Raw genomic sequence first — 57,671 nt, forward strand, 5'->3', positions numbered from 1 at the left:
ACGCCGGGCGGGCAGAGACGGTGCGGGGCCGTGCGGGGCCGGGCGGGCAGGGGCGGTGCGGGGCCGGACGGGGCCGTGCGGGCCGTGCGGGGCCGGGCGGGCAGGGGCGGTGCGGGGCCGTGCGCCGCGATCCGGGAAAATGGACGGCGCTGACGAGATGGAGTGGGAGATCGTGACAGAGAACGCAGGAGCCGTCGACTGGGTGAGCCGGTTCGCCGACGAGGTGATCGCCGAGGCCGAGCGGCGTTCGCCCGGCCAGCCCGTGGTGTGCGCGTCCGGGCTGAGCCCCTCGGGGCCGGTGCACCTGGGCAACCTGCGTGAGGTGATGACGCCGCACCTGGTCGCGGACGAGATCCGCCGGCGCGGGCACGAGGTCGTGCACATCATCTCGTGGGACGACTACGACCGGTTCCGCAAGGTGCCGGCGGGCATCGACCCGTCGTGGGCCGAGCACATCGGCAAGCCGCTGACCGCCGTGCCCGCCCCGCCCGGCAGCCGCTTCCCCAACTGGGCCGAGCACTTCAAGGCCGCGATGATCGACTCGCTGGCCGAGCTGGGCGTCGACTACCGGGGCATCAGCCAGACCGAGATGTACACGTCGGGCGCCTATCGGGAGCAGATCCTGCTCGCCATGCGCGAGCGTGCCCGGATCGACGCGGTGCTCGACCGCTATCGCACCAAGGGCCGGCCGGCGGGTGACGCCAAGCCGGGCGGCGGCAAGGGCAAGCAGAACCAGAAGCTCGACGAGGACGAGGCCGCCGCGGCAGCCGAGGCCGCCGAGGGCTCCGGCGCGGCCGCCGAGGACGACGGCGGCGCGGGGCAGGACTACTACCCCTACAAGCCCTACTGCGGCGAGTGCGGCAAGGACCTGACCACGGTCACGGCCTACGACGACGAGACCACGGCGCTGACCTATGTCTGCACGCTCGACGGCTTCACCGAGACGGTGCTGCTGAGCGAGTTCAACCGGGGCAAGCTGGTCTGGAAGGTCGACTGGCCGATGCGCTGGGCCTACGAGGGCGTGCACTTCGAGCCCTCCGGCGTCGACCACTCCTCCCCCGGCTCCTCCTTCGTCGTCGGCGGGCAGATCGTCACCGAGGTCTTCGGCGGCGCGCAGCCCATCGGCCCGATGTACGCCTTCGTCGGCATCAGCGGCATGGCCAAGATGTCGAGCTCCCGCGGCGCGGTGCCGACCCCGGCCGACGCCCTGGCCATCATGGAGGCGCCGCTGCTGCGCTGGATGTACGCCCGGCGCCGCCCCAACCAGTCCTTCAAGATCGCCTTCGACGCCGAGATCCAGCGCCTCTACGACGAGTGGGACGCGCTCACCGCGAAGATCGCCGCGGGCACCGCCGCCCCCGCCGACGAGGCCGCCCACGACCGCGCGGTGCGCACCGCCACCACCACGCTGCCGCTGACCCCGGTGCCGATCTCCTATCGCACGCTGGCCTCCATCGTCGACATCACGACCGGCCACGACGAGCAGACGCTGCGCATCCTGCGCGACATCGACCCGGAGCGGCCGGTCAGCGACCTGGCCGAGGTGCGCCCCCGGCTCGCCAAGGCGCAGACGTGGGTCCTCACCCAGCTCGCCCCCGAGGCGCGCACCCAGGTGCGCACCGAGCCGGACAAGGAGCTGCTGGAGACGCTCGACGACCAGCAGCGCGAGTCGCTGCGCCTGCTCGCCGCGGGCCTGGACGCGAACTGGTCGCTCGACGGCCTGACCACCCTGGTCTACGGCGTGCCGAAGACGATGGCGGGCCTGCCGGCCGACACCAAGCCGACGCAGGAGCTCAAGGTGGCCCAGCGCGCCTTCTTCGTGCTGATCTATCGCCTGCTGATCGGCAAGGAGACCGGCCCCCGCCTCCCCACCCTGCTGCTCGCCGTCGGTGCCCAGCGCATCCGCACCCTGATCGGCGCCTGACCGAGCGGAAGCCGTTGCCGCGCCGGTCACCCACCGGCGCGGCAACGACCCCGCGAAGAGCAGCGAAAGACGAAGAACGAACGACCCGAGCGACATGCCCCGAAACTAGGACCTCACGCTACGGCAGGTTCAAGCCGGCGAGCCCGGCCCGGCAACCGCCGACGAGCCCGGCCCAGCGACCGCCGACGAGCCCGGCCCAGCGACCGCCGACGAGCCGGACCCGGCGACCGCCGGCGACGCGCCCGACGGCGAGGCGACCGCCGGCAACGTGATGATGAAGAGCGCCCCGACCGGAACAGACGCGTCCAGCTCGATCGTCCCCCCGTGATACTCGACGATCTTCTTCACGATCGCGAGCCCGATGCCCGTACCCTCGTAAGCCTCACGCGGGTGCAGGCGCTGGAAGATGACGAAGACCTTGTCGGCGAACTCCGGCTCGATGCCGATCCCGTTGTCGCGTACCGTGATCTGCCAGGTGTCGCCGGAGCGCACCGCCCCGACGACGACCTCGGGCGGCACGTCCGGCCGGCGGAATTTGAGCGAGTTGCCGATCAGGTTGGCGAAGAGCGTGGTCAGCAGCGGCTCCTCGCCCTCGACGGTGGGCAGGTCCGCGGTCACGATCGAGGCGTCGCCCGAGTGCTGCGCGCGCACGACGCCGAGCACGTGGTTGAGGTCGACCTGCTTGAAGCCGGTGGTCAGGCGGCCGATGCGGGAGAAGGCCAGCAGGTCGTTGATCAGCCGCTGCATCCGGTCGGCGCCGTCGACGGCGAAGGCGATGTACTGGTCGGCGCGCGCGTCGAGCTGCCCCTGGTAGCGGCGCTGGAGCAGCTGGCAGAAGCTGGCCACCTTGCGCAGCGGCTCCTGCAGGTCGTGCGAGGCGACGTAGGCGAACTGCTCGAGGTCGCGGTTGGAGCGGGTCAGCTCGGCGGCCTTCGCGTCGAGCTCGGCCCGGGCCTGCTGCACCTCGCGCAGCTCGGCGGCGATCTTGCGGCGCATGGCGTCCACGTCGTCGGCGAGGCCGGCCAGCTCGGGCGCGCCCCGGCCGGTGATCGCCCGGTCGTAGTCGCCGGCCGCCACCGCCCGGATCTGCCGCGCGAGGGCCAGGACGGGCCGGCTGATCAGGCGGTCGAGCAGCAGCATGACCGCGATCGCGAAGACGAGCACGGCCGCCGCGGCGGTGATCTCGAGGGCGACGAGGGCACCGCCGGTGTTCTTGGCCGCCGACACGGCCGCGTCGCGCACGACGGAGATGCTGTCCTGCAGATCACCTACTGCCGCGCGTACGGCGTCGAACTGCGCGGTGCCGTCGGCGGCCGGCAGGGCCTGGCCCGCCGCGGTTCCCCCGGTGCGGACGGCGGCGATCACGGGCTCGGCGACCTCGGTGCGCCACGTCTCGGCCCGCGCGCGGACCTGGGCCAGGGCGGCGGTCACCGCGGTGTCGACCCGGCCGGTGCGGTTGAGGCGGTCGATCTGGTCCAGCAGGTCGGCTTCGGCCGCGCGCCCCCGCTCGTACGGGGAAAGGTTGTCGACCTTGCCGCTCAGCAGATAGCCGCGCATGCCGGTCTCCTGGTCGACGAACGCGGCGTCCAGGCTCTGCCCCGCGGTGCGCATCGGGCCCGTCTTGTTGGTGAGAACGTCGATGCGCTCGTTGCTGTCGGCGGCGATCACGGCGGCCACCACGCTCAGCGCCACCAGCAGCAGACTCAGGGCGGCACAGATGGCCATGACGCGGCTGCGCAGAGTCCACGAGCGGAAGCGCGGCATGCGGAGTCCTCCAGGCGACGGGCGGGCGCGCGGACCGCGCCGGTGCATGAGTATCCCTGGCCGCGCGGGCGCCGCCTCAGCGGGTGCTCAACCCAGGGTCAAGATCTGCTCAGGTACGCCCCCCGCGTGCCGATCCGTCGGACGTGCTGAGACTCGCCGACCGATGCTGGTGGATCTGGCCGGTGCTCGGCATCCTGGGCTGCGTCGGCTACACGATGCTGCCTGGCGCCGGTGCTCCGCTGCTGTCCGCCTCGACCGGCGTGCTGGCGGCCGCGCTGACCGTCGCCGGGGTGCGCCGCAACCGGCCGCCCGACCCCTTCGCGTGGCTCGTCTTCGCGGCCGGGCAGGTGACGTGGGCCTCCGGCGACCTCGTGTACGCGCTCAACCAGATGGCCGGCCGCTCCGCCTTCCCGTCCTGGGCCGACGCGTGTTACCTGGCGGCGTACCCCTTCTTCGCGGTGGCGCTCTTCCGCCTCGGCCGCGGCCGGCGCCCGAGCGCGGGACGCATCATCGACGCGGCCGTGACCTTCATCGGGCTCGGCCTGGTCTACTGGGTCTTCGTCGTGGGGCCGATTGCCGGCGACGGCACCCAGCCGGTGGCCCTGCGGCTGGTCATGATGGGCTACCTGACGACGAGCGTGATCCTCATCGCCGCCGTCGGCCCGATCCTCACCCGCACCCGGCACAGCGGCCCCAGCGGCTGGCTGCTCGCCGCGGGCTGCGTCGCCACGCTGCTGGGCAACCTGGTCACCAGCCTGGCGCCGGCGTCGATGACATGGGCGCTCCCCTGGGCGTACGCTATCTTCGTCCTCACCTATCTCTGCTGGGCCGGCGCCGCGCTGCACCCGTCGTCCGCCGCCCCGCACGACGCGCCCGAGCGCACCGGTCCCCACCGGCTGATCCTGCCCGCGACCGCGACGATGCTGGTCCCCGCGATCCTCTTCCTCGAGGCGGGCCGCGACCCGGACCACATCGACACGATCGCCGTCGGGGTCGGCTCGACGCTGCTGGTCATCCTGGTCATGGCCCGGCTGGCCGGCTTCGTGTCCCAGGTGCAGCGGCAGTCCCGGCAGCTCGAGGATCTCGCCCTGCGCGACACGCTCACCTTCCTGCCCAACCGCCGCGTCTTCGAGGAGCGCACCGCCGAGGCCGTCACAGCCGGGGTGCGGCCGCAGGTGGCGGTGCTGGACCTCAACGGCTTCAAGGACGTGAACGACCGGCTGGGCCACGCCGTGGGCGACCAGCTCCTCTCCGTGGTCGCCCGGCGGCTGGCCGGGTCCTTCGACGAGAACGGGCTGGTGGCGCGGCTGGGCGGGGACGAGTTCGCGGTGCTGCTGCCCGACGCGTCGCCGGAGGTCATGGCCGGCATCGCCGAGCGCATGACGGCCGCGCTGCGCCGCCCGATCGAGGCGGACGGGCACGAGCTGCTCGTCTCGGCCAGCATCGGCAGCGCCGACGGCACGGGCCTCACCGATCCGGTCGAGCTGCTGCGCCGGGCCGACCTCGCCATGTACGCGGCGAAGGGGGCCGGCGGGGCTCGTCACCGCGCGTACTCCGACGATCTCGACCGGTGCGCCGGCGAGGAGGCGAAGCTGGGCGCCGAGATCCGGACCGCGCTCGACACCGGCCAGTTCCAGGTCGTCTACCAGCCCATCGTGTCCCTGCCCGACGGGCGCGTGGTGTCCGTGGAGGCGCTCGTCCGCTGGCGGCACCCGGTACGCGGCTTCGTCAGCCCGGCCGAGTTCATCCCGGTGGCCGAGAACAACGGGCTCATCGTCGAGCTGGGCGAGTGGATCCTGCGGACCGCCTGTGCTCAGGCTGTCGCCTGGCGTCGCGACCTGGGGGACGCCGCGCCCGAGCGCATGTCCGTCAACGTCTCCGCCCGGCAGCTCGCCGAGCCGGGCTTCGCGGGCGTGGTCGCCGAGACCCTCGCCTGGACCGGCCTGGGCGCCGCCCAGCTGACCGTCGAGGTGACCGAGACCGCCGTCTTCGGCGGCGGCCAGACCGTCCAGGCCGTCAAGGACCTGCACGAGCTGGGCGTCAAGATCGCGCTCGACGATTTCGGTACGGGCCACTCGTCGCTCGGCCTTCTGCAGACCGTCCCGGTCGACATCCTCAAGGTGGACAAGTCGTTCGTCGACTCGATCACGATGGCGGGGCGGCACGCGGTCATCGCCACGGCGTTGATCCAGGTGAGCAACGGCCTGGGCCTGCAAGCCGTGGCCGAAGGGGTCGAGACCGCGGAGCAGGCCGCGGAGCTGCACCGCCTCGGCTATCGCCTGGCCCAGGGCTACCATTTCGGCCGTCCCGTGGCCGAACCGGACTTCGCCGCGGCCCGGGCCCGGGGAGCATTGACGCGCTGACCGGCGGTTCGTGACAGGGGCGCAGCGGCTCTCTTCTATGATGCGCGCTAATCACGCACCCTGAAGGCGCCGGAGGCTCCCCGTGTCAACCGTCATATCCCTGCTCGCCGGGCTCGTGGTCGGCGCGGCCGCCTCCTGGTTCATCTGGGGCCGCAAGAAGCCCGCCGCCGTCGAGACCGCGCCGTCGACCGGCTCGTCCTCGTCGAGCTCGTCGGACTCGCCCGTATCGCCGGCCCCGGCCTCGTCCGACCCGGCTTCGGTCTCGTCCGACCCGGCTCCGGTCTCGCCGGCCCCGGCCGCGTCGATCGGCACGCCGGCCGCCGAGCCCGCGCCGGCCGCGCCGCTCGAGGCCCCGGTCTCCCCCGCGCCGGAGTCCGCAACCCAGGACGCCGCCGCCGCTCCGCACGCCGTCACCGCGCTCGAGGACGAGCCGACCGCCGTGGTGCCCGGCCCGCGCGCGTCGTCCGAGGCGCCCGCGTTCGACGACGACGCGACCGTCGTCGTGCCCGCCTCCTCCCCCGCGGCCCCGGTCAACGGGTCCGAGCCGATCGCCGAAGCGGTCACCGAGCACATCCCGGCCGCCGAGTCCCCGGTCCCCACCGAGCCGGAGCCCGTCGCCACCGAGCACGTCGCCGAGCCTGTCGCCGCGCCGGAGCCCGTCGCGGTCGAGCCCGTCGCCGAGCCCGAGCCGATCGCCGAGGCCAAGCCGGAGCCGGTCCCGGTCGCCGTGGCCGCCGAGCCCGTGGCCGTCACCGCCGAGCCCGTCGCCCCCGAGCCGGTCTCCACGGTTGCGGCCGACGAGCCGACCGTCGTGATCCCGGCCCAGGCCGGCGCCGTCGACATCCCGGCCCAGGCCGCCGCCGTCGACGACGAGACCGTGCCGCCCGGGACGCCCGGCCCCACGCCGGCGCCGGTGCACGAGCCCGACGACCTCACGAAGATCGCCGGCATCGGCCCCAAGATGGCCATGGCGCTCGCGGCCGGCGGCATCACCACCTACGAGCAGCTGGGCGCGGCCGACGAGGCCACCATCCGCGCCGCCATCACGGCGGCCGGCATGCGGCTCGCCCCGAGCCTCGCCACCTGGCCCGAGCGCGCCCGCGCCCTCGCCGCCATCAGCTGAGAAACGCTGCACCACCTCTTCTCGAAGCCAAGCGAAGCCAAGCGAAGCCAAGCGAAGCCAAGCGAAGCCAAGCGAAGCCAAGCGAAGCAGGGCCGCCCCCGGGCAGCCCTGCTTCGTCCGTTTCCGGACTGGCACATCCCCGGGCAGTCCACCGCCCGCCACGCCCCGAACAAGCGAACATCAGGCGGCCGCCGGGCGACCGATTCCCCATTGATCGTGATGTGTGGGGTACGTCTCGCGCGACGTTGTTGCCACCGCTGTGCAACTGCTCCACTGACGCATATGCTCCGGGGAAACAGGGAGGCGCGGGATGGATACACAGGCGATGCACATCGCCAACGGGATCGTGGACGGGCCGGTCTCCGCCTTGTTCGCGGTCCTCGCGGCGCTCGGGCTGGGGGTCTGCGTGTGGCGCGCCCGGGCCGATCTGGACGACCGGCTGGCGCCCATGGCGGGGCTCGTGGCGGCGTTCATCTTCGCCGTGCAGATGCTCAACTTCCAGGTGCTGCCGGGCGTCTCCGGGCACCTGCTGGGCGGCGCGCTGGCCGTCGTGCTCGTGGGGCCCTGGGTCGGGGCGCTGTGCGTGGCGACCGTACTCATCGTGCAGTGCCTGCTCTTCGCCGACGGCGGCCTGACGGCGCTCGGTCTCAACATCACCAACATGGCCCTCATCGGTACGGCCGCCGGCTACCTGCTCGTCGCCCTGCTCATGAGGTTCCTGCCGAAGACCCCGGCCGGGGTGGGCGCCACGGCGTTCATCGCCTCCGTCCTCGGGGTCGTGCTCGCCTCCCAGGGCTTCGTCCTCGAATACTGGCTCGGCGGCACCACCGAGCTCTCCCTCGGCACGATCGCCGGCACGATGGCCGGGGTGCACACGCTGATCGGCATCGGCGAGGGCCTGATCGCCGCGACCACCGTCGCCACCGTCGCCCGCGTCCGGCCCGACCTGGTCTACGCGCTGCGCCGCTTCCGCACCGCACCCGTGGCCGCCCAGCCCGTCACCGTCTCCGGAGGTGCCGCATGAGCGCCGACGACCGCAACGCCCCGGCCGGCCGGACCGCGAAGGCGCACGGCACCGCCCGCACCCGGCTCGGCTGGTTCCTGGCCGGGGGCCTGCTCGTCGCCCTGCTGCTCGCCGGCGTGGTGAGCAGCTTCGCCTCGGGCAGCCCGGACGGCCTCGACGCGACCGCCCGCGAGGGCTGCACGTTCAACGCCGACGACGAGATCACCGGCGGCACGTGCATGGCCCAGCAGGAGCAGGACCACCAGCTGGCGGACAGCCCGCTCGCCGACTACGGCATCAAGGGCATCGACAACGAGTACGTCTCCACCGGGCTGGCCGGCGTCCTCGGCGTCCTCGTCACGTTCGCCATCGGCGGCGGCGTGTTCTGGCTGGCCCGCCGCCGCGGCACGACCGACGCCACGACCGGCGACGGCGGCGCAACGGTCGGCGCCGGCGCCGGCGCGGGCACGGGCACGGGCGGTAACGACCAGGCGATCCGCGACACCCCGGCCCCGGGGACCGGATCCACGGCGTGATGACGGGCACCCGACCGGCTCCGGCCACCGCACAAGCCCGCGACCTGGCCGGGACCCGGGGCACGGCCCCGGCCCGCGAGGCGGCCGGAGCCCGGGGCGTGGCCGGGAACAGAGGCGTGGGTTAGATGGGCGCCGGGCACGCGCATCCGCTGCATCTCGACCGGGCGAGCCCGGTCCACCGGCTCGCGCCCGAGGTGAAGATCGTCGCCACGCTGCTGTTCACGATCGTGGTGGTGGCGACGCCCCGGGAGGAGTTCGCGGCCTTCGGGGGCTATGCGCTGCTGCTCGCCGGCGTCGCCACGGCGGCCCGGGTCCCCGTGACGTGGCTGGCCAAGCGGGCGACGATCGAGCTCCCGTTCGTACTCCTCGCGGTGTTCCTGCCCTTCGCCGGGCACGGCGAGCGCACCGAGTGGCTGGGCCTGACGCTGTCGGTCGACGGGCTCCACGGCGCGTGGAACATCTTCGCCAAGGGCACGCTCGGTGTCGTGGCGTCGCTGCTGCTCGCGGCGAGCACGACCATGCGCGACCTGATCGTGGGGCTCGACCGGCTGCGCGTGCCGTCCGTGTTCACGCAGATCGCGACGTTCATGCTGCGCTATCTCGACATCCTCGCCGACGACGCGCGCCGGATGCGGATCGCCCGGCTGTCCCGGGGCTATGATCCGAGGTTCCTGTGGCAGGTCAAGGCGTTCGCGGTCAGCGTGGGCGCGCTGTTCCTGCGGGCTTACGAGCGAGGGGAACGGGTGTATCTCGCCATGGTGTCGCGGGGCTACCAGGGGCGGCTGCCGCTCGCCACGCAGAGCACGGCCACCGGCACGCAGTGGGCCCAGTCGGCCGCGCTCCCGGTCGCCGCGGCGGCCATCGGCGTGACGGCGGCGATGTTCTCGTGAGCCTGCGCGTCGAGGGGCTCACCTTCGCCTACCCGGACGGCAGCACCGCGCTGCGCGGCGTCGACCTGAGCCTGTCCGAGGGCGAGCGTGTCGCCCTCCTCGGCCCGAACGGCGCCGGCAAGACCACGCTCGTCCTGCATCTCAACGGCGTGCTGCACGGCGGCGCCGGCACGGTCGAGGTCGGCGGTCTGCGCGTCGACGCCGGCGACCGCGCCCGGCTGGCCGAGATCCGCCGCCGGGTCGGCCTCGTCTTCCAGGACCCGGACGACCAGCTCTTCATGCCCACGGTCGCCGAGGACGTCGCGTTCGGCCCGGCCAACCTGGGCCTGCGCGGCGCCGAGCTGGACGCCCGCGTCGACGAGGCCCTCGCGGCGGTCGGCATGGCGGCCCACCGCGACCAGGTGCCCCACCACCTGTCCTTCGGCCAGCGCCGCCGGGTGGCGGTCGCCACGGTCCTGGCCATGCGCCCCGAGCTGCTGGTGCTGGACGAGCCGTCGTCCAACCTGGACCCGGCGAGCCGCCGCGAGCTGGCCGAGATCCTCGAACGGCTGCCGGTGACGCTGCTCATGGTGACCCACGATCTGCCCTACGCGATGCAGCTCTGCCCCCGCTCGGTCATCCTCGACGACGGCCAGATCGTCGCCGACGGCAAGACCGCCGACATCCTGGCGGACGAGACCTTGCTGCACGAGCACCGGCTCGAGCTGCCCTTCGGGTTTCATCCGGTACGCCCGTAGCGCGCGTACACCCGTCGGGGTGATCATGGGCGCGCCGGGCCGGATCGGGGCGGACCGGCTCTGGTTGGCTCGGACCCGTGCACGACGACTACTGCCTTCCGGGGCGGCCGTTCTTCGACCGGGCCGACGGCGACGACGACTCCTTCGCCGCCGTGGCGCCCCGGCCGGGGCCGGAGTGGACGGTGCGCTCGCACGGCCCGTGGCGGATGCTGCACCGCGCCGGCACCGCGCTGCCCGAGCAGGGCTGGAAGGTCCACGTCGCCGCCACGCCCGGGAACGCGGCCCGGACCCTCGGCGTGGTGCACGACTTCTGCGCCGGGCGGCAGCTGACCTACAAGCACCTGCGCTCCCCGCGCGCCCTGCTCCACCGGAACGGCAAGTACGCGGCGCGCGGCACGAGCGGCAAGTTCGTCACGGTGTACCCGGCGGACGAGGAGGCGCTGGGCGACGTCCTGGACGCGCTCGGCCGCCGGCTGCACGGGAGCCCCGGCCCGTACATCCTGGGTGATCTCCGCATCGGGCCGGGACCGCTGCACGTGCGCTACGGCGGGTTCGTCCCGCTCGAGGTCGACGACGGCGGCCGGGCGACCCCCGCGATCCGCCGGCCCGACGGCGTGCTCGTGCCCGACCGGCGTACCGCGGCGTTCCACGTCCCGCCCTGGGTGACTCCCCCGGCCGTGCTGGCGCCGCACCTGGCCGCCCGTCGCCCCGCCGACCTGCCCTTCCGCATCACCGGCGCGCTGCACTTCTCCAACGGCGGCGGCGTCTACCACGCGTTGTCCGAGGGCGGGCGCCGGATTCTCGTCAAGGAGGCGCGGCCGCACGCCGGCCTCGACGGGCACGGTCGCGACGCCGTCGTCCGGCTGCGCCGCGAGCACGAAGCGCTGGTCGCGCTGGCCGGCATCCCGGGCCTGCCCGAGGTGCACGGCCTGCACGAGGCATGGGAGCACCTGTTCCTGGCCCGCGAGTTCCGCGACGGCATCCCGCTCGGCAAGTGGATGGCCCGCGCCTGCCCGCTCTACGACGACGCCACGCCGGACGCTTTGTCCCGGTACTACGGGCGCGCCGCCGGGCTGGCCGATCAGCTCGACCGGCTGCTGGCCCGGGTGCACGACCGGGGCTGGGTCTTCGGCGACCTGCACCCGCGCAACGTGCTGGTCGACGACCAGGATCGGATCTCGCTGATCGACGCCGAGGCGGCCTTCCCGGTGACCGAGGACACCGTGCCGGGACTCGGCGCACCGGGCTTCACGGCGCCGCCGGGCACGCGCGGATTCGACCTCGACCGCTACGCCCTCGCCGCCCTGCGCCTGTGGCTGCTCGTCCCGCTCGCGCCGATGCGGGAGATCGCCCCGGAGAGTACGGCCAAGCACCTCGACTGGGCCGCCGGCCGCTTCCCCGTCCCGCCCGCGACCGTGGCCCGCCTGCGCCGCGACCTGATGCGCTCCGGCCCCCGCCCACGCCCGCGTTCCGGTGAGACCGCCATCGGTGACCTCGTCCGGGCCATTCACGCGAGCGCCACCCCCGACCGGGCGGACCGGCTCTTCCCCGGCGACGTCGAGCAGTTCCGCAGCGGCGGGCTCGGCCTGGGCCACGGCGCCGCGGGTGTGCTCCACGCGCTGGCCGAGGCCGGCGACCCGCCCCGGCCCGAGTACGTCGACTGGCTGTGCCGCCGGGCCGCCGCCGAACCCGCCCGCCCCGGCCTGTGGACCGGCAGCCACGGCGTCGCCACGGTGCTCGACCGGCTCGGGCAGCCCGCCGCCGCCGACGCCCTGCTGGCCCGGTGCGATCGGCCGCCGAGCGGGATCAGCCTCGCCGACGGCGTGACCGGCGTCGCCCTCGCCCTGCTCACCCTGGCCCGGCGCCGCCGCACACCACTCGACGCTGTTCGCACGCTGGCCGGGACATTGACCACGCAACCCCCGGCGAGCACCGATGCCACGGGGTTGCTGCACGGCTGGAGCGGCCCGGCGCTGCTGTTCACCCGGTTGTACGAGGCGACCGGAGACGCGTCCTGGCTCGACCACGCCGAGACCGCACTCGGACGTGACCTGGCCCGCTGCGTCGCCACCCCGGACGGCGGGTTGCAGGTGCCGGACAAGGGGCGCGTTCTCCCGTACCTGGAATCGGGCAGTGCCGGGATCGCGGTCGCCGCCGCCGCACTGAGCGCGCACCGCCCGGTGGCCGCGCTGCCCGAGCTGCTCCGCGCGTGCCGGCCCTCGTTCGTCGTCTATCCGGGGCTGATGAACGGGCGCGCCGGCCTGATCGCCGCCCTCGCCGCGACCGATCCCGCCGCGGCGGCCGCCCACGTGCCCGGCCTCGACCTGCACGCCGTCCCGTACGGCGGGGGCACCGCCTGTCCGGGCGTCACCCTGCGCCGGCTCTCGATGGACCTGCACACCGGTACGGCCGGTGTCCTGCTCGCCCTGGCCCGGCTGGCCGCCCGCCCGGGCCCCACCGCAGCTCCCGGCGCCGATCCGCGCGTCCGGGCCGTCCCGATCTGAGGAGACACGACGTGGAAGACATCCTGGACCTGCAGCTGCTCGAGCCGGAGGAGACCGAGGCCGACGGCATGGAGTTCAGCCAGCTCAGCGTCGGCGCCGAATGCGGCATGAGCGGCCTGAGCCTGCTCGTCTGCGCCTGACCTGACGACGTCACCCCACCGATCGGCGGCGCATGGCGTCGTACCAGGCGTCGGCGATCTCACGGTAGCCGCGGTCGGTGGGGTGCACCTCGTCGCTCAGCTCCCGCCGGTCCATCGCCGCGTGCTGGTCGACATAGACCACGTTACGCAGCCCCGCGAGCACCCGGGGCAGCCGCGCGTTGAAGGCGTCGATCCGCTCGTCGACGGCCGTGTCCGTCGAGGCGACCAGCGACGACACGTACACGGTCACGCCCGGGTCCCGCCGCACGATCTCCGCGCACAGCGCCGCCAGCCGCTCCGGCGCCGTCGCCGACCGGTAGTCCTGGATCATGTCGTTGGTGCCGAGATGCATGACGACGACGTCCGGCCGGTACGTGGCCAGCCACTCGTCGGCGTGCGCCGCGATCTGATCGATCCGCCACCCCGGGTGCCCCTCATGATCGCGGTCCCGCAGCCGCCCCGAGCGCTGCGAGCCCACGAAGTCGACGTGCAGGCCGGCGTCCCGGGTCAGCCGCTCGTACAGCCGCCCGCGATACCCGTTGCCGTCGGTCGACCCGTACCCGTAGGTGATCGACGCCCCGAGCGGCATGATCCGCACCGGCTCGGCCGCCGCCGCGGGCCCGATCCCCGCCAGCGCCACGGCCGTGGCCACGACACTCACCCCGAGTACGGCCGTCCCGGCCCATCGCCCCATGCCCACGCCGTATGTCTATATCCCCCGGTCAAGCCCCGGATCGCCCGATCAGTCAGAGCCCGATTCACCTTTCGTCGGATTCGACGGGATATCACCGCGTCCGGGCGACCACCGACGCGACCAGTTCGCCCAGGGCCTCGCGGGCGTCCGGGGTCAGTGGGGCCAGGGCCAGAGCGGTCCGCGCGGCCGCGGCGCGCTTGGCGATCAGGTCCTCGGTTGCCTCGCGGGCGCCCGTGCTCGTGATGATGTCGCGCAGTTCGGCCGCGCCCGCTTCGTCCAGGGCCGGACTGCCGAACAGCTCGCGCAGCCGGCCCGCCTGCGGTCGCGACGCCCGGTCGCGGGCCATGGCCACCATCACCGTCGGCTTGCCCTCGCGGAGGTCGTCGATGACCGGCTTCCCGGTCACGGCGGGGTCGCCGAAGACGCCGAGGACGTCGTCGCGCAGCTGGAAGGCGTCGCCGAGCGGGTCGCCGAAGGCCTGCAGGGCCGCCTGGTCGGCCAGTCCCGCCCCGGCGAGGGCCGCGCCGATCTGCAGGGGCCGGGTCACCGTGTACCGGGCGGCCTTCATGCGGATGACGGTCAGGGCACCCGCCACCGAGCCGTCGCCCACGGCCGAGACGAGGTCCAGGTACTGGCCGGCGATGACCTCCGTACGCATGACCGTGAAGAGGCGGTAGCCGCGGTGGATCTGGTCGATGGGCAGGCCCGACTCGTGGAACATGTGGTCGGCCCACGCGGCGCACAGGTCGCCGCAGAGCAGGGCGGCGCTGTGGCCGTACCTGGTGGCTTCGCCCTTCCAGGAGTGGCGGGTGTGCACGTCGGCGAAGTGGCGGTGGACCGTGGGGCGGCCGCGGCGGGTGGCCGAGCCGTCCATGATGTCGTCGTGGATGAGCGCGAACGCGTGGAAGAGCTCCAGCGCGGCGGCGGCCGTGACGATCGCCGCGCTGTCGGGGCCGCCCGCGCCGCGCCAGCCCCAGTAGCAGAACATCGGGCGCAGCCGCTTGCCGTCGGCGAGCACGAACCGGCGGACCGCGTCCAGGACACCCCGCGGCGTGCCGTCGGGCCAGTGGGGGCGCTGCCGATCCAGGTACGCGATCAGCGCCGCCTCGCACCGGCGGGCCAGCTCGGCCGACCCCGTCCCGGCGGGGCTCTCGACCGTCATGAGGCGAGCCCCGCCGCGCGCAGCACGAAGTCCTTCACCTCGGTCGCCTCGAAGGAGTCCCGGGCGAGGCCGGCGTCCGAGCACAGCAGCACCGGCCCGTCCTCCGAGGAGCCGGGTAGCCGGCCGTGCGAGCCGCGCACCGCCCGGGCGCCCGCGTCGAGCCCGACGACGCTCATCGAGTAGCGCAGGCCGAGCTTCTTCCGGAGCAGGGCCAGGCCCGCCCGCCCCTTGGCCGCCGTCGGTCCGGCGGGGTCGAAGAACAACTCGGCCGGGTCGTAGCCCGGCTTGCGGTGGATCTCGACGAGCCGCGCGAAGTCGGGCGCCCGCTTGTCGTCGAGCCAGTAGTAGTAGGTGAACCAGGCGTCCGGCTCAGCGACGAGCACCAGCTCCCCCGCGCGCGGATGACCGAGGTCCACGATGTCGGCCACTCCCGGCAACGCCGCGCAGATCTTGGCGACATGATCGATGTCCGCTTTGTCGCGGACATAGACGTGGGCGACCTGATGATCGGCCACCGCGAAGGCCCGCGACACCCAGGGATCGAGATACTCCATGCCCGCCTGCGTGTAGACCTCGAGCAGCCCCTCGGACCGCAGCAGCCGGTTGATGTCCACGGGCCGCGAGGCGGGCGTGATCCCGTACTCGCTCAAGGCGACAACCGTCGCACCGCGCCGCGCGGCAGCCTCCAGCACCGGTGCGAGCGCCGCGTCCACCGCCGCCGCCGCGGCCGCCGCCTCGGGCCCGTCCGGCCCGAAGCGTTGCAGGTCGTAGTCGAGATGCGGCACGTAGACGAGGGTCAGGTCGGGATGGTGGGTCGCCATGATCTGCACCGCCGCGCCGGCGATCCACTGCGACGAGGCGATCCCCGCGTTCGCGCCCCAGTAGCTGAAGAGCGGGAAGGTGCCCAGCGCGCCTTCCAGCTCGTCGTGCAGCGCCGGCGGGTACGTGTAGCAGTCCGGATCCTTGCGCCCGTCGGCGTGGTAGACCGGCCGGGGCGTGACCGTCCAGTTCACGTCGGCGCCCATCGCGTACCACCAGCAGATGTTGGCCACCGTGTAGCCGGGCTGGACCGCGCGGGCCGCGTCCCACAGCTTCTCGCCGCCGACCAGGCGGTTGTGCTGCCGCCAGAGGAAGACCTCGCCCAGCTCGCGGAAGTACCAGCCGTTGCCCACGATCCCGTGCTCCGACGGCGGCGCCCCGGTCAGGAACGTCGACTGCACCGTGCACGTCACGGCCGGCAGCACGGTGCCGAGCGACGCCTGGAAGCCGGTCTGCGCCAGGCGCGACAGGCGGGGCATGTGGCGCAGCAGCTTCGGCGTCAGGCCGACCACGTCCAGCACGACGACGGGTTTCACGACGGCACCCCCGGCAGTGGTGTGAGGCCCAGCGCGGTCAGCTGGGCGCGGGCGAAGAACAACTCGGACGCGATCCCGGCGGCGAGCTCGGCCGGGTCGCGCGGACGGGCGGTGGAGGGCAGGACACCCCACGTGTACGTCTCGACGTCGAAATGCGCGCAATCGCTCAACTGGACAAGGGCGCCGAGCGCTTCCACGAGCACGCCGACGGTGCTTGTGAGCGGCGGGGCGGGCGCCTGGTGCAGCGGAACATGAAAATGGACACGCCACGGCTGCGCGTCGGCGCCCCGCGTGGCGAGGGCCTCGTCCAGGTCGTCGGTCTTGAAGCCGTGCGGCCCACGCGTCTGGTGCAGGAAGCGCGGCTCGGCGTACTCCCCCAGCACCGCCCGGTCCGCCTCCGGATCCGCGCTGGCCAGTGCGGCCGACACCTGCGCCTTCACGACGGGCAGCCCGGCCTCGCGCAGCCGTGCCAGCGCCTCGATCGGCTCCTCCCACGCGCAGGCCAGGTGCGCGAGGTCGAGGCAGACGCCGAGCACCGACGTGTCCGCCTCCCCGAGCAGCGCGACGGCCTCCTGCGTGGTCTCCACGATGCATCCCGGCTCGGGCTCAAACGCCACCCGGATCCGGCGCGGCAGCCGGTGCAGCTCGGCCGCCAGCTCCGCGAGCGCCCGCCGGCAGGCCGCGGCCCGGGCCGCGTCCCACGGGTCACGCCAGGCGAGGGGCAAGGTCGAGATCGAGCCGTACGCGGCATCGTCCGGCAGCAGGTCGGCCAGGATGACACCCAGATTCACCGTGTACGCCATCCGCTGCGGCGTGGTCCAGTCCGGCTGATAGACGGCGTGTTTGACGACGGGCGCGTGGAACGCCTGGTACGGGAACCCGTTGAGGGTCACCACTTCCAGCCCCCGGCTGGTGAGCGCGCTCTTCAGCGCTTGCCGGGCGGCGAGGTCCGACGCGAGCCCGGCCGCCACGGGAGCGGGCAGCCACAGGCCCAGCCCGAGGACATCGGTTCCGAGACGTTCACGCACCGGGACCGCGTACGTGTCGAGCTGTCGCAGGATCCCGTCCAGGTCCTCGGCCTCGTGCACATTCGTGCAGTACGACAGGTGCTTCTGTGTCCCCGTGGCATCCGCGAGACGCATCAGCTGCCGCCACGGGCGAGGGAGCTGCCCGCGTACGACGGCTCCGGGGCGGGCAGATCGGACAGATCCAGACGCCCCGACTGCGCGTAGAACGCCACCGGGTTGCGCCACAGCACCAGGTCCACGTCGTCGGCCGTGAACCCCGCGGCCAGCATCGCCTCGCCGGTCGCCACGGTGAGCAGCGGATCCGAGTGCCCCCAGTCGGCGGCCGAGTTGACGAGCACGCGCTCGGTCCCGTACCGCTGCAGGATCTCCACCATCCGGGGCGGGGACATCTTGGTCTCCGGATAGATCGAGAAGCCGAGCCAGCAGCCGGTGTCGCGGACCAGGCCCACGGTCACCTCGTTGAGATGGTCGACGGCCACGCGCCCCGGATCGATGCCGGACTCGGCGATGACGTCGAGCGTGCGCCGCGTACCGGCCGCCTTGTCGCGGTGTGGCGTGTGCACGAGCGCCGGCAGCTCGAACTCGCGCGCCAGGGCGAGCTGCGTGCCGAACGCCTCGTCCTCGGCGGGCGTCATCGAGTCGTAGCCGACCTCCCCGACCGCCACGACCCCGTCCTTGTCCAGATAGCGGGGCAGCAGATCGAGCACGGGCCGGCAGCGCGGATCGTTCGCCTCCTTGGGGTTCAGGGCGATCGTGGCGTGGTGCCGCACCCCGAACTGCGACGCGCGATAGGGCTCCCACCCGAGCAGCGAGTCGAAGTAGTCCGCGAACGAGCCGGGGTTGGTCCGCGGCTGCCCGAGCCAGAAGGCCGGCTCCACGACGGCACGCACCCCCGCGTCCGCCATGCGCCGATAGTCGTCGGTGGTCCGGGACGTCATGTGGATGTGCGGATCGAAGACGCGCATCAGTCCTCCTGCTTCTGCTGGATCCGGTTCAGCAGGGCCGTCGCGTCGGCGGGCATCCGGCGGCCGGCCGCGGCCCGTTCCTGCGCGAGCCCGGTGAGCATGGCCGCGAGCTCGGCGTCGGCCCGCTCGTCCAGCCGGTCCACGCGGCTCAGCGGCACGCCCATGAAGACGCACTTGACCACGCCCTGCCGCCAGGTCGCGGGCGACAGGTGCCGCGCGTACGGCCCGAGCGCCGCGGCCACGAGCCGCGTGTCATTGGTCCGCAACGCGTCCTCGACGAGCGGCACCCCGGCGTCCCCGATGGGCAGCAACGCCAGCGCGTGCAGAACCGCAAGCCGCTCGCCGGTGTCGCCGTGCCAATAGAGATCGAGCACCCGGTCGTCCTTGTGCGGGACCGCCAGCAGGAGCAGCACCCGCCCGGCCAGCCCCGGCGTCCAGTCCGGCCGGTCGGCCAGCGGCTGCCGCCCGAGCTTGCGCCCGGCCCGGGCAAAGAGGGCGGGGAGCTGGTCCGGGTCGGTGCGCACGCGGGCCTCGGCGTCACTCAGCCATTCCTTTTCCGGTACGCCCGGAAGCGCGCCCCGCAGCTCGTCAGCCCTCATCCCGCCCCTCCTTCTCCGCGCCTTTGAGGAACTCCCACGACCGCCGGGCGACATCCGGGGCGGCGTGCGAGTGCCGGGGCAACTCGACGGCGACCAGCCCGCGATAGCCGCCCGCGCGCAGCGCCGCCAGCACCGGCGGGAAGTCGATCTCCCCCGCACCGAACTCCAGGTGCTCGTGCACCCCCCGCCGCATGTCGTCGATCTGCACATTGACCAGGTACGGCACCGCGGCCGCCACGCACGCCGGAACCGGCTCGGGCTCCACGGCGCGGCAGTGACCGATGTCGAGCGTCAGCCCGAAGGCGGCCGGTGCCCCGAGCGCCTCGCGCAGCCGGAACCAGCCGGCCAGGTCGGCGACCTCCATGCCGGGCTCGGGCTCGAACCCGAGCGTGACCCCGGCCGCCGTCGCGTAGTCGACGACCTCCGCGCACCCGTCGACCAGCCGCTGCCAGGCCCGATCGGCGTCCACCCCGTCCGGCCGCACCCCCGACCAGAAGGAGACCGCCTCCGCCCCGAGATCCGCGGCGACCGCGACCGCCCGGCGCAGGAAGTCGATCCGGACGCCGCGCTCGTCGTGCAGCAGGGTCGGCGCGTGCTTGCGCCACGGGTCGAGCAGATACCGCGCGCCGGTCTCGATGACCACGCCAAGCCCGAGGTCGCGCAGCCTGTCGGCGACGCGTGTCACTTCGTGGTTAAGGCCCTGCGCATACGGGTCGAGGTGGTCGTGGTCCAACGTCAGCGCCACGCCGACATAGCCGAGCCCCGCAATCACGTCGAGCGCATCGTCCAGCCGATGGTTGGCGAACCCGTTCGTGCCGTATCCGAAGCGCAGCCCGGTCATGTCGCGGCCACTTTGCGGGTCAGCATGCGAGCGAGCGGGGCCGCCAGAGCCACGGCGACTCCCGTGAGCGGCCGGCCCGCGGTGGCAGTCAACGCTCCCTGCAGCGTGGGGAACTCTGTGATCCCGGCCCCGACCGCGGCCCGCACGGCGCCGGGACTCGAGTCGCTCAGCAACCTGATCTGCCGCGCGCCGTAGCCGGTCGCATACGTGGCGGCCAGCATCGGCCCGACCCGCCGCGCCAGCCACTCGGGAGCACCCGCGGACGCCACGCCCACCACGCCCGCCGTCGCCGCCAGCGTGGCCGCGGGGACCTTCCGATCCAGGGCGCCGTGCACCTCGTGCCGGGACAGCGCCGTGACGGTGTAGGTGTGGAGTCCGATCGTGGCGGCCGCGGGCAGGGCGCGTACCGGCGACTGGGAGGAGGCCCCCAGCAGCACGTCGAGCGCGCGGCAGGCGGCCATGCCCGCCGGCCCGGCCGCGGTGTTCTTGAGCTTGAGGTCGTACGCCCAGATGGCCGCCGTCAGCGGCACCGCCACCGCCAGCGCCCGCCCTCCCCCGGCCCGCCCGGCCACGCCGAGCCCCGCCGCCGTGAGCCCGACCGCGACGCCCAGAGCAGCGGAAGCCGGAACGCGCCCGGAAGGAATCGGCCGCTCGGGCCGCTCGGTGGCGTCGAGCTCCCGATCAGCCCAGTCGTTGGCCGCCATCCCCGCCCAGTAGAGCAACACCGAAGCCGCCGCCAGCCCCGCCGCCTTCCGCACGGGCACCCCCGACGCCGCAGCGCCCGCGATCACGTCACCCGGCACGGACAACGCAGCCGGTGCCCGAACCAGCTCCGCCAGCGCCCGCAGCCGTCCCCCCATCACCACTCCCCCCGACCGGGCGCCGTCTCCCCGCGCCCACGCCCGCGCGCCGTCTCCCCGCCGCGCCCGCGCGTCGCCGTCTCCCCGCGCCCGCGCGCCAAGTCCGTGCGTTCGCTCATCGGGCCTGTGTGTTCGCTCATCGGGACAGCCCGGCGGCGAAGGCGGTGAGCCGCGCCCACTGCTCGGCCAGCGCGGACGGCCCGTCACCCAGCGGATCCTTGAAGAAGAAGCCGAGGTCGGTCAGCGCCCCGGACCGTCCCGCCGCGTGCGCCGCCGCGGTGAGCCGGGCGAGGTCCAGCACCAGCGGCGCGGCGAGCGCGGAGTCGCAGCCGTGCCACGTGAACTCCAGCCGCATCGGCGTACCCAGGAAGCCGGCGAACGTGACCAGGTCCCAGGCGGTCTTGAAGTCCCCGATCTCGGCGACGTAGTCGATGCGGCTGGTGCCCTCCGGCTCGTAGCCCAGCGCGTCGCCGAGAACCCGCTGCTTGCTGGCGACCTTCGCGGCGTTGGCGGCCGGGTCGGCCAGGTTGGCCCCGTCGCCCCCGCCGAGCAGGTTCAGCCCGGACCAGCTGGTCACCCGCAGGTTGCGCTGCGCGAACATGGGCGCCAGCACCGACTTCACGAGCGTCTCGCCGGTCTTCCCGTCGTTGCCCGCGTAGGGCAGCCGTTCGCGCTCGGCCAGCTCCGCCAGCGCGGGCAGCCGGGGTCCCGTGGACGGCGTGAAGTCGACGAACGAGCATCCCGCCCGGAACGCGGCGTACGCGGCGAGTGAGCTCGGCGGCAGCACCGCCTGCCCGGGTTCCCGCATGGCCTCCTCGAGCAACCGCAGCTCCGCGTGCGCGGGATGCGGCTCGATCAACGGCTCGGTCGTGGCGACATCGATGACAACGACCCGCTCGAGCCCGTGCCGCTCCCGGAATTCCCGCAGGTCAGCGGCAATCCGCTCCGCCGTCTCGGCCTGCGTGGCCGCGGACGGCAGCGGCCGCACCTCGCTCTCGACGGCGGCCAGTTCGGCGGCGAGTGCTCCCACGAGCGGAGCGGGCACCACCCCGGCGGCGGCGAGCGCCTCGGCCTTCTTGGCCAGCGGCAAGGCCACGACGTCGTGCCCGCCGAACACCAGGTCCGCCCACCCCGGCAGCGCCGCCCCGCGCATTTCCGGCAATTCCGTGACGCATCCCGCGGTTCCCGCCAGCCGGGCCCGCACCGCAGCCGCCCCGACCAAGGCCGTGACGGCCACCGAACCCCGAGCCCCGACCAACCAGATTCCGGTACGCATGCGCATCCCTCCCGGGCACCCACACCGCGCTCCGCTAACACGATGTGTCACTCGTGTTACGTGAAGCGACGCTACCGAGCGCCCGGGACAAAGGAAACCCTCGATGTACGGAAACTTTCCCCCGGCCCCACCCAAACTTTCCTACCAGGCGACAAAAGTCCTCATCCGCCCCGCCGCCAAGCCCAGGTCCCCATGCCGAACGACTGGCCCGACCCGCAGCTCAACCCCCAGAAGCCGCCGCCCGCACCGCCGCCGCCCGCACCGCCGTCGCCCAACCCCGACCACCCACGACGGCGCCGACGCGAAAGGCCACCAGAAGCACAAGATCCCGCGAGCACACCAAATCGCCCCGTCCACGATGCTCTCCGCAACGGCGCCCGCAGCAACAGAGCCCCCAGGCCCGGCGCAGCCCCCGACAACACTCCGGTCAGGACCCCGACGGCGGCCCGCAGCAGACAAAGCCACGAGGCCCGGCGCAGCCCCCGACAACGCTCGGTTCAAGACTCCGACGGCGCCCGCAGCAAACAAGGCCCCCAAGGCCGGCGCGGCCCCGGCAACACTCCGGTCAGGACTCCGACGGCGCCCGCAGCAAGAGCAGAGCCCCCAAGGCCAGCGCCGCCACCGTCGTACTCATCGAACGCCGCACCCCGCCGGCGGCCGAACCACCCCGCCGCCTGGAGAGCCAACCCGGCCCCTCGGAGAGCCCCTCCCGTCGCGCGGAAAGCTGACCCCGCCCCTCGGAGAGTCCCTCCCGTCGCGCGAAAAGCCCACCCCGCCGCTCGGAAAGCCCACCCTGCCGCCGACCCGGCCCGGCAGCACCGGCAGCCCCGGCGCCGCGCACCGATCCACCGCTCGCCTGCCGTCCGGCACCAGACGCAGCGGCAGAACGCCCGCCGCCGACGGTCAGCGGGCGCCGACGCCGCAGTTCGAGCCCGCTCACCGGCTTCGGGAAGTGCAGAGCCCGCCGGGGCAGCATCCCGGCCGCGTCCGCAAGAATCCAAGCGGCCTCCGCCGCATCGGGCCGAGCCTCCGGCGCCTTGGCCAGGCAACGCCGCACCAGGTCGGCAACCGCGCGCGGCATGCCCGGCAGCGACGGAAGCGGCCGCGGCTCCTCCCGCAGATGTGCGCTGACCATCTCGGTGATCGTCGAAGCCTCCCACGGCATCGCCCCGGCCAGCGCCCGGTAGAGCAACAGCCCCAGCCCGTACACATCGCTAGCCGTCCGCACAGGCCCGCCGTCCAGCCGCTCCGGCGCCAGATAGGCCGGCGTCCCGAGCACTTCGCCGTCGATCTCATCCACCGACCCAGCCGCGGCCGAGATCCCGAAGTCGACGAGCTTCACCCCGTCGCCGAACACCGCAGCCCCGCCCCGAGCCGCACCCGCACCCGCGGCGCCACCAGCCGCACCGCCCGACGCCGCACCCACGCCCGCACTCGCGCCACCAGCCGCACCGCCCGCACCACCCGACGCCGCGCCCGCGCCACCCGACGCCGCGCCCGCGCCGCCGACCGCACTGCCCCGAGCCGCACCCGGGTGGCCGGCCGCACCGCCCCGCATCCGAGCCCGAACGCCACCGCCCGCCGCGCCCCAGATCCGCGACCACGCCGCGGCCCCCGCCGCACCGCCGCTCGCCTGCGCGGCGACGCCGGCGCCCTCTGACGAGCCGGCCGCGCCGGGCACCATGATGTTGCCGGGCTTGACGTCGCGGTGCACGATGCCGTGCTCGTGCGCGGCCGCCAGCGCCGAAGCCACCTGCGCACAGATCCGCACCGCGGTCTGCCAGGGCAGCGGCCCGCCGGCGAGCACCTCCGCGAGCGTCCGCCCCTCGACGAGCTCCATCACGACGTAGGGCACTGGCGCCCCGTACTCGTCGCACTCCTCGTCGTAGTCGTACACGTCGACGATGTTCGGGTGCCGCAGCGCCGCCGCCGAGCGGGCCTCCTGACGGATCCGGTCGAGCAGCGCGGGCCGGCGGCCCGCGGCGAGGGACGGCACCTTGACGGCGACGTCGCGCCGCAGCACCTCGTCGTGCGCGCGCCACACGACGGACGAGCCGCCCACGCCGAGCCGTCCGATCAGCCGGTAGCGATCCTTCACGGCGGGCCCAATGCCCCGCCGTCGCGGTCGGAAACACCAGAAGTGCGGACGATATGAACCCGTGTCACTAGCCATACCGGCCGCGACGACACGAGTACGCGACGCCACCGAAACGACCGCCGACCTGCGCATCCGCCACGACCAGCCGGGGCGCGCAGCCGCTGCGGCCGACCGAGGCGCGATCTCGCCTGTCGCCAGCCCTCCTCCGGGGCGGAGAAGCCGGTCGATCGAAGCCCTCCGCCGACCGTCCGGTGAACAGTTAGCTGTCCGCATGACCGGATGCCGCTCTCTGTTCAACCGAGCGTCGCCCGACCGCCTTACCGTTCCCGCGTCATGGACACCCTTCCCGAGGTGAGCGTGGTCATCCCGACCCGCAACCGCCCCGAGCTGCTGACCCGCGCCGTCCGCAGCGTCCTCGCCCAGACCGTCAAGAGCCTCGAGATCGTCGTGGTCGTCGACGGGCCCGACGAGACCACCGCCAAGGCGCTGGCCGAGATCGGGGACCCGCGCGTCCGGGCTCTCCCGCTGCCCGAGAAGGGTGGGGCCCCGAACGCCCGCAACCAGGGCATCGCCGCCGCTCGCGCCCCGTGGACGGCCATGCTGGACGACGACGACGAGTGGCTGCCCGGCAAGCTCGCGATCCAGCTCGGGATGGCCAAGCAATCCACCGCCGAGATGCCGATCGTCGCAACGCGACTGCTCAACCGGACACCGCGGGCCGAGTTCGTGATGCCGCGCCGGCTGCCGGCCGAGGGCGAGCACCTCAGCGAGTACTTCACCGTCCGCAAAGGCCTCTTCCACGGCGAGGGGTTCATCCAGACGTCGACGATCATGGCGCCGACCGAGCTGTGGCGGCAGGTGCCCTTCCGGGTCGGCCTGCGCCGGCAGCAGGAGCTCGACTGGACGCTGCGGGCGATCAAGGTCCCCGGGACCGCGCTCGTGATGGCGGACAACGCCCTCGTCGTCTGGCACCAGGACGAGGACCGCGAGCGCATCAGCCTGGAGATGCCCTGGCAGGAGCAGCTGGACTGGCTGCGCGAGTCGCGTGACCTGTTCACCCCGCGGGCGTACGCCGCCTTCATCCTCAGCGTCCTCAGCTCGATGGCGGCGACCAGCCGGGACTCGCGTGTCTTCCGTGAGCTGCTGCGCGAGGCCCGGGAGTACGGCGACCCCGGCGCCATCGACTACGTGACGCACGCCCAGATCTGGGCGCTGCCGCCGCACGTCCGGGCCGCCCTGCGCGACAAGGTGCTGGGGCTCCGTGGCTGACCGGGTGGTCGTCTGGCGCACCGCGATGCTGCCCGGTTCCGAGACCTTCGTACGCTCCCAGGCCGACGCCATGACGCGCTGGCAGCCGCACTTCCTCGGCGCCGTCCGCATCGACTCCCCGCTGGCGCGGGAGGACGACACCATCGTCTTCCCGCCCGGCTTCCTGCGCCTGCGCCTGACCGGAAGGTCGCCCCAGCTGCGGGCCGCCCTCGCGAAGCTCGATCCGCGCATCGTCCACGCCCATTTCGGCGGTGACGGCTGGATGATCAGCGCCGAGGCCGCGCAGCTCGGGGTGCCCCTCGTCGTCACGTTGCACGGCCACGACGTCACCCGCCAGCCGGACCTGCCCGGCGCCAAGGGCCTGCGGCACCGGCGCAACCTGCGGTCCGTCTTCGATCGGGCCGCCCTGTTGCTCGCGGTCTCCGAGCCGGTCCGCCGGCGCGCCCTGGCCCGGGGCGCGGACCCCGGCCAGGTGATCGTCCACCACACCGGCGTCGCCGTGCCCGCCGTCGTTTCCGACGAGCCGAAGCTCTGGGACATCGTCTTCGTCGGCCGGCTCGTCGAGAAGAAGGGGCTCGACGACCTGCTCGCCGCCGCGGCCACGCTGTCCGACCTGGCTCCGCGCATCCTGATCGTCGGCGACGGGCCCCTGGGTCCCGCCCTGCGCGCACAGGCGGCTGCCTTGCGCCTCGACGTCACTTTCGCCGGCGCGCTGGACCACGCGGCCGCCTCGCGCAGCATGGCCGCCGCCCGGGTCTTCGCGTCGCCCTCCCGCACGGCCGCCGACGGCGACTCGGAGGGGCTGCCGACCACGCTGCTGGAGGCGCAGGCTCGCGGCATTCCCGTGGTGTCGACCGTCCACAGCGGCATCCCGGAGGCCGTCCGGCACGAGTCCACCGGACTGCTCGGCCCCGAGGGCGACCGCCGGGCACTCGCCCACCACCTGCGCAGCCTGCTGACCGACGAGCAGCTGCGCCACCGGCTGGGCCGCCAGGCGCGCGCCCACGTCCGGGCCGACTTCGACATCGTCCGGCAGACCGCGCTCCTGGAAGACCTGTACGACGACATCACGTCCGCCGCCTCAGCACCCGCCGCGCGGCCCGGACACCACCCACGAACGCCTGCCCCGCCCGCGCCGGACCCGAGCCGCTGAGCAGCTCGACCGTCCGCCGCACCTGACGCACCTCCGCCTCCCGGGCGTTCAGCTCCTCCTCGAAGAAGGCAGCCTGCGCCCGGGCCTCGGCCAGCTCCCCGGCGAGCCGTTCACGCTCGGCGACCAGCTCGACGACGGAAACGGCCGCCCCCACCAGCGGGGACGACGCGGCGTCTCCTCCGGGCACGGAGGTCGCGGCGTCCGGGCCGCCGGTCATGGCTTCCAGCATCCCCGCCAGCTCGGCAGCGCTCCGCACACCCACCCACGGATGCGGGAACCCGCCCCGATACAGCCGCGCGGCCAGCTCAGCCACGGCGACGCTGTGAGCACCCTCCGGAACCAGCGGCACCAGCTCGCCGGAGGCAGCCACGACGACCTGCCCCGCCGGCACCCCGGCCGCCACGCCGTTGCGCCACTGTCCGAGCAGCTCCCGCAGCTGCGGCATATTGCGCCGCCCCGCCGCACGCAGGACGAGACTCTCGAGCGTCGGTCCCACCGGCCCGGCGCTCCCGTCCACGGGCACGTCCGGCAGCGCGGCCTCGTCGTCCGAGGCGATGACGACCCACGCCGGCGCGGCCGCCACCCCCAACCCCTGCCGCACGAACTCGACCGCGACGGCTGCGGGATCGGCCAGGACCACCCCACTTCCCTCGTACGCCCGGCCGAGCGCAGCCTCCACGACCCCGCCCGTGGCCTGCTCGTCGACGACCACCCGCGCGTCGCGAAGCCCCGGATAGATCCCGTACGCCCGCGTCGCAGCCCCCACGGCCGCGCGAAGGTGCCGCAACCCGGCCGGCCGGGTCTCGTCGGAAACCGGCGTCCACTGGCCGTCGTCGAGGGGCCGGGGCCACGCGATCTGCCGGTGGAACCCGCCGAGGTTCTCCACGCCGAGCACGAGGCAGCCGCCGGGACGCAGCACCCCGTGCAGCGCGTCCAGGGCCTCCGCCCACGTCAGCTCATCGTGCTCGGCCGTGCCGAGGCATTCGAGGCCGGCGAGCGCGATGATCGTGTCGAACGGCGCCTCGCCGCCGAGCTTGGCCACGCTGCCGCACAGCACTGTCACATCGCCACGGCCGGCCAGCAACTCGGCGTCCTGCACCCCGCGGACCAGCACCGTGGCGCCGGGAACGCGATCGAGCAACGACGGGTCGTGCGGCCCGGCGATCAGCGTGCGGCCGCGCGCGACGCCGAGGAAGGACCCGGCCGCCGAGCCCCGCACCGGCCCGGGGCCGTGCCCGCCGTCCAGGTCCGACCAGTTCAGCATCTCGCCGCCGAGAAGCCGAACCTCGCCGGTCCCACCCTGCCGCTGCGTCACCGCTGCTTCCTCCTGCCGAAGATCAAGATTCACGCGTACGGGCTCCCCGCCGCGCCAACGAAACTGCATAACGGCCGGTGTCATCGGCCCGTCTCAGGAACTCAGCGCCACCGGAACAGCCGGCGCAACTCGGCCGCCGGAGCCAGCCGGTCGGCGCCGAGCTCCTCGACGGCGGCTGCCCGGGCCACCGCCCCGTCGACCTGCTCACCGTGCAGCTCGGCCCACTGCCGCCGGATGCGCGCCTGGCCGCCGTGGGTCGGGTCCTCGTTCTCCAGCGTCATGGGATCGCCGTAGACCGCGGGCTCGCAGCCGGCCAGGATGCCGTACCAGACGGCGCTGCTGAGCCTGTTCGACGCGACCCGGCGGTGCCGGCGCAACTCCGCGAGCTGGCCCTCGAGGAAGCCGGCGTCGCCCAGCTGCCGGGCATCGCCCCGGTAGCCGTGGCAGATCACCCGGAAACCCGCGTCCTCGTAGCGCCGGCAGACGGACGGCGTCTTGTATTCCTGCCAGTAGAGGCCGACGGTCACCGGCCCGGGCTCGGTGCTGCGGATCTGGTCGATGAGGCGGTCGTGGTCGCCCTTGACGTGCTGGCCCTCCCAGCCGTGGAACGGGTACCAGATGGTGCCCTCCCGCGGCGCGTCCGCGGGCGCGGGGTCGAGCAGCATCAGATAGGCGATCGGGGCGCCCACGACGTACGTGTGGCGGCGTCCCAGCGACCACGCCCGGCGGCGCGTACGCTCCGACCAGAGGAAGAGCGGCACCCCGGCGACCCACTCGTGGTCGCCCGCCATTCCGTCGCCGATGTTCCAGCCGTGCTGGAGATATCCGTGGATCCGCGGCGGCAGCTCATCGGGCACGCCGCAATAGCGCGCCAGGACAGCCGAGTGGCCGTAGTAGTCGTTGGCCCGGTGCACCGCGGAATTCTCGCCCAGCCGGGCCCGGCGCCGCCATGTCCGCTCCGAGTGTTCCGCCAGGCGTCGCCGGCCGGTCGCCTGCTCGTTCCCGGCACGGGCACCCTCCTCACGTGGCGCACACGAAAACTCGCGCACCGCAGTGAAACGCGCTTCCCGGGCACCGTGCCACGAGCACTTCGGGCTCGTTCCGGTGACTGCGGTCGACCGCGACGGGTGATCGTGGATACCCTGACGCCGAGACACGCCGGACAAACCGGAAGGTGTATTGATGTCTGACGCCCTGCAGGTCGAGAGCCGCCCCGACGGGGACCTGGTCATCCAGCCGCACGGGGCCGTCGGCCCCGATGCCGCCGCCGAGTTGCGCCGCCTGCTGGTGCACGCCGTCCGGCGCACGCGGCCGTCGCGCCTGGTCCTGGATCTCGGCGACGTCTCGCACCTCGACTCGATCAACGTGGGCACACTGGCCGCCACCTGCACCATCTGCGACCACCACCGGGTCGCGATCCTGCTGGACAACACTCCCGCCTTCCTCGCCGGGCGGCTCACCGCCGCCGGAGTACCGCGTCAACTCATCCGCGAGCCCTGAACCCAGGCCCACCGCCACCGGACCGTCGTCATCGGCTCAGCGCCAGCGCCGTCCCCGCGTAGCGTGCCTGCTCGCCCAGCTCCTCCTCGATCCGCAGGAGCTGGTTGTACTTCGCCGTCCGCTCGGAGCGGGACAGCGAGCCCGTCTTGATCTGCCCGCACCCCACCGCCACCGCGAGATCGGCGATGGTGGTGTCCTCGGTCTCCCCGGAGCGGTGGGACATGACCGCCGACCAGCCGGCGTCCAGCGCCACCCGCGTGGTCTCGAGCGCCTCCGTGAGCGTGCCGATCTGGTTGAGCTTGACGAGCACCGCGTTGGCATAACCGCCGCTGATGCCCGCGCGCACCCGCTCCGCGTCGGTGCAGAAGACGTCGTCGCCGACCAGCTGCAGCCGATCGCCCGCGGCCTGGGTCAGCCGGGCCCACCCGACGAGGTCGTCCTGGGCCATCGGGTCCTCGAGGGAGGCCACGGGATAGCGGTCGCAGAGATCGAGCAGATAGCTGACCTGCTCCCCCGTCGTGCGCCGGCGCCCCTCACCCGCATAGTCGTAGACCCCGTCGCGGTAGAACTCCGAGCTCGCCGGGTCGAGACACACGGTGAAGTCGGCGCCGGGCTCGTAGCCGGCTGCCCGGATCGTGGCCACCAGCAGGTCGAGGGCCTCCTCGGCGCTCGTCAGCTCGGGCGCGAACCCACCCTCGTCCCCGACGGCGGTGCTGTGGCCGGCCGCTGCCAGCCGCTTGCGCAGCGTGTGGAACACCTCGGCGCCCATGCGTAACGCCTCCGCGAACGACGGGGCACCGATGGGCGCGATCATGAATTCCTGCATGTCCAGCGCGTTGCTCGCATGGGCGCCGCCGTTGATCACGTTGATCATGGGCACGGGCAGCACCCGCGCGTTCACCCCGCCGATGTAGCGGTAGAGGGGCTGGTTATGCGCCGCGGCCGCCGCGCGGGCCACGGCCAGGGACACGCCGAGGATCGCGTTGGCACCCAGGCGGCTCTTGCCCGGCGTGCCGTCGAGCACCAGCATCGCCTCGTCGACCCCGGCCTGGTCCTCCGCGGTCAGCCCGCCCACCGCCGCGGCGAGCGGCCCGTTGACCGCCTCCACCGCGCGGCGCACCCCGAGCCCGTGGAAGCGGGACCGGTCGCCGTCGCGCAGCTCCACGGCCTCGTGGCGCCCCGTCGACGCCCCGGAGGGCACCGCGGCGCGGCCCCGGGAGCCGTCCGCGAGAACGACGTCGACCTCCACGGTCGGGTTGCCGCGGCTGTCCAGGATCTGGCGCGCTGTCACGGTTTCGATGACGGTCATGGCTGGCTCCCTGAGGCCGACACGGTGCGGATGGGCCGGAAGTCTTGCACCTCCGGGAGATCCACTTCGCGTTGTCCACAGGCGACGTACGTCACGTTGACCCGTCCCCAGGGGGTGGGTCTACCGTTCCCGCCATCCGAGCGCACCAGCGGGCTCACCAGCCGGCCGAGGCGCCTCTTCCACTATGCCCTGACCAGCACAAGGAGGCAGGTCATGACCCCACAACCCCACACCACCCCTCCGCCGTACGCCGTCATGGCCGGCCGGATCGTCAGGCTGCTCGTGTCCACTCTGGCACGGCTCGTCGCGCCGGCTTCACGGTTGCACGACGAGGCGGAAACCGACGCCCCGGCGGTTCTCGATCCACGCCGGGTCACCCAGTTTCCGGCGCAGGCTCGCGACATGGAAGTCGAGGGTCTTCCCCGGCCCCGTGAAGGACGGGCCCCAGATGGTGTCGACGATGCGCCGGCGAGGCACGACGGCGCCCGCGTCCTCGGCGAGCAGACACAGGAGGTCGTACTCCTTGGGGCTCAGCGGGATCGGGATCTTGTGCAGCCGCACCTCGCGGGAGCCGGTGTCGATGCTCAGCGGGCCGTGCCGGCGCACAGGGTCGGCGACGGGCGGGCGGGACCGGCCCTCGACCGCCCGCATCCGCGCCACCAGCTCCCCGACGCTGAAGGGCTTCGGCAGGTAGTCGTCGGCGCCGACGCCCCGGTCCCGGCCGGTGTCGTCGCGGGCCGTGAGCATGATCAGCGGCACCGATCCGGCCCGCCGCAGCCGCCGGCAGACCTCGGCCCCGTCGATGTCCGGCAGCCCGGGCGCCAGCAGCACCATGTCGCTGCGCGGGGCCGCGAGCGCGGCGGCGCCCGTGGCGACGTGATCGGTGACGATGCCGTAGCGGGCCAGCCCGTCGACCAGCGGTTCGGCGATGGACGCGTCGTCCTCTACCAGCAAGACCCTCATGCGCCACAGTACGGATCTCCGGCCCCGCGCGGTTCAGTCACGCCGCGTGACCACTGCGCGTTCCCGGCCCGCTACAGGACGGTGTCACCGGCGCGGAGGGCAGGCCCGCCAGTGGGACGTTTACTGTTCGCGGGCCTGAAACACACCGCGCGTAACGTAGCGTGTTTCCGTCAGGGTCCCGATGCGGAGAGTGCGGAGCGCCGCTCGGCGGCAGGCCGTGCTCGCGTCCGGGAGCTGCGGAAACGGCGGCTGCACCGCGGGAGCACGCGCAAGCCGCCGAGCCGGGAGCCGGGGCAAGTCGCGGAGGCAGGGGGCACGCGCGTGGATCTGCACACGGTCGTCGAGGTGGTCAGCCCGGCCGGTCCCGGGCAGTGGCGTCCCGGGGACGCCTGGCTGGCCGGCGGCACAGCGCTGTTCGCGGAGTCGCGGCCCGGCGTGACCAGGTTGCTCGACCTCGCGGCCGCCGGCTGGACCCCGATCAGCGTGGGACCCGGCGGCATGGAGATCGCGGCCACCTGCACCGTGGCCGAGCTGGCGGGCTTCCGGCAGGCGCCCGGGCTCACGGCGTTCCACGGGCTGGCGACGGCGTGCTGTCATGCGTTCCTGGCCTCGTTCAAGATCTGGAACGTCGCGACCGTCGGCGGCAACCTGTGCGCGGCGTTGCCCGCGGGGCCGATGATCGCGCTCACCGCCGCGCTCGACGGGGAATGCCTGATCCTCGGGCCCGCCGGAGAGCGCCGTGTCCCGGTGGCAAGTTTCGTCACCGGTGACGGCACCACGGTGCTGCGCGACGGGGAACTGCTGCGATCCATCACGCTGCCTGCGGCATCACTTGTCGGGCGAACGGCGTACCGGCAAGGGTCGTTGTTCCGGCACGGGCGGTCGGCGGTGCTGCTCGCGGGCCGCCTGACGCGCCGCGGCGAGGCACTGGTTCTCACGGTGACGGCGGCCACGGTGAGGCCGTACCAGATGCGGTTCGACGGAGTGCCCGACCAGAAGACGCTGCGGGAGGCGTTGGAGGCGGCCGTCCCGGACGACGCCTGGACCGACGACGTGCACGGGCTGCCGGAGTGGCGGCGGCATCTGACGTTCCGCTATGCCGAGGAGATCCGGCAGGAGCTGACGGCATGAGCGGGCCCGAGGAGACGACTGGAAGCGCCGACCGGCGGGTGCCGACGGGAGTGGTGATCAACGGGGCCGTGCACGGGCGGACGCCGCGGGCGGGGCAGTGCTTGCGGACCTACCTGCGGGAGGAGGGCTGCTTCGGCGTCAAGAAGGGTTGCGACACCGGTGATTGCGGGGCGTGCACCGTTCATGTGGACGGGCAGCCGGTGCACAGCTGTCTCTATCCGGCCTTCCGGGCGCACGGCAAGCAGGTGACGACCATCGAGGGGTTGGCGGCGACGCGGGGCTCCGAGGAGGGCACCGACGGGTTGCATCCGGTGCAGCGGCGGTTTCTGGAGGCGCAGGGGTTCCAGTGCGGCTTCTGCACGGCGGGGCTCATCATGACCACCGCGGCGTTGACCGAGGAGCAGGGCGCCGATCTGCCTCGGGCCTTGAAGGGAAACCTGTGCCGGTGCACGGGGTACAGGGCCGTGGCCGATGCGGTTGCGGGCGTGCGGAACGTCGGCGAGTTCCGGGCCGGTGCGGCCGTCGGCGGGAATCTGGGTGCCCCGGCCGGGCCGGAGGTCGTCACGGGGACGGCCCGGTACACCTTCGATGTCGACATGCCGGGCACGCTGCATCTCAAGGTGCTGCGGTCGCCGCACGCCCATGCCCGGGTGCTCGGCGTGGACACGGCGGGCGCCCTGGCCGTACCCGGCGTGCGGTTGGTCTTGACGTCTGCCGACGCGCCGCAGCGGCACTTCTCGACCGCCCGGCACGAGAATCCGCGGGAGGATCCGGCCGATACGCGGGTGCTCGACGACGTCGTCCGCTTCGTGGGTCAGCGCGTCGCCGCCGTCGTGGCCGACACCGAGGGGGCGGCGGAGGAGGGTTGCCGGCGGCTGCGGGTGACGTACGAGGTGCTGCCCGCGGTCATCGAGCCGGAGGCGGCGATGCGGCCCGGCGCTCCCCTGGTGCACGGCGACAAGAACACCGCCGAGCACCGGATCGCCCGGCCGGACGGCAATGTGGTCGGTGAGCTGCACGACGAGCTGGGGTCCGTCGCGGCGGGGTTCGGCGAGGCCGACGTGGTGTACGAGGGAACGTTCCGCACGGGGCGCGTGCAACACGCCAGCCTTGAGACCCACGGGGCGCTGGGGTGGCTGGACGAGGCCGGCCGCCTCACGATCCGGACCAGCACACAGACACCGTTCCTGACCCGGCGGGCGCTGGCCGACCTGTACGACCTGCCGATGGATGAGGTACGCGTGCTGACCGGGCGCGTCGGAGGCGGGTTCGGCGGCAAGCAGGAGATGCTGGTCGAGGATCTCGTGGCCCTCGCGGTGCGGCGGCTCGGCGAACCGGTCAAGCACGAGTACACCCGCGCCGAGCAGTTCACCTCCGCGACGACGCGGCACCCGTTCACCGTACGGATGAAGGCCGGCGCGCGCCGGGACGGCACCCTGACCGCGATGGAGCTGCGGGTCGTGGTGGACACGGGCGCCTACGGCAACCACGGGCCGTCGGTCATGTTCCACGGCTGCCACGAATCGCTGGCCGTGTACCGCTGCGCGAACAAGAAGGTCGACGCGTTCACGGCCTACACGAACACGGTGCCCGCCGGGGCGTTCCGCGGCTACGGGCTGGGGCAGGTCACCTTCGCGGTGGAGTCGGTGCTGGACGAACTGGCCCGGCAGCTGGGCATGGACCCGGTGACACTCCGCGAGCGCAACGTCGTGCGGCCGGGCGAGGCGATGACCGCGCCGGGCTCGCACGCCGACGACCTGACCATCGCCAGCTACGGACTCGACCAGTGCCTCGACGCCATCCGAACCGCCGCCGGCGGCGCGATGCCGGACCGTGTTGCGGACGAGCGCCCATCGGGGGCTGTCGAGTCGGAGGCCGCGCCGAGGGAGCGGCTGGCCGGAGCGGAGGCCGCGCGAAGAGGGAGGCCGGTCGGGTCGGACACCGCGCCGGAGGGGCGGCTGGCCGGAGCGGAGGCCGCGCGGGAAGAGGGGCCGGTCGAGTCGGACACCGCGCCGGAGGGGCGACTGGCCGGAGCGGAGGCCGCGCCGGAGGGGTGGCTGGTCGGTGAGGGGATGGCCATCGCGATGATCGCGGCCGGGCCGCCGGGCGGGCACTTCGCTGACGCCGTGGTGTCGCTGCGGCCGGACGGTCGCTACGAGATCGCGGTGGGGACCACGGAGTTCGGCAACGGCAGCACGACGGTGCACGCGCAGATCGTGGCGGACGAGCTGGGGACGACTCCCGATCGCATCGTCGTCCGGCAGTCGGACACGGACGTGGTGGGGCACGACACCGGGGCGTTCGCCTCTACGGGCGTGGTGGTCGCCGGGCAGGCTGTGCTGCGTGCGGCTCAGGCGCTGCGGGTGCGGCTGCTCGCGGTCACGGGCGGAGAGAGCTTGGGGCCGGATCACGTGGTTCGGGCCGACGGAAGCACCGTGCCGCTGACCGAAGTCGCGGCTGCGGGCGAGGGCGGGGGGTTGCGGGGTGAGGGGCGCTGGACGGGGACGCCTCGGTCGGTGGCTTTCAATGCTCAGTGGTTCCGGGTGGCGGTGGATCCTGGGACCGGGGAGGTGCGGATTCTGCGCAGCGTGCACAGTGCCGATGCCGGGCGGGTGCTGAATCCGTTGCAGTGCCGGGGGCAGGTCGAGGGCGGTGTGGCGCAGGCGCTCGGGTCGGCGATGACCGAGCGGATGGTCGTCGGGCCGGACGGGGCGGTTGCGACGACCGGGTTCCGGCAGTATCACTTGCCTAGCTTCGCGGACGTGCCACGGACCGAGGTGGTGTTCGCCGAGACGGATGACGCCATCGGGCCGCTGGGGGCGAAGTCGATGAGCGAGAGCCCGTACAACCCGGTTGCGCCCGCGTTGGCCAATGCCCTGCGGGACGCGACCGGAGTGCGGTTCACCGAGCTGCCGTTCACCCGCGACCGGGTGTGGCGGGCGTTGCGCGACGCCGGGCCGGCCGACGACACCGACCAGCCCGGGACGCCGCAGGAGGAACAACCGGTGACCGGGCAGCCCACAGCACACGCCGAGGCGGCAGCGACCGGCGACAGCGGCCAGTGATGGCGACCCCGACCGGCGCCCCGCGACCCGCGACCGGCGACCCCCAAACCGCGACCCGCAACCGCGACCAGCGACCGGCGACCGGCGACCGGCGACCGGCGACCGGGATGGAGGCGGCGATCAGCACCCGTTAACCCAGCGACGGAGGCGGCGGCCGCAACGGCGACCGGCGCGGCCCGTGACCGATGAGGCGGCGTGGCAAGCGGCGCGTCCAGGGTCACCGGCCGGCGAGGGGCGGGCGTCCGGCTTATGGGGCGGGCGGGTGGAGGTTGGCGGACGACGGGCGAGGGCGAGATCAGCGGACGACCGGCGAGGGCGAGATCAGCGGACGACCGGCGAGGGCGAGATTGGCGGACGGCAGGTGGCGGGTGGGAGTGGCCCGGGTCAGTAGCCGACGCGGAAGGTGGCGTCTTGTTTGTCTGTGGTGCTGGAGCTGGAGGTGAGGGGGTCGATGCGGAGGACGTAGTTGGAGTGGCGGAGGTAGCGGTCCGGGAAGTTGTACGACTGGAAGCTGGTCCAGGTGGAGTCGGCCAGGCCGGGGGTGCGGCGGAAGGTGGCGTCGGCGTTGAAGGTGGTGGTGCCGTCGGGGGCGCTCAGGACCATGGAGTAGTTGGCGTGGCGGAGGTACATCGACGGGTAGTTGACCGAGCGGAAGGAGACGGCCGTGGAGTCGGCGAGGCCGGGGACGACAGTCCAGAGCTGGTCCTGGTACGGGTCGAAGGGGTACGCGTCGATGCGGCCCACGTTGTCGGCGTGGCGGATGTAGCGGTCCGGGAAGTTGTAGGACTTGATGCGGTTCCACGCCGGGGCGCCGTAGCGGGACAGCAGGGCCGTCATCTCAGCGCTGGTGATGGGGGTGAGGCCGGGGTGCTTGGAGTTGAGCGGCTGCGTGTAGGCGCGGTCGTTGAGCAGCGTCCACGCCCCGCCCGGGATGTTGGTCGACTGCCAGCAGAAGAAGCGCCCGTTGGGACTCCACGTGTCGCCCCACATCCACCAGACGTCGGCGGTGTTCGACTTGACGATGTTGGGCGCCTCGACGCCGCGGCCGGGGCCGATGGCTGACGTGTAGACGCTGAAGCTGCCTGGGTTGAAGGACGACGAGCGCGTACCGAGGAGGGTGCTGTTGGTGTTGTTCTTGTAGTACATGTAGTTGACGCCGCCGACCGTGACGAAGGAGCCGTCGATCGCGTCGTAGCCGGGGTCGTAGAACACTGTGCCCTCGGTGGCGGTCCGGAAGTCCGCGGTCCAGCTGACCATGAGCACGTTGTGTCCGGACGAGTTGACCGCCGAGTAGACGACGGCGTACTGGCCGCGGGCGGAATCCCAGACGGCCTCGGGCGCCCAGGCGTGCGTGGCCAGCGAGTGCACCTTCAGCAGCCGGTACCCGGTGAACGTGCGCAGGTCGGCCGAGTCCCAGACGTGCAGATACTGACTCTGGTACGCCCAGTCGGTCCCGTTGAGATCGGTGGCCAGCACGACGAAGGTGCCGTCCTGTTTGCGCAGGATGAACGGGTCACGCAGCCCCTTGCTCCCGAGCGTCGGCGTGGCGACCGGGTTGTTCTGGTTGAGCGGCGTCCAGTTGAGCCCGTCCGCGCTGACCGCCAGGTGCAGCGCATACCGGGCGGCAGCCATCGTCGGCGACTCGGTGAAGTACGCCATCGCATAGCCGCCGTAGGTCGCCGCCGAGGCCCGGCCGGCCGGAAGAAGCAGCCCGGCGGACAGACCCGCGCCGGCCGCCAGCACAGAACGCCGTTTCATGACACCACCGCCAGAGGAGAGGACGAACGAGAGCACAACGCCGGCAAGACGCGAGACACAGGCGAGTCGAAAGACGCCGGCAAGACGCGAGACGCAGGCGAGACGAGAGACGAGGAGAAGGCGCGCGCAGCGGACAGGAGGAACGACGTCACTTGGCCACCGCCGTCCCGTGCCGGCAACCGGAGCAGCCGACCGCCGACAGGCCCGTCCACGTGGTCAGGTCGGATGACGTCGCCGTCCACAGGCCGCCGTTCGTGTACTTGTCGACATAGATGCGCCAGGACCCGTCGTCGAGGCGGACGAGCGACGGCCCCTCGTACCCCGAGCTCCAGAGGGTGCCGCGGTTGACCCAGCCCTCGTAGAGGTTCGCGGTCGTGGTCCAGTGCTCGATGTACTTGGTCGTCTCGTTCTTCGTGAACGCGTGCCACGTGCTCCCCGACTTCACCACGAACGTGTCGATGTGGTTCGTGCCGAGACCCCACATCTGCGCCGGACCGCTCCACGAGGTGAGCGCGGTGTTCTGGGCGGTGTAGACGTACGGGCGGAAGCACTCGGAACACGTCGTCGCCGCGACCGACGCGATGAGCCGGACCGTCCCGCCCTCCACGTAGAACTCGGGTGCCCACGTGAACTTCGTGTTCGCGATGCCGGAATTGACCGAGGCCACATGCGTCCACGACGTCAGATTCGTCGACGAGGCGATGGTGAAGTAGGTGGAGTTCGTGGTCCAGGACTGCACGGTGTACGCGATGTAGTAGCGCCCGTTGTACTTCAGGATGCTCGGATCCCGCAGCACCCCGCTGGGCCCGCGATAGTTCGTGTCGGACAGCACGCTGTAACTCGTGCCGCCGTTCGTCGACTGGTAGACCCACAACTCCTGGTCGGCCGCGCCGTCGCCCTTGAACGTCGTGTAGACGAGCGTGGTCGCCGCGAGCGCCGGAGGGGGCGCCGCCAGGCCGCCCGCCAGGACGGCGAGCAGAAGGGTCAGGATGCTGCGCCAGAGCCGCATTCGGCCTCCATCGAGGATGTGATCGCTAACAACGGACGCCGTGTTACGTAACGACGGCGAAGAGGTTTCCCGATGGTTGCGCTCACATCGATGACTGTCAAGGTCTGCCCGCGAGCGGCGTGACCGTCACAAGGCGTCCGCGAGCGGCGTGACCGTCAGAAGGCGCCCGCGAGCAAGATGACCGTCAACAGGCGCCCGCGAGCAAGATGACCGTCAGAAGGCGCCCGCGAGCAAGATCGCCATCAACAGGCGCCCGCGCGGAACAGGCCCGACAAAGGCAGAAGAGGCCCAGCAAAAAGGGCCCGGGCGACAACCGCCCGGGCCCCACCGAGAAAAAGAGATCAGCTGGGCTCGTAAGCCAGATTCGGCCGCAGCCACCGCTCCACATCCGCGACGGACATCCCCCGCCGAGCGGCATAGTCCTCGATCTGGTCCCGCCCCAGCCGCCCCACGGTGAAGTACCGCGACGCCGGGTGCGCGAAGATCAGCCCGCTGACCGCGGCCGCCGGCGTCATCGCGTACGACTCGGTCAGCCCGATGTTCAGCGCCGCCGTGTCCAGCAGCTCGAAGAGGTCCTTCTTCTCGCTGTGGTCGGGCGACGCCGGATAGCCGAGCGCCGGCCGGATGCCCCGGAACCGCTCGGCGTGCAGGTCCTCCAGCCGGGGAACGGCGTCGGGCTCGAACCACTCGCGCCGCACCCGCAGGTGGATCGCCTCGGCGAAGGCCTCGGCGAGCCGGTCCGCGAGCGCCTTGACCATGATGGCGCGGTAGTCGTCCTGCTCCGCCTCGTACTTCGCGGCCAGCTCGTCGGCGCCGTGGATCGACACCGCGAACCCGCCCAGGTGGTCCCCGGCCGGCGCGATGTAGTCGGCGAGGGACCGGTTCGCCCGGCCCGCCGGCTTCTCGGTCTGCTGCCGCAGCATCGGGAACCGGACACCGTTCTCGAGAACGATGTCGTCACCCTCGGAGTGCGCCGGCCACAAGGCGTAAGCCCCCCGGGCCGTGAACGAGTCGTTGGCGATGATCTCGTCCAGCAGCGCCTGCGCGTCGTCCCACAGCTCCCGGGCCACGGGCTGCTCCAGAATCGCCGGGAACTTGCCCTTCAGCTCCCAGGCGAGGAACAAGAACTGCCAGTCCACCAGCTCCCGCAGCGAGGCGATGGACGGCGACACCTCGCGCCGCCCGACGAACGAGGGCGTCGGCAGTTCCGAGAAGTCGACCTGCTCGCGGTTGGCCCGCGCGTCGGCCAGGGTCAGCATGGCCTGCGAGCGCCGGTTCTCGTGCTGCTCCCGGAGCCGCTGCTGCTCGGCCCGGTTGTCGGCGTCGAGCACCGCGGCGCGGCCCGGGTCGAGCAGGTTCGACACCACGCCGACCACGCGCGACGCGTCGAGGACGTGCACGGTCGAGCCCTCGTACGCGGGCGCGATGCGTACGGCGGTGTGCTGCTTGGAGGTCGTCGCCCCGCCGATGAGCAGCGGCATCGTCATCCCGCGGCGCTGCATCTCGGCGCTGACCGCGACCATCTCGTCCAGCGACGGCGTGATCAGGCCGGACAGGCCGATCGCGTCGGCGCCCTCCGCGATCGCGGTCTCCAGGATCTTCGCCGCGGGCACCATGACGCCGAGATCCACGACCTCGTAGTTGTTGCAGCCCAGCACCACGCCGACGATGTTCTTGCCGATGTCGTGGACGTCGCCCTTGACCGTGGCGAGCACGACCTTGCCCTGCCCGCGGCCGGAGGCCTTCTCCTTCTCCATGAAGGGCTCCAGGTACGCGACCGAGCGCTTCATCACGCGCGCGCTCTTCACGACCTGGGGCAGGAACATCTTGCCCGAGCCGAAGAGGTCGCCGACGACCTTCATGCCGTCCATGAGCGGGCCCTCGATGACGTCGAGCGGCCGGTCGAGCAGCTGCCGCGCCTCCTCGGTGTCCTCCTCGACGAAGTCGACGATGCCGTGCACCAGCGCGTACGACAGCCGCTCGGCGACCGGCGCCTCACGCCACGACAGGTCGACGGTGCGCTTGGTGCCCGACCCGGTGACCGACGAGGCGAAGGTCACCAGCCGGTCGGTGGCGTCCTCACGCCGGTCGAAGAGCACGTCCTCGACCAGCTCGAGCAGGTCGGCCGGGATGTCCGCATAGACGGCGAGCTGGCCGGCGTTGACGATGCCCATGTCCAGGCCGACCTGGGTGGCGTGGAACAGGAACGCCGAGTGCATCGCCTCGCGCACCACGTCGTTGCCGCGGAAGGCGAAGGACAGGTTCGAGATGCCACCCGAGGTACGCGCCCCCGGGCACCGCTCCTTGATCCGCGGCAGCGCGTCGAGGAACGCCTTCGCGTATCCGTTGTGCTCGGCGATGCCCGTGGCGACCGCCAGCACGTTGGGGTCGAAGATGATGTCCTCGGGCGCGAACCCCGACTCGACCAGCAGGTCATATGCCCGGCCGCAGATCTCGACCTTCCGGTCCGCGGTGTCGGCCTGCCCCTGCTCGTCGAAGGCCATGACCACGACGCCCGCGCCGTAGTCGCGGATCTTGGCGGCCTGCGCCAGGAACGGCCCGGGGCCTTCCTTCAGGGAGATCGAGTTGACGACGCCCTTGCCCTGCACGCACTTCAGACCGGCCTCGAGCACGCTCCACTTGGAGCTGTCGATCATCACCGGGATGCGGGCGACCTCGGGCTCGGTCGCGATCAGGTTGAGGAAGGTGGTCATCGCCCGCTCGCTGTCGAGCAGGTCGGCGTCCATGTTCACGTCGAGCAGGTTGGCGCCGCCGCGCACCTGCTCGAGGGCCACGTCGACGGCGGCCTGATAGTCGTCGGCCTCGATGAGCCGGCGGAACTTGGCCGAGCCGGTGACATTGGTCCGTTCGCCGATCATCACGAAGCCGGTGTCGGGTCCGATCTCGAACGGCTCGAGCCCGCTGAACCGCGTCGACGAGACCGGCGCGGGCACCGAGCGGGGCGCGACGCCGCGCACCGTCTCCGCGAGGCGGGCGATGTGCGCCGGCGACGTGCCGCAACAGCCGCCCACGATGTTGACGAAGCCGGACGTGGCGAACTCGCCGACCAGGGCCGCGGTCTGGTCGGGCGTCTCGTCGTAGCCGCCGAAGGCGTTGGGCAGGCCCGCGTTCGGGTGCGACGCCACGTAGGTGCTCGAGAGCTTGGCCAGCTCGGCCACGTGCGGGCGCATCTCGGCGGCGCCGAGCGCGCAGTTGACGCCGACGACCAGCGGCTCGGCCCGCTCGATCGAGCGCCAGAACGCCGACACGGTCTGCCCCGACAACGTACGCCCGGACAGGTCGACGATCGTCACCGAGATCCACAGCGGCAGCTCGGGCGCCACCTCGCGCGCCGCGGCGATAGCGGCCTTGGCGTTGAGGGTGTCGAAGATCGTCTCGATCAGGAGCAGGTCGACGCCGCCCTCCTTCAGGGCGCTGATCTGCTCGGCATAGGTGGCCTTGACCTGGTCGAAGGTCACCGCGCGATAGGCGGGGTCGTCGACGCGGGGCGACAGCGACAGCGTGACGTTGAGCGGGCCGACCGAGCCCGCGACGAACTTGCCGCCGGCCTCGTCGGCGGCCTGCCGGGCGAGCTGGGCGGCGCGCACGTTCATGTCGTGCACCAGGTACTCGAGCCCGTAGTCGGCCTGGCCGATGCTGGTCGCGGTGAAGGTGTTGGTGGTCGTGATGTCGGCGCCCGCGGCGAGATATTGCCGGTGGGCGTCGAGGATCAGGTCCGGCCGGGTCAGGGCGAGCACGTCGGGGTCGCCCGTGACGTCCTTGGGATGGTCGGCGGGGATCAGCTCGTTGCGGAAGTCCTCCGGCTTGAGCTTGGCGCCCTGCAGCATCGTGCCCCAGGCGCCGTCGAGCACCAGGATGCGCTCGGCCATCAGCGAGCGCAGCGAGTCGGTTACGGACACACGACCACCTCCGGGTAGCGAACTCGGAGGCGCCCTTGGTCGGTGTGACGAGCCAAACCGAGCGTGGCGGGTTTCCCCGTTGCAGCGCCCCTCGGTCTGGGCACCAAGAGTACCGCAACCCGGTCACAACGACCCGGTCCCGGCCCGTCGCTTCGGCCGGGCCCGCCTCCCCCGAACGGCCCGATCTTCCGCGATGTCGCTCCGCCCCGGTACGGAATGCCTGCTCAGCGTGCAGGATGCTGCCCGAGGCGATATAGCTGGGGGATGCAGGCCATGGAAATCCATCACTTCGAGCAGGGCTGGGTGACGCCCGTCCTCAGCTACGCGCTGTCGGTGCTCGGCTCGGCCCTGGGCCTCGTCTGCGCCATCCGGCTGCGGACCGCGCCCGGCAGCGGCGCCCGCGCCTGGTGGCTGTCGCTGTCGGCGGTCGCGATCGGCGGCACCGGCATCTGGGCCATGCACTTCGTCGCCATGATGGGCTTCCGGGTGGTCGGCACCCCCATCCGGTACGACGTCGGCCTCACCGCCGCGAGCGCGCTGCTCGCCGTCGTGGCGGTCGGCGCCGGCCTGGCGGTCGCCTTCGGCGGAGCCACGGTACGCGCGGCCCGGCTCGTCACGGGCGGTGTCCTCGCCGGTCTGGGCGTCGCCGCGATGCACTACCTCGGCATGGCGGGCATGCACCTCAACGCCCACATCTCGTACGGAGTCCCCCGCGTGGCCGCCTCGATCGCCGTCGCCGTGGTCGCCGCCACCGTGGCCCTCTGGCTCGCCGCCCGCGTGCACCGGCCCGTGGCCGTCCTCGGCGCCGCCCTGATCATGGGCGTCGCGGTCAACGGCATGCACTTCACCGGCATGTCCGCGATGTCCGCCCGGCCCGGCGCGGACACCGGCGTCCCGGGCGGCGCCACCGCCTCGTCGCTGCTGGTCCCGATCGGCGTCGCCGTCGTCTTCGCGCTGCTGGCCCTCGGCTACGCCCTGATGGCCGCCCCGACCGAGGAGGACCGGGCCGCCGCCGCCTATCTGGCCGCCCGCCGCGAGGAGTCCGCCGCCCGCCGCGCCGCGGCCACCCCGAACGCCGCCCCGATGGCCGCCGGCCTCCTGGACTCCCCGCGCCGGGCGACCGGCCGGAGGGCGGCCCGGCCCGGCGCGACCGGCCCGCGGCAGCCCACGATCCCGCAGCAGGGCGGCCATGTCGCCAAGGCCCGCGACTCGGCGCTCGGCAGCGGCACCTGGACCTACCGGGACCGGTCAGACCGGCAGTAGCTCGCGGGGCCCGAGCCGGACGACGGTGTCCACCCCGGCGAGGTCCTCCGTCCGGTGGGTGATGAGCAGCACGGCCCGCTCCCCGGCCGCGGCGAGCAGGTCCCGGGTCAGCGCCCGCGCGGTCGCGTCGTCCAGGTGCTCGGCCGGCTCGTCGAGGATCAGCACGCGCGCGTCGGTCAGCAGCGCCCGGGCGAGCGCCAGCCGCCGCCGCTGCCCGCCCGACAGCTGCGCGCCGTGCTCCCCCACCGGCGTCTCGAGGCCGCCGGGCAGCGACGCCACCCAGTCCGACAAGCGTGCCTGCCGCAGCGCGTCCCCCAGGGCGGCGTCGGTCGCGTCCGGTCGGCCGATCCGCAAATTCGCGGCGATCGACGCGTCGAACAGGTACGCGTCCTCGGGCAGCCACACCACGGCCCGCCGCACGTCCGAGGGGTCCAGCTCCCGGAGATCGGCCCCGTTGAGCAGCACCCGCCCGGCCACCGGGTCGAGGAAGCGCACGAGCAGCGCCGCCACGGTCGACTTGCCCGACCCGCTCGGCCCGACGAGCGCCACCCGCGACCCCGGTGCGAGCGTCAGCGACAAGCCGGAAAAGACGTTCTCGCCCGGGATCCATGACGCGGACACGTCGACCATGCGGAGAGTCACCGGACCCGCCGGGACAGAAGCACTCCCCCCGACGACCGGCGCCGGCGCCGCCAGGACCTCGCCGAGCCGCCGCAGCCCGGCCCGCGCCCCGGCGAAGTGCTGCGCCGCCCCGGGCAGAGTCCCCGCGATCTCGAACACGGCCAGCGGCGTCAGCACCACCACCGCCAGCAACTCCCCCGGCAGCTCCCCGGCCCGCACGGCGACCGCCCCGGCGACGAGCCCGGCCAGCACGCTGATGCCCGCGCCCAGGGCGGTCACGGCGGCCGAGACGCCCGTGGCAGCCGACGAGCGCGACTCGGCCCGCCGCAGCCGGGCGTCCACGTCGTGCAAGAGAGCGAGCCGGCGCCCCTCGGCCCCGTACGCGAGCAGGTCGGGCCGGCCCTGCACCAGGTCGGCGGTGAGCGTGGCGAGCTCCCCGCGCAGCGGCGCCAGCTGACCGTCGGCCCGCCGGGCGGCCGCCGCCTGCACCAGCGGCACGATCACCGCCACGACAAGCAACGCCGCCGCCAGGACCACGCCGGCTGTCGGCAGCAGCGTCGCGACCAGAACGACCGCGGCGGCCCCGACGACCACGGCCACCGCGTACGGCAGCAGCACCCGGGTCACCAGGTCCAGCACCGCGTCCACGTCGGCGGCGAGGCGCTGGGCGAGGTCGGCGCGCCGGAACCGGGCCAGCCCGGCCGGGGCGATCCGCTCGAGGTGGGCGTACAGGCGGACGCGCAGTGCCCCCTGCACCCGGAACGCCGCGTCGTGGCCGATCAGCCGCTCGAGGTAGCGGAACACGCCGCGCCCGAGCCCGAACGCGCGCACGGCGACGATGGCCACCATGAGGTGCAGCACCGGCGGGTGCAGGGCAGCCCGCGAGATGAGCCACGCCGAGACGGCCATGAGCCCGACGCCCGAGCCGGCGGCCCCGATGCCGGCCAGCCCGGCCAGCAGCAGCCGCCCGGCCGCCGGGCGCAGCACCGACGTGATCCTCACGCGGTCACCAGGTCCAGGGCGATCGAGCGGCCGGCGAGGGCGATGAGCTCGGGCCGGTGGGCGGCGATGAGGACCGTACGCCCGGCGCTGAGCCGCCGGATCGCGTCCATGATCCCGGCCGCCGTGGCCGCGTCCAGGTTGGCGGTCGGCTCGTCCAGCAGCACGATCGGAGCGTCCCGCCGGAACGCCCGGGCGAGCGCGACCCGCTGCCGCTGGCCCGCCGACAGCCCCACGCCGCTGTCCCCGACCACCGTGTCGAGGCCGAAGTCGATGCCGGCCCCCTCGAAGGAGCCCGACGACCCGCCGAGCTCGATGTTGGAGCGCACGGTCCCCGCGAAGATGTGCGGCCGCTGCGGCACGTACGCGATCCGCGAGCGCCACGCATCGGGATCCACCGTGGCCAGATCGACATCCCCGACGGTCACCCGCCCGGCCGCCGGGGTCACGAAGCCCATCAGCACTGCCAGCGCCGTCGACTTGCCGCACCCGCTCGGCCCGGTCAGCGCCACGATCTCGCCGGGCTCGATCCGGGCGGTGAAGTCCCGCAGCGCCGGCGCGGCCCGCCCCGGGAAGGTCACCGTCACGCCCTCGAACGCGATGGATCCCGCCGGCGCCGGCCCGGATCCGCGCACCGGCTCGGGCTGATCCAGGATCGCGAAAACGGATTCGGCGGCGGCGACGCCCTCCGCGCTGGCGTGATAGTGCGCGCCGACCTGCCGCAGCGGCTGGTAGGCCTCGGGCGCCAGGATCAGCACGAGCAGCGCGGTCGTCAGGTCGAGGTGCCCGCTGACCAGCCGCAGCCCGATCCCCACGGCCACCAGGGCGACCGAGAGCGTGGCCAGCAGTTCGAGCACGAGCGAGGACAGGAACGCCGTGCGCAGCGTCCGCATGGTCACCCGGCGCTGCTCGTCGCTGATCCGCCGGACGATCGCCACCTGGGCCCGGGCCCGGCCGAAGATCTTCAGCGTCGGCAGCCCGGACACCACGTCGAGGAAGTGGTGTCCCAGCCGCTCGAGCAGCCGGAACTGCCGCCGGTTGGCCGCCTCGGTGTGCAGGCCGACCAGCGCCATGAAGAGTGGGATGAGCGGCAGGGTCAGCGCGACCGTCAGGGTGGCGGTCAGGTCGGCGCCCAGCAGCCGGGCCAGCACGATCGCGGGCACCAGCGCCGCCAGCACGAGCTGCGGCAGATACTTCGCGAAGTACGCGTCCAGCGCGTCCAGCCCCCGGGTCACGAGCACCGTGACCTCACCGGTCGACGCGGAGGAGCCGCGCGCCAGCACTTGACGCCGCAGGGCCGACTTGACGCCCGCCGCGGCCCGCGCGGAGACGACCTCCTGCGCCCAGGCGACGACAGCTCGTCCAGTGATCACCGCGGCCAGCCAGAGGAAGAGGGAAGAAACCGCGCCGTCCCCGAGGAACACCGTGCTGATGCCCTCCGCCAGCAGCGTCGCCTGCGCCACGATCAGCCCGGCCAGGGCGACCCCGAGGGCCACGGTCACCGCGAGGTAGGCGCGCGCCGGGCGGGCGTACCGGAGCAGGCGGGGATCCAGGGGTTTCACGCGGGGATCCGATCGACCGTCAGGCGCTGGCGGAACACCCAGTACGTCCACCCCTGGTAGAGCAGCACGACCGGCGTGAAGACCACGGCGACCCACGTCATCACGGTCAGCGTGTAGTGGCTGGACGCGGCGTTGGTCGTGGTGAGGCTGTTCGCGTCGGCCAGGGACGACGGCATGACGTTCGGGAAGAGCGTCACGAACAGTGCGAACACCGCGAGGACGAGCGTGGCGCCGGTGGCGACGAACGCCCAGCCCTCACGGCGTACCCGGATCAGGAGCGTGGCCGCGATCAGCGCGACCGCCGCCGCGGCAGCGAGCATGGCCCCGGCCGCGTCGGGGTGGGCCAGCCCGGTCCACAGCAGGAACGCGCCCGCGACCACGACGGCCGGCGGGGCGAGCCGCGTGGCCAGGCGACCGGCCCGGTCCCGCATCTCGCCGCCGGTCTTCAGAGCCAGGAACACCGCGCCGTGCAACGTGAACAGCGTCAGCGTGGTGAGACCCCCGAGCAGCCCGTACGGATTCAGCAGGTCGAGGAAGCCACCCACGTACTCGTGGTTCGTATCCAGTTTGACGCCGCGCACGATGTTGCCGAAGGCGACGCCCCACAACACCGCCGGGAGCAGACTGCCGGCGACGATCGCGATGTCCCAGCGCTTCTTCCAGCGCCCGCCGTCGCGCTTGCCGCGGTACTCGAAGGCGACCCCGCGGACGATGAGCGCCACCAGGATGAGCAGCAGCGGCAGGTAGAAGCCCGAGAAGAGGGTGGCGTACCACTCGGGGAACGCCGCGAACGTGGCGCCGCCGGCGACGATGAGCCAGACCTCGTTGCCGTCCCAGACCGGGCCGATGGTGTTGATGAGCAGCCGGCGCTCGCGGTCGGTGCGGCCGAGCACGGGCAGCAGGATCCCGACGCCGAAGTCGAAGCCCTCCAGGAGGAAGTAGCCGGTCCAGAGCAGGGCGATGAGCGCGAACCAGACGGTCGTGAGTTCCATGATGTCCCTAGTAGGCGAAGGCGAGGGTGCGGTCGGACTGCTCCGCGGGCTCGATGAAGCCCCGCCGGGCGTACTTGACGAACAGCCCGACCTCGATGACCGCGAGCACCCCGTAGAGCACGGTCAGCACGATCAATGACGTCGCCGCTTCCCCGGTACTGACCGACGGCGACACGCTCTCGGCCGTCGTGAAGAGCCCGAAGACCGTCCACGGCTGCCGGCCCATCTCGGTGAAGATCCACCCGAAGCTGTTGGCCGCCAGGGGCATCCCAACGCCGGCCACGGCCGCGAGCCACAACCAACGGCTTCCCGGTGTACGCCCGCCCCGGGTGAACCACAGCGCGACCAGCGCCACAAGCATCGCCAGCCCGCCGAACCCGATCATGAACCGGAAGCCCCAGTAGGTGACCGGCACGTACGGCGTGTACGAGCCCTCGCCGTACTGCTGCTCGTACGCCGTCTCCAGGTCGTCGATCCCCTCCACCTGCCCGTCGAACGAGCCCGTGGCGAGGAACGACAGCAGGTTCGGCACGCGCAGGCTCGCGTACTCCTCGGAGCCGTCGAGGGATCCGATCGTGAAGATGGAGAAGCCGGCCGGCCGGGCGGTCGAGTAGAGCGCCTCGGCGGCCGCCATCTTCATCGGCTGCTGCTCGGTCATGACCCGGGCCTGCAGGTCGCCGGAGATCATCGTGCCGAGCCCGGCGACGACGACCACCCAGGCGCCGAGCTTGAGGCCGGGCCGGAAGACGTCGGCCTGGTTGCCGCGCCTGAGGTGCCAGGCGCTGACCGCGAGCAGCACGGCGCCGGCGGTCACGAAGCACGCCGTGAGGGTGTGGGCGAAGGTGACCAGCGTCGTCGTCTGGGTGAGCACCCGCCCGATGCCGGTGAGCTCGGCGCGGCCGGTCGCCGCGTTGATCTCGTAGCCGACCGGGTGCTGCATCCACGAGTTGGCCGCCAGGATGAAATAGGCCGACAGCACGGTCCCGAGCCCCGCGAGCCAGATCGTCGCGAGGTGCAGCCGCTTCGGCAGCCGGTCCCAGCCGAAGATCCACAGCCCCAGGAACGTCGACTCGAGGAAGAACGCGAGCAGCCCCTCGATGGCCAGCGGCGCCCCGAAGACGTCGCCGACGAAGCGCGAGTAGTCCGACCAGTTCATCCCGAACTGGAACTCCTGCACCAGCCCGGTCACCACGCCGATCGCGAAGTTGATCAGGAAGAGCTTGCCCCAGAACTTGGTGGCCTTGAGGTAGCGCTCCCGGCCGGTGCGCACCCACGCGGTCTGCAGCCCGGCGACCAGCAGCGACATCCCGATGGTGATCGGCACGAACAGGAAGTGGTACACGGTGGTGATGCCGAACTGCCATCGGGCGAGGTCGAGCGCGTCCACGGGTGGTCCTTTCCACGGTTACGCACCCGAGTCTGGTGATCGCCGCCCGTCCCCCTCAGGGCCGAAAGTCCCGACCCTCGCGGGAACAAGGGCCGGGAGCCGAAGACCGCGTCGGGGGCCCGCCCCGGCCGGGCGGCGCGAAAGATCCGGTTCTTCCCCCGACACGCAGGTATCGGCGGGCGCGAGGGATTTCGCCCGATAGATGGGAGCGCTCCCAATCACCCTGGCCTGAAAAATCTTGCGGCGTCAGCAACGTCACCGCATCAACTTACGTCAATAACAAACAGCCGTTGACCTGCACTGTCAAACAACTAACTTTATTGACAATTCGCCGACAAGGTCATCCTGTGCCGAATCGTTACCCGGTTGATCATTCGGAAACATTGCGAAACAGCCCGGCCCGCTCTTGACTGACAGCCGGGGGAAACCGGAGACGGTGACGACGTAGTCACGCCCCGGCGTGAAGATGACATAGGGAGAGGCATGTTCGGTCTTGCGAAGAGTCAGCGCCTGCGTGGTGCGCTGGCCGGCACGCTGGGCGTCGGCCTGGTGTTCGGGCTGGCCGCGTGCGGCGGCAGTGACGACTCGGACGACGACGCGACCGCTGAGTCGCAGTCGATCGACTGCTCGCAGTTCAGCTCCTACGGCGACCTGAAGGGCAAGACGGTCTCGGTCTACACGGGCATCGTCACGCCGGAGGACAAGGCCTACAAGGACTCGTACAAGCCGTTCGAGGACTGCACCGGCGTCACGATCAAGTACGAGGGCGACAAGTCCTTCGAGACGCAGGTCCTGGTCCGGGCGAAGGCCGGCAACCCGCCGGACCTCGCGATCGTGCCCCAGCCCGGCCTGCTGCAGCAGCTGGTCGCCACGGGCAAGGCCGTCGCGGCTCCGGCCGAGGTCGCCGCGAACGTGGACAAGTTCTGGGGCGAGGACTGGAAGGCGTACGGCAGCGCGGACGGCAAGTTCTACGCCGCGCCCTCGGGTGCGAGCGTGAAGTCGCTGGTGTGGTACTCCCCCAGCGAGTTCAAGGACGCCGGCTACACCGTGCCGACCACCCTCGACGAGCTCAAGGCGCTCAGCGACAAGATGGTCGCCGACGGCAAGAAGCCGTGGTGCGTGGGCATCGGCAGCGGTGACGCGACCGGCTGGCCGCTCACCGACTGGCAGGAGGACTTCATGCTCCGGCTGTCCGGGCCGGAGACCTACGACAAGTGGGTCAAGCACGAGATCCCCTTCAACGGCCCCGAGAGCACCGCGGCGCTCGACGCGGTCGGCGCGTACGTGAAGAACGACAAGTACGTCAACGGCGGCCTCGGCGACGTGAAGAGCATCGCCACCACCACGTTCCAGGACGCGGGCCTGCCGATCGTCGACGGCAACACCTGCTCGCTGCACCGCCAGGCGAGCTTCTACGCGGCGAACTTCCCCAAGGACGTCAAGGTGGCCGAGGACGGCGACGTCTTCGCGTTCTACCTGCCGGGCAAGGACGCCACCACCAAGCCGGTGCTGGGCGGCGGCGAGTTCAACCTCGCGTTCGCCGACCGGCCCGAGGTCAAGGCGTTCCAGACCTACCTGTCCACCGACACCTGGGCCAACATCAAGGCGTCGGTCTCGCAGGGCTGGATCTCGGCCAACAAGGGCCTCGACGTCAGCAAGGTCAGCAACCCGATCGACAAGCTGTCGGCCGAGCTGCTGCAGAACCCGAGCACGGTGTTCCGCTTCGACGGCTCGGACCAGATGCCGGCCGCCGTCGGCTCGAACGCGATCTTCAAGCAGCTGACGAGCTGGGTGACCGGTCAGGACACCAAGACCACGGTCGACAACGTCGAAGCCGCGTGGCCCAAGAAGTGATCTAGCACCACCCGGGGCCGGTTGCCGATGAGGCAACCGGCCCCTTCTCTCCTAGGACCTGAAAGGAGTACGGGTCACGTGTCATCACCCGAGAGCAACGCCGGCAAGCTCGCGCTCATGCTGGGCGCGATTCTGCTCTTCTGCGCGGTGGTCGGGCTCATCCTCTTCCTGGCCAGCCTGGCCCGGGGCAAGCGGGCCGACCGGGTCACCGCCTACCTCTACCTCGCCCCCACCCTGATCATGCTGGCCGTCGGCCTGGTCTACCCGGGGCTGCGCACCATCTGGGAGTCGTTCTTCGACGCCGCCGGCAAGGCGTTCATCGGGTTCGGCAACTACGAGACCATCTTCACCAGCGGCGACCAGCTGACGGTGCTCGGCAACACGGTGCTGTGGGTGCTGGTCACCCCGTTCGTGGCCACCGGCGTCGGCCTGCTCTACGCGATCCTGGTCGACAAGTCCCGCTTCGAGAACGTCGCCAAGGCGCTGATCTTCCTGCCCATGGCGATCTCCTTCGTGGGCGCGTCGATCATCTGGAAGTTCATCTACGAGTACCGCCCCGACCAGGGCAACGTGAAGCAGATCGGCCTGCTCAACCAGCTGCTCGTCTGGGTCGGCGGCTCGCCGCAGCAGTGGCTGGTCAACTCGCCGTGGAACACCCTGCTGCTGATCGTCGTCATGATCTGGATCCAGGCCGGCTTCGCGATGACCGTGCTCAGCGCGGCGATCAAGGCCATCCCGGACGACATCGTGGAGGCCGCCCGGCTCGACGGCGTCACCGCGTGGGGCATGTTCCGCTTCGTCACCCTGCCGGCCATCCGCCCGGCCGTGGTCGTGGTGCTCACCACGATCGCCATCGGCATGCTGAAGGTCTTCGACATCGTGCGGACCATGACCGGCGGCCAGTTCAACACGAGCGTGATCGCGAACGAGTTCTACAGCCAGAGCTTCCGCAGCGACAACCAGGGCCTCGGTGCGGCCCTGGCGGTGGTGCTCTTCCTGCTCGTCATCCCGATCGTCGTCTACAACATCCGGCAGCTCCGCCGCTCGGAGGCGCTATGACCACCACGACCCCCGCCACCCCGTCGGTGCCGATCGCCACGAAGGACATCTCGACGGCCGAGGTGGCCAAGCGCAAGCTCAGCTCCCCGTGGGCCTCGCTCGCCGCGATCGTCATCGCCGTGCTGTGGACCGTGCCGACGTTCGGCCTGCTGGTCTCGTCGTTCCGCCCCGAGCGCGCGATCAAGACCACGGGCTGGTGGACGTTCTTCTCCAACCCCACGCTGACCCTGGACAACTACAAGGCGGTGCTGGACGCGGAGGAGGGTGCGGGCCTCGGCTCGTACTTCATCAACAGCATCGTGATCACCATCCCGTCGGTGATCATCCCGCTGGCGCTGGCGACCATCGCCGCGTACGCGTTCGCCTGGATCAAGTTCCCGGGCCGCAACATCCTGTTCCTGATCATCTTCGCCCTTCAGGTCGTGCCGCTCCAGGTCACCCTGATCCCGCTGCTCACCCTCTATGTGGACGCGGGCGTGGCGAACACGTTCTGGACCATCTGGCTGTCGCACGCCATCTTCGGCCTGCCGCTGGCCATCTACCTGCTGCACAACTTCATGCGCGACATCCCCGCCTCCCTGCTGGAGGCGGCGCGCGTGGACGGCGCGGGCCACGTGGCGATCTTCTTCCGGGTGCTGCTGCCGCTGCTGCGCCCGGCCCTCGCGGCCTTCGGCATCTTCCAGTTCCTCTGGGTCTGGAACGACCTGCTGGTCGGCCTGGTCTTCGGCGGCGGCGGCGACACGATCGCCCCCATCACCGTGGCCCTGGCCAACCTCACCGGCACCCGCGGCACGGCCTGGCACCTGCTCTCCGCCGGCGCCTTCGTGTCGATCGTCGTCCCGGTGACGATCTTCCTGTTCCTCCAGCGCTACTTCGTCCGAGGCCTCCTCGCCGGCAGCGTCAAGGGGTGACTCCGGCACGGTAAGGAGACCCGCGGTCTTTCGGCTGCGGGTCTTTTTATGAATACGCGTGCCCGAAAAGTCCCACCCCGTCCCCGCGACCTCACTGCCGCGGCACGGATCTGCCGCGAGCATCCGGGCTGACCTGCCGTCCCCGGCCCGGCACGACCCCGGTGGGCGGTCACCCTGGGCGAGTGGCGCTCCTCGACCGGCCAGGGCGAGGAGACCTACTCCCTGTTCCGCACGAGCAAGGGCCGCTTCGCCGTCCACCACTCCCGCTCCGAGCTCCACATCCCGACCGGCCCGAACGCCGAGCGCAGCCGCAAGTGGTCCACCGGCTGGCGCGGCTGGCTCGGCGACTGGTCGCCCGACCAGGCGTGGCTGCACACCCCGGCCCAGGCGACCTTCACCGTGGTCGACTCGCCCGAGGAGCTGGCCCTGCTGCTGCCGCCCGAGCTGTTCGAGGTCGCCCTGCTGACCATCCGGTCCGAGCCCGACATCGAGGACCTCGACATCTGACCGGCGCCCCCGATCTCACGAAGGGGTCAAGATCCGGGAGCCGGTGCCGAACAGAGGGGCATGACGAGCAGGTACGGCCGCGCCGGCTACCTGGTGTGGCTGGTCGTGCTCACCGCGGCCTACTACTCGTGGCCGGCGCAGCATCTGATCCTGTGGGCGCTGATCGGGCTCTCCGGCGCCGGCGCGGTCGTGGCCGGCGTGCGCAAGCACCGGCCCGCGCGCCGGCTGCCCTGGTATCTCATCGCCGCCGCGCTGACCGTGTTCATCGCCGGGGACACGCTCGCCAACGTCTACCTCGCCGCGGGCGCGCAGTATCCGTACCCGGGGCCCTCGGACGCTCTCTACCTGCTGGTGTACCCGTTGCTGGCGGGCGGCCTGATCCTCTTCGTGCGGGCCCGCGCCGGCGACCGCAACCGGGCGGCCCTGCTCGACGCGCTGGTGCCCACGGTGAGCTTCGGGCTGTTGTCCTGGGTTTGTCTGATCGCGCCGTTCGCCCGGGCCACCGACATGGGCGTGCTGGAGAAGGCGGTCTCGGTCGCCTACCCGCTCGGGGACGTGCTGGCCCTGGCCATCCTGCTGCGCCTGGCCACCGGGCCGGGCCGCAAGCCGGCCGCGCTCAAGCTGCTCACCGTGGCGATCGTGGGCCTGCTCTGCTCGGACGTGCCCTTCAGCCTCGCCCGCCTCGACGAGGACTGGGCGATCGGCGGCCCGGTCGACCTCGGCTGGGTGCTGCTCTACGGCTGCGCCGGGCTGGCCGCGCTGCACCCGTCGATGCGCGTGCTGACCGGCGACACCGAGACCACGGCGGCCGGGCCCACCGCCTCGGCCGAGTTCCGCCGGCTGCTGCTGCTCACCGCCGCCTCGCTGATCGCCCCGGCCGTGCTGCTGGCCGAGCACCTGCACGAGGGAGTGGTCGACGCGCCGGTCATCGCGGCCGCCGCGGGGGTCATGTTCGTGCTGGTCATGGCCCGGGTCCACGGCCTGATCGCGGAGCAGCGCCAGGCCCGCGACCGGGAGCGGGCCCTGCGCGTGGTCGCGGACAAGTTCAACGCCGCCACCACGCTGGAGGAGGTGCGTACCGCCGCCCGCGAGGTCATGTTCGAGGTGCTGCCCGAGGCCAGCAAGGAGCACTACGTCCAGGTGCCCCCGGCGGCGGGCCCCTTTCAGCCCGGCGTCACGGTCCTCCCGCTCGGCCCGGACACCCAGCTGATGCGGGCCATTGTCATGCTGCACGGCACCCCGCTGCGCGCCGTGACGATGGAGGTGACCGGGTCACCCGCCGAGCTGCGGGCCGTCCGCCCGACCGTCGAGACGCTCCGCTCGCAGATCAGCTCGGTGCTGCAGCGGATCGCGCTGGCCACCGAGGTCAGCCGGCGCGACGGGGAGGCGTACTTCCGGACCCTCATCCAGAGCGCGTCCGACGTCATCCTCATCGTGGGGGCCGACGAGCTCATCCGGTACGCGAGCCCGTCCGCCGCCACGCTGTTCGGCTACGACGACCTGATCGGCACGCCGTTGCACCGGATCATCGCGGACACGCACCACGAGGCGCTGCGGGACGCGCTGGTGACGGGGCACTCCGGGCGTACGGGCGAAGGGGTCGACCTGACCGCCGTGCGCGCCGACCGCCGCCTGTTGCAGGTCGAGTGCACGATCCGCGACCTGCGCGACGACCCGACGGTCCGGGGGCTCGTGCTCACCGTCCGCGACGTCACCGAGCGCCGCCGCCTCGAGAACGACCTCGCGCACCAGGCGTTCCACGACGGGCTGACCGGGCTGGCCAACCGGGTGCTGTTCCGCGAGCGCCTGGAGCACTCGTGGGCCCGGGCCGAGCTGTCCGGGCACGGCGTCGGCGTGCTCTTCGTCGACCTCGACGACTTCAAGGAGGTCAACGACACCCTCGGGCACGCGGTCGGCGACCAGCTGCTCGTGGCCGTGGCCGAGCGCATCTCCACCGCGATCGGCCGGCACAACACCGCGGCGCGGATGGGCGGCGACGAGTTCGCGGTGCTGGTCGAGAACGCGGGCGAGCCCGGCGTCGCCGAGGAGATCGCCGCGCGGGTGGTCGCCGCCCTGGCCGTACCCGTGGAGGTCAGCGACGGGCTCGGCGGCAGCAACATCGTCAGCGGGGCCGCCAGCGTGGGCGTGGCCACCAGCGCCGACGCGAAGAACCCGACCGAGCTGCTGCGCCACGCCGATCTGGCGCTCTATCTGGCCAAGGGGGCCGGCAAGGGCGACTGGAAGCGCTACCAGAGCGACCTGCACACGGCCATGGTCGAGCGGCTGGCCCTGCGCGCGTCGCTGCTCGAGGCGGTCGAGCACGAGCAGTTCGTGCTGCAGTACCAGCCGATCGCCGACGTCCGTACGGGCATCGTGGTCGGGCTGGAGGCGCTCGTGCGGTGGCAGCATCCCGAGCGGGGGCTGCTCGGGCCGTACCACTTCATCGAGCTCGCCGAGGAGAGCGGCGCCATCGTCGGCATCGGCGAGTGGGTGCTGCGCGAGGCACTGCGGCAGTTCGCCTCATGGCACCGCGAGCAGCCGGACCTGCCGCTGCGCTACATCAGCGTCAACGTCTCGGCGCGGCAGTTCCGCCAGCCCGGGTTCGTCGACCGGGTCCGCGCGGCGCTGGCCGACGCCGGGGCCGAGCCGCGGTGGCTGCTGCTGGAGATCACCGAGAGCCTGGTGCTGCGCGACGCCGAGCAGGTCTGGGCCGATCTCGAGACGCTGCGGGCGCTCGGCTGCCGGATCGCGATCGACGATTTCGGTACGGGCTACTCGTCGCTGAGCTACCTGCGGCAGATGCCGGTCGACGTGCTGAAGATCGACAAGTCCTTCATCGACGACATCATCGCCAGCAAGCAGCAGCGCGCCCTGGTCAACGCGATCGTCACGCTGGCCCGCAACCTCGATCTCACGGTCATCGCGGAGGGGATCGAGCACGCCGACCAGCGGTCTATGCTGGGACGCATGGGCTGCCCGTACGGTCAGGGCTATCTCTTCTCCCGGCCGGTCTGGCCGAACCAGGTCCCCGACCTCGCGGGCGCCGTCGTCCTGGCGTGAGACTCCGGGGCCCGATCCCGGCCTGACCCCCGCGGGCCGTCACTCCGGACTCCACCGTGAGGATTAAACGAGCGCTCAACTCTTCGCTCGGTGCGCTTCGCGTCGTAACGTCCGCGGAGAGGAGGCCGCATGTCCGCAGATCCGATCCCCATCGTCCGTACCACCCTGGAATCCCGTGACTTCGAGGAAGTGCGGGACCTCATCTCCCGGCGCTACGTCCAGCACGTGCCCCGCGTGGTCGGCGGTGTCCGGGACTTCGTCTTCCGTTCCCGGACCGTCTCGGCCGGGGGCGTGCTGCTCGACCAGCCGATCTACCGGGCCTGCATGGCCTTCGAGACCGAGCCCTTCGAGACGTTGCTGATCGCCTCGGTGCTGGAGGGCCGTTTCTCCGTGACCGGCGGGCGGCAGCAGGGCCGGGCCGCCGCCGGCGAGGTGCTGCTCTATCCGCCCGGCGCCCGGCTCGACATCGTGCTCGACCACAGCCGCCAGTGGATCGCTCAGCTGCCCCTGGACGTGGTGACCCGGGTCGCGGGCCGGCTCGGCGTCAAGCCGGCCGACTTCCGCTTCGACGGTGCGACACCGGTGTCCCCGCAGGCCGGGCGGCGCTGGGCGGACACCGTCGTCTACCTCGCCCGCCTGCTCACCTCGCCCGGGGAGACCGGCATCCATCCGCTCCTGCTGGCCTCCGCGGTCGAGACGGCGGCGGCGACCGCGGTGACGGTCTTCCCGAACACCACCATGGCCCTGGACTACGTCTCCGGCCCCCGGCGGACCGCCCCGGCCGCGGTGCGCCGGGCCGTCGCCTACATCGACGAGCACGCCGCCGAGCCGGTCACGCTGGAGGACATCGCCGGTGCGGCCGGGCTCGGGGTGCGCGCGCTGCAGGCCTGCTTCCGGCGGCACCTCGACAGCACCCCGGTCGGCTATCTCTTCCGGGTCCGGCTCGAGCACGCGCACCGGGACCTGCAGGCCGCCGACCCCGCCGGTGGCGACACCGTGGCCGACGTCGCCCACCGCTGGGGCTTCGCGCACCTGGGCCGCTTCGCGGCGCGCTACCGCGACGCGTTCGGCCAGCGCCCGAGCGAGACCCTGCGCACCTGACGCCCCGGCCAGCCGCCTTCGGCGAGGCGTCGATGCGCTCCCCGCCTCGGCCACGATGCGGACCGCCGTGACGCGGCACGCGCCCAGCCCGGCGGTCACGT

At 72.6% G+C, this 57,671-nt stretch carries 43 protein-coding genes and 1 riboswitch; of the genes, 21 read left to right on the plus strand and 22 right to left on the minus strand.

Translation table 11 applies throughout. The annotated features are described in order from the left end of the window. Window positions 1-172 precede the first annotated feature (172 nt). Window positions 173-1,924 carry a lysine--tRNA ligase gene (gene lysS / locus RAN62_RS39815; protein ID WP_305790076.1) on the plus strand — a complete coding sequence of 584 codons (1,752 nt, stop codon included), beginning with the start codon at window positions 173-175 and terminating at the stop codon, window positions 1,922-1,924. A 129-nt stretch (window positions 1,925-2,053) separates the two neighbouring features. Here lysS and RAN62_RS39820 read toward each other — a convergent pair whose 3' ends face one another. Next, window positions 2,054-3,688 (minus strand): sensor histidine kinase, encoded by a 1,635-nt coding sequence (locus RAN62_RS39820; protein ID WP_305790077.1) that lies wholly within the window; start codon window positions 3,686-3,688, stop codon window positions 2,054-2,056. A 143-nt stretch (window positions 3,689-3,831) separates the two neighbouring features. On the opposite strand from RAN62_RS39820, the gene RAN62_RS39825 reads away from it, so the two are divergent. From RAN62_RS39825 to RAN62_RS39860, 8 genes are all read left to right on the plus strand, one after another. After that, window positions 3,832-6,051, plus strand: coding sequence for a putative bifunctional diguanylate cyclase/phosphodiesterase (locus tag RAN62_RS39825; RefSeq protein ID WP_305790078.1), 2,220 nt, complete (start codon window positions 3,832-3,834; stop codon window positions 6,049-6,051). A gap of 82 nt (window positions 6,052-6,133) precedes the next feature. Then, entirely contained in the window at window positions 6,134-7,174 is a 1,041-nt protein-coding gene (locus RAN62_RS39830; RefSeq protein ID WP_305790079.1) for a helix-hairpin-helix domain-containing protein, read from the plus strand. 310 nt (window positions 7,175-7,484) lie between these two features. Further along, window positions 7,485-8,198 (plus strand): energy-coupling factor ABC transporter permease, encoded by a 714-nt coding sequence (locus RAN62_RS39835; RefSeq protein WP_305790080.1) that lies wholly within the window; start codon window positions 7,485-7,487, stop codon window positions 8,196-8,198. Further along, window positions 8,195-8,713 carry a PDGLE domain-containing protein gene (locus tag RAN62_RS39840; protein WP_305790081.1) on the plus strand — a complete coding sequence of 173 codons (519 nt, stop codon included), beginning with the start codon at window positions 8,195-8,197 and terminating at the stop codon, window positions 8,711-8,713. Before RAN62_RS39835 ends, RAN62_RS39840 begins: the two co-directional genes overlap by 4 nt. A gap of 125 nt (window positions 8,714-8,838) precedes the next feature. After that, window positions 8,839-9,603: a cobalt ECF transporter T component CbiQ gene (gene cbiQ, locus RAN62_RS39845; RefSeq protein WP_305790082.1), complete on the plus strand. Its 765-nt coding sequence runs from the start codon at window positions 8,839-8,841 to the stop codon at window positions 9,601-9,603. Next, complete coding sequence (locus RAN62_RS39850) at window positions 9,600-10,340, plus strand: energy-coupling factor ABC transporter ATP-binding protein (protein ID WP_305790083.1); 741 nt, start codon at window positions 9,600-9,602, stop codon at window positions 10,338-10,340. Before cbiQ ends, RAN62_RS39850 begins: the two co-directional genes overlap by 4 nt. Before the next feature lie 77 nt (window positions 10,341-10,417). Further along, complete coding sequence (lanKC, locus tag RAN62_RS39855) at window positions 10,418-12,844, plus strand: class III lanthionine synthetase LanKC (protein ID WP_305790084.1); 2,427 nt, start codon at window positions 10,418-10,420, stop codon at window positions 12,842-12,844. Between the two features lie 11 nt (window positions 12,845-12,855). Further along, on the plus strand, window positions 12,856-12,984 hold the full coding sequence (locus tag RAN62_RS39860) for a SapB/AmfS family lanthipeptide (RefSeq protein WP_305790085.1): 129 nt from the start codon (window positions 12,856-12,858) through the stop codon (window positions 12,982-12,984). A gap of 10 nt (window positions 12,985-12,994) precedes the next feature. On the opposite strand, the gene RAN62_RS39865 is transcribed toward RAN62_RS39860, so the two are convergent. The 10 genes from RAN62_RS39865 to RAN62_RS39910 form a co-directional block, all read right to left on the minus strand. After that, a complete protein-coding gene (locus RAN62_RS39865) occupies window positions 12,995-13,678 on the minus strand; it encodes an SGNH/GDSL hydrolase family protein (RefSeq protein WP_305790086.1) in 684 nt (227 codons plus the stop codon). A gap of 91 nt (window positions 13,679-13,769) precedes the next feature. After that, a complete protein-coding gene (locus RAN62_RS39870; RefSeq protein ID WP_305790087.1) occupies window positions 13,770-14,840 on the minus strand; it encodes a polyprenyl synthetase family protein in 1,071 nt (356 codons plus the stop codon). Then, window positions 14,837-16,195 carry an alkaline phosphatase family protein gene (locus RAN62_RS39875; RefSeq protein ID WP_305790088.1) on the minus strand — a complete coding sequence of 453 codons (1,359 nt, stop codon included), beginning with the start codon at window positions 16,193-16,195 and terminating at the stop codon, window positions 14,837-14,839. Before RAN62_RS39875 ends, RAN62_RS39870 begins: the two co-directional genes overlap by 4 nt. Beyond that, window positions 16,192-17,337 (minus strand): metabolite traffic protein EboE, encoded by a 1,146-nt coding sequence (gene eboE, locus RAN62_RS39880; protein ID WP_305790089.1) that lies wholly within the window; start codon window positions 17,335-17,337, stop codon window positions 16,192-16,194. Before eboE ends, RAN62_RS39875 begins: the two co-directional genes overlap by 4 nt. After that, on the minus strand, window positions 17,337-18,188 hold the full coding sequence (locus RAN62_RS39885; RefSeq protein ID WP_305790090.1) for a TatD family hydrolase: 852 nt from the start codon (window positions 18,186-18,188) through the stop codon (window positions 17,337-17,339). The genes eboE and RAN62_RS39885 overlap by 1 nt, the downstream gene beginning before the upstream one ends. Beyond that, a complete protein-coding gene (locus tag RAN62_RS39890) occupies window positions 18,188-18,787 on the minus strand; it encodes an EboA domain-containing protein (RefSeq protein WP_305790091.1) in 600 nt (199 codons plus the stop codon). The genes RAN62_RS39885 and RAN62_RS39890 overlap by 1 nt, the downstream gene beginning before the upstream one ends. Continuing rightward, on the minus strand, window positions 18,777-19,628 hold the full coding sequence (locus RAN62_RS39895) for a sugar phosphate isomerase/epimerase family protein (RefSeq protein ID WP_305790092.1): 852 nt from the start codon (window positions 19,626-19,628) through the stop codon (window positions 18,777-18,779). The genes RAN62_RS39890 and RAN62_RS39895 overlap by 11 nt, the downstream gene beginning before the upstream one ends. After that, window positions 19,625-20,488 (minus strand): SCO3242 family prenyltransferase, encoded by an 864-nt coding sequence (locus tag RAN62_RS39900; RefSeq protein WP_305790093.1) that lies wholly within the window; start codon window positions 20,486-20,488, stop codon window positions 19,625-19,627. Before RAN62_RS39900 ends, RAN62_RS39895 begins: the two co-directional genes overlap by 4 nt. Before the next feature lie 136 nt (window positions 20,489-20,624). Next, complete coding sequence (locus tag RAN62_RS39905) at window positions 20,625-21,764, minus strand: inositol-3-phosphate synthase (protein ID WP_305790094.1); 1,140 nt, start codon at window positions 21,762-21,764, stop codon at window positions 20,625-20,627. 565 nt (window positions 21,765-22,329) lie between these two features. Beyond that, window positions 22,330-23,862, minus strand: a complete 1,533-nt coding sequence (locus RAN62_RS39910; protein WP_305790095.1) for a serine/threonine-protein kinase — start codon at window positions 23,860-23,862, stop codon at window positions 22,330-22,332. A 333-nt stretch (window positions 23,863-24,195) separates the two neighbouring features. Here RAN62_RS39910 and RAN62_RS39915 point away from each other — a divergent pair, with 333 nt between their 5' ends. Both RAN62_RS39915 and RAN62_RS39920 read left to right on the plus strand, forming a co-directional pair. Next, window positions 24,196-25,131, plus strand: coding sequence for a glycosyltransferase family 2 protein (locus RAN62_RS39915; protein ID WP_305790096.1), 936 nt, complete (start codon window positions 24,196-24,198; stop codon window positions 25,129-25,131). Beyond that, a complete protein-coding gene (locus RAN62_RS39920) occupies window positions 25,124-26,284 on the plus strand; it encodes a glycosyltransferase (RefSeq protein WP_305790097.1) in 1,161 nt (386 codons plus the stop codon). The genes RAN62_RS39915 and RAN62_RS39920 overlap by 8 nt, the downstream gene beginning before the upstream one ends. Here the strand turns inward: RAN62_RS39920 and RAN62_RS39925 are convergent. Beyond that, entirely contained in the window at window positions 26,199-27,599 is a 1,401-nt protein-coding gene (locus RAN62_RS39925) for a hypothetical protein (protein ID WP_305790098.1), read from the minus strand. The two genes, RAN62_RS39920 and RAN62_RS39925, sit on opposite strands and share 86 nt — an antisense overlap. Before the next feature lie 101 nt (window positions 27,600-27,700). Next, window positions 27,701-28,513: a hypothetical protein gene (locus tag RAN62_RS39930; protein WP_305790099.1), complete on the minus strand. Its 813-nt coding sequence runs from the start codon at window positions 28,511-28,513 to the stop codon at window positions 27,701-27,703. A 268-nt stretch (window positions 28,514-28,781) separates the two neighbouring features. Here RAN62_RS39930 and RAN62_RS39935 point away from each other — a divergent pair, with 268 nt between their 5' ends. After that, the gene (locus RAN62_RS39935) at window positions 28,782-29,099 is read left to right on the plus strand and encodes an STAS domain-containing protein (RefSeq protein ID WP_305790100.1); all 318 of its coding nucleotides are present in this window, start codon (window positions 28,782-28,784) and stop codon (window positions 29,097-29,099) included. Window positions 29,100-29,127: 28 nt separating this feature from the next. On the opposite strand, the gene eno is transcribed toward RAN62_RS39935, so the two are convergent. Both eno and RAN62_RS39945 read right to left on the minus strand, forming a co-directional pair. Next, a complete protein-coding gene (gene eno / locus RAN62_RS39940) occupies window positions 29,128-30,408 on the minus strand; it encodes a phosphopyruvate hydratase (RefSeq protein WP_305790101.1) in 1,281 nt (426 codons plus the stop codon). A 315-nt stretch (window positions 30,409-30,723) separates the two neighbouring features. Further along, window positions 30,724-31,371 carry a response regulator transcription factor gene (locus tag RAN62_RS39945; RefSeq protein ID WP_305790102.1) on the minus strand — a complete coding sequence of 216 codons (648 nt, stop codon included), beginning with the start codon at window positions 31,369-31,371 and terminating at the stop codon, window positions 30,724-30,726. A 321-nt stretch (window positions 31,372-31,692) separates the two neighbouring features. On the opposite strand from RAN62_RS39945, the gene RAN62_RS39950 reads away from it, so the two are divergent. Next, window positions 31,693-32,502, plus strand: a complete 810-nt coding sequence (locus RAN62_RS39950; protein ID WP_305790103.1) for an FAD binding domain-containing protein — start codon at window positions 31,693-31,695, stop codon at window positions 32,500-32,502. Further along, entirely contained in the window at window positions 32,499-35,567 is a 3,069-nt protein-coding gene (locus RAN62_RS39955) for a molybdopterin-dependent oxidoreductase (protein ID WP_305790104.1), read from the plus strand. Before RAN62_RS39950 ends, RAN62_RS39955 begins: the two co-directional genes overlap by 4 nt. A gap of 384 nt (window positions 35,568-35,951) precedes the next feature. On the opposite strand, the gene RAN62_RS39960 is transcribed toward RAN62_RS39955, so the two are convergent. The 3 genes from RAN62_RS39960 to metH all read right to left on the minus strand — a co-directional run bounded on the left by RAN62_RS39960 (window position 35,952) and on the right by metH (window position 42,254). After that, window positions 35,952-37,325, minus strand: coding sequence for a glycoside hydrolase family 43 protein (locus RAN62_RS39960; RefSeq protein WP_305790105.1), 1,374 nt, complete (start codon window positions 37,323-37,325; stop codon window positions 35,952-35,954). Window positions 37,326-37,473: 148 nt separating this feature from the next. Continuing rightward, window positions 37,474-38,334, minus strand: a complete 861-nt coding sequence (locus tag RAN62_RS39965; protein ID WP_305790106.1) for a family 43 glycosylhydrolase — start codon at window positions 38,332-38,334, stop codon at window positions 37,474-37,476. Window positions 38,335-38,675: 341 nt separating this feature from the next. Further along, entirely contained in the window at window positions 38,676-42,254 is a 3,579-nt protein-coding gene (metH, locus tag RAN62_RS39970) for a methionine synthase (protein ID WP_305790107.1), read from the minus strand. Window positions 42,255-42,274: 20 nt separating this feature from the next. Continuing rightward, window positions 42,275-42,353: riboswitch (S-adenosyl-L-homocysteine riboswitch) on the minus strand. 174 nt (window positions 42,354-42,527) lie between these two features. Here metH and RAN62_RS39975 point away from each other — a divergent pair. After that, a complete protein-coding gene (locus RAN62_RS39975) occupies window positions 42,528-43,517 on the plus strand; it encodes an MHYT domain-containing protein (protein WP_305790108.1) in 990 nt (329 codons plus the stop codon). Here RAN62_RS39975 and cydC read toward each other — a convergent pair. The 4 genes from cydC to RAN62_RS39995 are packed head-to-tail and all read right to left on the minus strand — an operon-like array spanning window position 43,503 to window position 49,078. Then, window positions 43,503-45,140, minus strand: coding sequence for a thiol reductant ABC exporter subunit CydC (cydC, locus tag RAN62_RS39980; protein ID WP_305790109.1), 1,638 nt, complete (start codon window positions 45,138-45,140; stop codon window positions 43,503-43,505). The two genes, RAN62_RS39975 and cydC, sit on opposite strands and share 15 nt — an antisense overlap. Then, window positions 45,137-46,699: a thiol reductant ABC exporter subunit CydD gene (gene cydD / locus RAN62_RS39985; RefSeq protein ID WP_305790110.1), complete on the minus strand. Its 1,563-nt coding sequence runs from the start codon at window positions 46,697-46,699 to the stop codon at window positions 45,137-45,139. The genes cydC and cydD overlap by 4 nt, the downstream gene beginning before the upstream one ends. Further along, window positions 46,696-47,691 (minus strand): cytochrome d ubiquinol oxidase subunit II, encoded by a 996-nt coding sequence (cydB, locus tag RAN62_RS39990; protein WP_305790111.1) that lies wholly within the window; start codon window positions 47,689-47,691, stop codon window positions 46,696-46,698. The genes cydD and cydB overlap by 4 nt, the downstream gene beginning before the upstream one ends. A gap of 7 nt (window positions 47,692-47,698) precedes the next feature. Next, a complete protein-coding gene (locus RAN62_RS39995; protein ID WP_305790112.1) occupies window positions 47,699-49,078 on the minus strand; it encodes a cytochrome ubiquinol oxidase subunit I in 1,380 nt (459 codons plus the stop codon). Between the two features lie 483 nt (window positions 49,079-49,561). Between RAN62_RS39995 and RAN62_RS40000 the strand changes: the two genes are divergently transcribed. The 6 genes from RAN62_RS40000 to RAN62_RS40025 all read left to right on the plus strand — a co-directional run bounded on the left by RAN62_RS40000 (window position 49,562) and on the right by RAN62_RS40025 (window position 57,570). Then, complete coding sequence (locus RAN62_RS40000; protein WP_305790113.1) at window positions 49,562-50,932, plus strand: ABC transporter substrate-binding protein; 1,371 nt, start codon at window positions 49,562-49,564, stop codon at window positions 50,930-50,932. Between the two features lie 117 nt (window positions 50,933-51,049). After that, window positions 51,050-51,991 carry a carbohydrate ABC transporter permease gene (locus RAN62_RS40005; RefSeq protein WP_305790125.1) on the plus strand — a complete coding sequence of 314 codons (942 nt, stop codon included), beginning with the start codon at window positions 51,050-51,052 and terminating at the stop codon, window positions 51,989-51,991. Further along, window positions 51,988-52,902, plus strand: a complete 915-nt coding sequence (locus RAN62_RS40010) for a carbohydrate ABC transporter permease (RefSeq protein ID WP_305790114.1) — start codon at window positions 51,988-51,990, stop codon at window positions 52,900-52,902. Before RAN62_RS40005 ends, RAN62_RS40010 begins: the two co-directional genes overlap by 4 nt. Window positions 52,903-53,124: 222 nt before the next feature. Then, on the plus strand, window positions 53,125-53,409 hold the full coding sequence (locus tag RAN62_RS40015) for an EXLDI protein (RefSeq protein ID WP_305790126.1): 285 nt from the start codon (window positions 53,125-53,127) through the stop codon (window positions 53,407-53,409). Window positions 53,410-53,469: 60 nt separating this feature from the next. Further along, the gene (locus RAN62_RS40020; RefSeq protein WP_305790115.1) at window positions 53,470-56,469 is read left to right on the plus strand and encodes a putative bifunctional diguanylate cyclase/phosphodiesterase; all 3,000 of its coding nucleotides are present in this window, start codon (window positions 53,470-53,472) and stop codon (window positions 56,467-56,469) included. Between the two features lie 129 nt (window positions 56,470-56,598). Further along, window positions 56,599-57,570, plus strand: coding sequence for an AraC family transcriptional regulator (locus tag RAN62_RS40025; RefSeq protein ID WP_305790116.1), 972 nt, complete (start codon window positions 56,599-56,601; stop codon window positions 57,568-57,570). Window positions 57,571-57,671: the final 101 nt, after the last annotated feature.

Origin of the sequence: Symbioplanes lichenis (genome assembly GCF_030709675.1) — a bacterium.
Lineage (GTDB): Bacteria > Actinomycetota > Actinomycetes > Mycobacteriales > Micromonosporaceae > Actinoplanes > Actinoplanes lichenis.

Coding starts and splice junctions, on each gene's coding strand:
- RAN62_RS39820 (WP_305790077.1), bottom strand. CDS start 3,688: ATGCCGCGCTTCCGCTCGTGGACTCTGCGCAGCCGCGTCATGGCCATC.
- RAN62_RS39835 (WP_305790080.1), top strand. CDS start 7,485: ATGGATACACAGGCGATGCACATCGCCAACGGGATCGTGGACGGGCCG.
- RAN62_RS39840 (WP_305790081.1), top strand. CDS start 8,195: ATGAGCGCCGACGACCGCAACGCCCCGGCCGGCCGGACCGCGAAGGCG.
- cbiQ (WP_305790082.1), top strand. CDS start 8,839: ATGGGCGCCGGGCACGCGCATCCGCTGCATCTCGACCGGGCGAGCCCG.
- RAN62_RS39865 (WP_305790086.1), bottom strand. CDS start 13,678: ATGGGGCGATGGGCCGGGACGGCCGTACTCGGGGTGAGTGTCGTGGCC.
- RAN62_RS39870 (WP_305790087.1), bottom strand. CDS start 14,840: ATGACGGTCGAGAGCCCCGCCGGGACGGGGTCGGCCGAGCTGGCCCGC.
- eboE (WP_305790089.1), bottom strand. CDS start 17,337: ATGCGTCTCGCGGATGCCACGGGGACACAGAAGCACCTGTCGTACTGC.
- RAN62_RS39885 (WP_305790090.1), bottom strand. CDS start 18,188: ATGCGCGTCTTCGATCCGCACATCCACATGACGTCCCGGACCACCGAC.
- RAN62_RS39890 (WP_305790091.1), bottom strand. CDS start 18,787: ATGAGGGCTGACGAGCTGCGGGGCGCGCTTCCGGGCGTACCGGAAAAG.
- RAN62_RS39895 (WP_305790092.1), bottom strand. CDS start 19,628: ATGACCGGGCTGCGCTTCGGATACGGCACGAACGGGTTCGCCAACCAT.
- RAN62_RS39900 (WP_305790093.1), bottom strand. CDS start 20,488: ATGGGGGGACGGCTGCGGGCGCTGGCGGAGCTGGTTCGGGCACCGGCT.
- RAN62_RS39905 (WP_305790094.1), bottom strand. CDS start 21,764: ATGCGTACCGGAATCTGGTTGGTCGGGGCTCGGGGTTCGGTGGCCGTC.
- RAN62_RS39915 (WP_305790096.1), top strand. CDS start 24,196: ATGGACACCCTTCCCGAGGTGAGCGTGGTCATCCCGACCCGCAACCGC.
- RAN62_RS39935 (WP_305790100.1), top strand. CDS start 28,782: ATGTCTGACGCCCTGCAGGTCGAGAGCCGCCCCGACGGGGACCTGGTC.
- eno (WP_305790101.1), bottom strand. CDS start 30,408: ATGACCGTCATCGAAACCGTGACAGCGCGCCAGATCCTGGACAGCCGC.
- RAN62_RS39945 (WP_305790102.1), bottom strand. CDS start 31,371: ATGAGGGTCTTGCTGGTAGAGGACGACGCGTCCATCGCCGAACCGCTG.
- RAN62_RS39955 (WP_305790104.1), top strand. CDS start 32,499: ATGAGCGGGCCCGAGGAGACGACTGGAAGCGCCGACCGGCGGGTGCCG.
- RAN62_RS39960 (WP_305790105.1), bottom strand. CDS start 37,325: ATGAAACGGCGTTCTGTGCTGGCGGCCGGCGCGGGTCTGTCCGCCGGG.
- RAN62_RS39965 (WP_305790106.1), bottom strand. CDS start 38,334: ATGCGGCTCTGGCGCAGCATCCTGACCCTTCTGCTCGCCGTCCTGGCG.
- RAN62_RS39975 (WP_305790108.1), top strand. CDS start 42,528: ATGGAAATCCATCACTTCGAGCAGGGCTGGGTGACGCCCGTCCTCAGC.
- cydB (WP_305790111.1), bottom strand. CDS start 47,691: ATGGAACTCACGACCGTCTGGTTCGCGCTCATCGCCCTGCTCTGGACC.
- RAN62_RS40000 (WP_305790113.1), top strand. CDS start 49,562: ATGTTCGGTCTTGCGAAGAGTCAGCGCCTGCGTGGTGCGCTGGCCGGC.
- RAN62_RS40005 (WP_305790125.1), top strand. CDS start 51,050: ATGCTGGGCGCGATTCTGCTCTTCTGCGCGGTGGTCGGGCTCATCCTC.
- RAN62_RS40010 (WP_305790114.1), top strand. CDS start 51,988: ATGACCACCACGACCCCCGCCACCCCGTCGGTGCCGATCGCCACGAAG.
- RAN62_RS40020 (WP_305790115.1), top strand. CDS start 53,470: ATGACGAGCAGGTACGGCCGCGCCGGCTACCTGGTGTGGCTGGTCGTG.
- RAN62_RS40025 (WP_305790116.1), top strand. CDS start 56,599: ATGTCCGCAGATCCGATCCCCATCGTCCGTACCACCCTGGAATCCCGT.